Here is a 57,671-nt window from a genome sequence, read left to right as displayed (position 1 = left end):
GGTTTTCGGTATCCAGGAAGGTAATTCGCAGGACTGGTCGCTGCGGATCTGGCTGCTGATCGGCTTCGGCGTGCTGATGCTGGTCGTGTTCGTGATCAACCAGGCACGCAACAAGGGCGAACCGCTGGTGCCCCTGAGCCTGTTCCGCGACCGCAATTTCGCGCTGTCGAACCTGGCGATCGCCGCGATGGGCGCCGCGGTCACCTCGATGATGGTGCCGTCGTACTTCTACCTGCAGGCGGTGCGCGAGATGACGCCGACCATGTCGGCGCTGGTCTTCGCGCCGATGGCGATCATCACCGGTTTCACCGCGCCGTTCATCGGCAAGGTGTCGGACAAGCTGCCGCCTCGACTGCTGCCGACGATCGGCTTCGTGCTGTTCGCCGGTTCGGTGGCCTCCTTCGGTGCGCTCATGAGCCCGGATTCGTCGATCGGCTGGTTCCTGCTCGCGGCCGCTGTCGCGGGTCTGGCCAACGCCTGCATCTGGGCTCCGCTCGCCACGACCGCCACCCACAACCTGCCGGTCGCCCAGGCCGGTGCGGGCGCCGGCATCTACAACACCACCCGCCAGGTCGGCTCGGTCCTCGGTAGCGCCGCGATCAGCGCCCTGATCGCCGCCCGCCTGACCGCCAACGGACTCGGCGGTGGCGGCCCGGTCGGCGAAGGCGCGGCCACCGGCCCGCTCCCGCCCCAGATCATCGACGAATTCAGCACCGCGCTGGCCCAGTCGATGATCCTGCCCGCCTCGATCCTGGTGATCGGCGTCATCGCCTCGGCCCTGTTCGTCGGCCACGGTAGATCGGCCGGAAAGGTTCCTACGCGGGAGAAAGCCGACGCGTCAGCCTGATCGCGGCGTCGCGTTCAGTTCACCTGGATGGTGAGAGTGGGGTAGCCGGTGGCGCCGTCGGGCACGACGTCCTGTTCGACGGCGGTTTGGGGCAGCCCGGTGGTGTCGATGGCGCGGGCACGCAGGGTGTGTTGGCCGGGAGCGGCGTCCCAGTCGTAGGTCCACTGGCGCCAGGTGTCGACGGTGACCTCGGTGGACAGGCGAGCGGGCCGCCAGTCGCCGTTGTCGATCTGCACTTCGACGCCGGTGACGCCGCGATGCTGGGCCCAGGCGACACCGGCGATCACGGTGCGGCCCTGCGGGATTCGGCCACGACCGCGCGGAGTGTCGATGCGGGTTCCGGTTTTGATGGGGCCCTGTGCCGACCAGCCGCGGCGGGTCCAATAGGCGGTGGCCCGGTCGAAGCGGGTGACCTCGAGTTCGGTGACCCACTTGGTGGCGGAGACGTAGCCGTAGAGGCCGGGGACCACGAGACGGGCGGGGTAGCCGTGCTGGACGGGGAGGGGTTCGCCGTTCATGCCGATGGCGAGCAGGGCATCGCGGCCATCGGTGAGTACGGAGAGCGGGCTGCCCGCGGTCCAGCCGTCTTTGCTGTGGGACAGGACCATGTCGGCGTCCGGGAGCGGGCGGGCTTGGGCGAGGAGTTCGTCGAGGCGGTAACCGAGCCACCGGGCATTGCCGATGAGGTCGCCGTTGATCGGATTGGACACGCAGGCCAGGGTCACCAGGCGCTCGACCGGGGTGCGGCGCAGGAGGTCGTCCCAGGTGAGGGTGATTTCCTGTTCGACCATGCCGTGGATGCGCAGCGACCAGGAGTCTGTGGATACCTGGGGAACGATCAGCGCGGTGTCGATGCGGTAGAAGTCGCTGTTGGGGGTGAGGTACGAGGTGAGCCCTGGCACGCGCAGGTCGGCGTCCGGCGGAAGATCCGGCAATGGCGCGGCCGCTCCGGGGAGTTCGACGGTTTCGCGCTCGGCCGTCACGTCGTGGCGGGCGCCGCCGAGTAGCCGACCCGCGAGCCCGGCTCCGACGGCGAGCACCCCGGTCGCCGCTATACCCCCGAGCACGCGCCGCCGCCCTGCTCCCGTGGTCGACGGGTCGCCGACCGTCGATGCGGCTTCGGCATCCTGTTGTGGCGCAGTGGGTTCCGTTGCCGGTCGCCGCGATTCGGCGGCGTCGTCGATCCGCCTGGTCAGCCCTCGCAACGCGAGAATCCCAGCGGCGGTGCCGATCAGCGCGGGCAGCGCACCGGCGAACCCGCCGACTCGGCCTGCCCCGATGACGGCGGCGACCACCCCGAAAACCGCGAACCCGACCGACCCGATCGGCCTTGCCGTCCGCTCCGCGACCCCGGCGACCCCCGCGACAACGAGCGCGACGATGCCCATGCACACGAACAACACGGCTTTGTCGTTCGTCCCGAAGGTCGAGATCGCCCACTCTCTGACCCCGTCGGGCGTGTGGTCGACAACGGTCGCGCCGAGTGCGTACGCGGGCGCACTACCGGCCCCGGTGAACACCGCGACCAACTCCGCCACACCGAGTACCAGTGCCGCGGCCACGATTCCGGCCATCGCCCGCATCAACGCCATGGTCCGAGCCTACGTCGCGACCGAATCGCCCCGGTGACCGATTTGTGACAGCCGAACGCCTCCCGCGATCCGCTCTCGAAAACTACACTGTGTAGTAGAAATGATCCCGCTCGGCAGGAGACCCGATGACCGAGACAGCTCCGGACACGACACTGCGCGCCGCGACGGCGGTCTTCGCCGTGGCACTCCTGGTCCACGGCGCCGACCATCTACGCCGAGGCATGGACGCCACCTCAGCACTGGTGAACGCCCTCGGCACCCTGCAACTCCTCTTCGCCCTGTTCACGGTGTTCCTGGTGTTCCGAGGTCACACGGCGGCCCCACGCGCCGCGGTGTTCATCGGCTTCGCGAGCGCGTTCGGCTTCACGATCGTGCACGTGCTCCCGGACTGGTTCGGCCCACTCAGCGACAGCTTCGTCAACGCCCCGCCGAGCTCCGGCGTCACCGGATTCTCCTGGTTCGCGGCACTGTTCGAGATCGCCGCCGACCTCGCGATCGCCTTGGTCGGATTGCGAGTGCTGCGATCCAGGCGGGTGAGCGTTGCGTGGAACCGCACGATGCCGCCCACCGCGCTGGGGTCAGAAGGTTGCCATTGATGCGGCGCTGGTTCGTTGATCGGGCGAATTTCTAGCGAACTCTGCAGGCCGAGGCATACTTTGGTGGCGTGCAACTTCGCTACCAATACCGTGTGTACCCGACGACGGGCCAGCGGAACGCGCTGGCTCAGACGTTCGGTTGCGCGCGGGTGGTGTTCAACGATGCACTGCGCGCCCGTCGTAGGGCTCACGAGTCGGGCGTGAAGCTGTCGGATACGGCGGTGCAGAAGTTGGTGGTTACCGAGGCCAAGCGCACAGTCGAGCGCGCGTGGCTGGCCGAGGTGGCGTCTGTTGCGCTGGTGCAGGCGTGCCAGGATGCAAGGCTGGCTTACCGGAACTGGTTCGACTCGATATCGGGCAAGCGCAAAGGGCGCAAATTGGGCGCGCCACGGCTCCGGTCCCGAAAGGACAATCGGCAGGCGATCCGGCTTACCCGAAACGGGTTCTCGCTGAAACCGGGTCGAAAGCTGTACATTGCGAAGGTCGGAGAGTTGAAGGTGGCCTGGTCGCGCGAGCTGCCGTCGTCGCCTTCGAGCGTCACGATCATCAAAGACTCCGGTGGGCGGTACTTCGCCTCGTTCGTTGTGGAGATCAGCAACGAACAACTCCCCGAGGCAGAGTCGGAAGTCGGCATCGATCTGGGGCTGACGACGTTCGCTGTGCTGTCGAACGGGAAAAGGATCACCTCTCCGAAGTTTCTGCGGCAGGCCGAGCGCAGGCTCCGTCGGGTGCAGCAGTCGTTGTCGCGCAAGGAAAAGGGCAGCAAGAACCGGGCCAAAGCGTGCTTGCGGGTGGCAAGGGTTCACGCCAGCGTGGCCGATGCCAGGCTGGATTTCGCGCACAAGCACTCGACGCAGATCATCCGCGACAACCAAGCGGTGTTCGTAGAGGACTTGTGTATTCGCGCGTTGGCTCGAACCCGGTCGGCGAAGTCGGTTCACGACGCCGGGTGGGGAATGTTCATCCGACTGCTCGAGCAGAAGGCGCGACGGTACGGGCGGGCCTTCTGTAAGGTGAACCGCTTCTATCCCTCGAGTCAGATCTGCTCCACATGTGGTGTGCGCGACGGACCGAAACCACTCTCGGTCCGGGAATGGACGTGCGTTTGCGGGGCGGTTCACGACCGCGACCTCAACGCAGCCAAGAACATCCACGCCGCCGGACGGGCGGAGTGGCTAAACGCCTGCGGAGAGGCTGCAAGTCTTTCCGCCTAGCGGGAAGCGAGCCCCTGTGAAACAGGAACCCACCGAGGAGACCCGAAAGGGCTCAGTAGGATTCCCGGTCGTTCACGACCGGGAGGGCGTCAAAGCACGTTCTCTCTTACGATTCGTGTCTGCAGTCTTGTTGGCAGCCGCGATTCCCCTGGTATCGCCCACCCATTCCGCTACCGCCGCACCCTGTTCCGATATCGAGGTGGTGTTCGCTCGCGGGACCGCCGAGCCGGGCGGCGAACTCGGTCTGACCGGTGTCTCCTTCGTCGAAGCGCTGCGCGCGAACGCGGGCGGACGCTCGGTCGGCTCGTATGGCGTCGACTACCCGGCCAGCAGCGACTTCGCCGACCGGCTGGCCTTCGCGCGCACCGTCGTGGAGGGGATCGGTGATGCCCAGCGGCGGGTCGAATACCTCGCGGCGAACTGCCCGAGCTCCCGGATCGTCCTCGGCGGATATTCCCAAGGCGCGGCGCTGGCCGGTTTCGCGACCGGTGTCGGTGTGCCGGAGGGTGTGCTTCCGGAGTACGAGATGTATCTGCCGGAGCCGATGGCGCCCGAGGTGGCCGAGCACGTCGCGGCGGTCGCGCTGTTCGGCAAACCGTCGGATCGGTTCATGGCCGACGCGGACGCACCGGCGGTCTCGGTCGGCGCGCCCTACAAGAACAAGACCATCGAGCTGTGTATCCCCTCGGACAACATCTGCGACGGATCCCCACTCGCCCAACCCAATGCCGCGCACAGCCTCTACGGCATCAACGGAATGACCATCACCGCGGCGCAATTCGCGGCGCAACGGTTCTGAACAGCCGAAAAGCCGGTTGCGCGAACGCAACCGGCCTAACGCATGCGTGGGATCAGGAGTAGATCTTGTCTACTTCGCCCGCGTACTGTTTCATGACGACGGCGCGCTTGAGCGACATCTTCGGGGTGAGCTCGCCACCCTCCTGGGTCCAGTCGACCGGGAGGATGCGGATCTTCTTGATCGCCTCGGCCTTGGAGACCTTCTTGTTGGTCTCGTCGATCGCGGCCTGCACCTCGGCGACCAGCGCCGGGTTCTCGATCAGGGTCTCGATCGCGGTGTCGGCGGCGACGCCGTTGCGATCCTTCCAGCCCGGCAGGGCCTCCGGGTCGAGGGTGATCAGCGCGCCGATGAACGGCTGGCCGTCGCCGACGACCATGACCTGGCTGATCAGCGGGTGCGCGCGCAGGGCGTCCTCGAGGACCGCGGGGGAGACGTTCTTGCCGCCCGCGGTGACCAGGATTTCCTTCTTGCGACCGGTGATGGTGACGAAACCGTCGGCGTCGATGGCGCCCAGGTCGCCGGTCTTGAACCAGCCGTCCTCGAACGCCTCGTCGGTGGCCTCGGCATTGCCCCAGTAACCGTCGAATACGACCGAGCCCTTGAGCAGCAGCTCGCCGTCTTCGGCGATCTTGGCCGCGTGGCCCTGGATCGGGCGACCGACCGAGCCGACCCGGATGAACGCGGGCGTGTTCACGGTGAACGCGGCGGTGGTCTCGGTCAGGCCGTAGCCCTCGTAAATCGTCACGCCGGCACCGCGGAAGAAGTGGCCGAGGCGCGCGCCCAGCGGGCCGCCACCGGAGACAGCGGCCAGGCACTGGCCACCGAGGGCCGCGCGCAGCTTGCTGTAGACCAGCTTGTCGAAGACGAAGTGCTTGAGCTTGAGCAGCAGGTCAGGGCCGCCCTTGGTCTCGAGCGCCGTGCTGTAGGCGATGGCGGTCTCCGCGGCGGCGTCGAAGATCTTGCCCTTGCCGCCGTCGTGCGCCTTCTGCTTGGCGGAGTTGAAGACCTTCTCGAACACGCGCGGCACCGAGAGGATGAAGTCGGGCTTGAAGTCGCCGAACTGCTCGACCAGGGTGGTCCAGTCCGAGCTGTGGCGGATGGTCACCTTGGAATCGAAGGCGATCAGCGCGACAGCGCGGGCGAACACGTGCGCCAGCGGCAGGAACAGCAGGGTCTTCTGACCCTCGGAGACGAACGCGCTGAGCTCGATGCCACCCGAACGCGACTCGGCCCACAGGTTCGCGTGGGTCAGCTGGACGCCCTTGGGGCGGCCGGTGGTGCCCGAGGTGTAGATCAGGGTCGCGGGGGAGGCCGCGCCGACCTGCTTGCGACGCTCGTGCACGACGGAGTCGTCCAGCTCGGCGCCGCGCTCGGTGAGCGTGTCGATGGCGCCCTTGTCGATCTGAATGGTCTCGGCCAGCGCGGGCAGCGAACCGGCTTCGATCTCGTCGATCGTGGCACGGTGCTTGTCGTTCTCGACGACCAGCAGCTTGGTCTCGGAATCCTGCAGGATCCACTTGGCCTGCTCGGCGGCCGAGCTGTCGTAGATCGCGACGGTCACGCCACCGGCGGCCCAAATCGCGAAGTCCAGCAGCGTCCACTCGTAGCGCGTGGCGGCCATGATCGCGACGCGGTCGCCCAGTTCGATGCCGGAGGCGACCAAGCCCTTGGCAACGCCGGTGACGGCCTTCGCGAACTGCGCTGCCGTGACGTCGTTCCAGCCGCCGCTGCCGTTCGGGACGTTGAACAAGACCGTATTCGGCGTCTCTTCGCCGAAGCGGAAGACGTTATCGGAATTGTTCGCATCGTCCGGGATGGTGTAGGAAGCCGGAACTTCGAACTCTCGCATCTGTGCCCTTCCAGTGGGTTCTACTCGCCAGTAATCTACGACACGTTCGCGCGGGTCGCGATATCGCCGCCCGAATTGCCCGTCACCAGGACTTATCGTAAATCGTTGATCGATACCGGCTGAATTGCCTCTCGCAGGAATTCCGCGAGTTCGCTGAGTGCCAGCGCTGCCTCGGTGACCAGCGCGGCCTGCAGTTGCGCGACGTGCCAGAGTCCGCGGGTTTCGGTGAAGCGGACGTGCACGCCCGCTGCACGCAGGGCTGAGACGAGCTTGCGACACTGGTCGTGCAGGAGTTCGCTCACATCGACCTGCACGTAGGTGGGCGGCAGACCGATCAGGTTTCCCGACAGCGGGGCGTAACCCGCTTCGGTGGCGGCGGCGTCGCCCAGGTAGTAGGCGGCGCACGCCTGCGACCACGCCCGGTTGATCACCAGGTCGCGGTCCTTGCTCGGCACCTCGGTGGGGTCCACCCACGGTGCGATGAGGCCGAGTGCGGCCGGCGTCATCTGATGCCGCTCGATCAGCCGCTGCGCCAGCGCCATCGCCAGGCCGCCGCCCGCCGAGTCGCCGGCCAGACAGATCTGATCGGGCCGGTAGCCGACGTTGCCGACCAGGTCGAGGAACGCGGCTTCGGCGTCGTCGAGACCGGCCGGGAACGGGTGCTCCGGGGCCAGCCGGTAGTCCAGCGAGTACACCGCGCACGCTGTCTCGCGCGCGAGCCCGGCTACCAGCGAACGGTGCGTGGCGATGGAACCGACCACGTAGCCGCCGCCGTGCAGGTACAAGATCGCGCCCGCGGCACGTTCGGGCGGGACCGCCCGGGTACGCGAACCCGGAATGGCGGTCTCGGCGATCACGCGTTCGGCGGGGCGCCCGCCCAGCTGCAGGTGCTGCACGACGGAACCGTCGGGCACCAATTGCAGCCGGGAGACCGCGTCGAGCAGAACGCGCTGCACCACCACCGGTAGCCGCGCGTTGAGTGTCACCCGGAACACCGGGTCGAGCACCGTGCGGGCGATCGGCAGCGGAATCTTGAACTCGCGCATGGAGTTTCCTCAGGTCTGGAGGAGCGTCAGTGTGGCATGAAGCGGCCGTTGACCACGGCCGAGATCCGGCTGTAGCCGGAGGCGAGGAAGCGCACGCTCACGTCGAGCACCTTGGCCTCCCAGCCGATCAGCACGCGGGCCTGGCCCTTGCGCACACCCTCGGTGATGGTCTGCGCGGCCATCTCCGGGGTGTGAATCGCCAGGTACTTGTCGAACAGGGTGGCGGCGTTGGCGCCGTCCATGCCCTCGGCGTAGGTGGCGTTGCGGGCGACCGCGGTCTTGATGCCACCGGGGTGCACGCAGGTGACCTTGACGGGCGCCTTGGCGACCTTCATCTCCTGGAACAGCGCCTCGGTGAAGCCGCGCACCGCGAATTTGGCCGAGTTGTAGGCCGCCTGGCCGGGCACGGCGACCAGGCCGAAGAGGCTGGACACATTGATGACGTGGCCGTCGCCGGACTCGATCAGCATCGGCAGGAACGCCTTGGTGCCGTTGACGACGCCCCAGAAGTCCACATCCATGATGCGTTCGATGTCTTTGAACTCGGTCTTGATCACGTCACCGTGGTAGGCGATACCCGCGTTGTTGTAGATCTGGTGCACGACGCCGAAGTGCGCCTTCACCTGATCGGCGTAGAGCAGGAACGACTCACGCTCGGCCACATTGAGCCGGTCGGACTTGACCTGTGCGCCCAGCTTCTCGCAGGAGGCGACGGTCTGGGCCAGGCCCTCGGCGTCGATATCGGACAGCGCCAGCTTGGCGCCGCGCGCGGCCAGGTTCTCGGCCAGTGCGCGGCCGATGCCGGAGCCTGCTCCGGTGATCACGCATACCTTGTTCGTGAAGTAAGCATCTTTGCTCACTGTGCTGCCACCACTTCCCTATCGGCGTCTGCGGTTGTCGTAGTGTAGGCGGCGGCATCGAAATGCCGTGTGAGCCTACGGAATTCGAAGGTGAAGTCCGGCCACAACGTGGTGTTGTTGCCGTGCTTGTCCAGATACCAGCTGGCGCAGCCGCCAGTGTTCCAGACGGTCTTGCCCAACTTTTCCTGCAGGTCGGCGTTGTAGGCCCGCTGCGCTTCTTCGCGCACCTCGACGGTCCGCAGACCGCGCTTGTCGATCGCCGCCAGCGCGTCGCTGACGTAGTTGATCTGCGATTCGATCATGTACACCATCGAGGTGTGGCCGAGCCCGACGTTCGGGCCGACCAGGAAGAACATGTTGGGGAAGTTCGCGATGGCCGAGCCCTTGTAGGCCTGCTGGCCGATCTCGTCGAACACCTCGGCCAGTGTGCGCCCGTCGCGCCCGATCATCGAGTTGTAGGTCGGGGAGTCGGTGACGTGGAAGCCGGTGGCCACGATCAGCGCGTCGATCTCGCGCTCGGTGCCGTCCTTGGTGACGATCGAGCCCGGCTTCACCTCGGCGATGCCGTCGGTGATCACGTCGACATTGTCGCGATCCAGCGCGGGGTAGTACTCGTTGGAGATCAGCATGCGCTTGCAGCCGATCCGGTAGTTCGGGGTGACCTTCTTGCGCAGTTCGGGATCGCGGATCTCGATCTGCAGCTTGGCGCGCGAGAGGGCCTCGAAGGCCTTCATCAGCACGGGGAAGCGGGTCAGGCCGACGACCTGGGTCTCCCGCGCGGCGTAGATGGCCGCGCGGGAGAGGCGCTGCACGGCGGGGATGTGCTTGAACGCCAGCCGCTCGGGCAGCAGATACGGGCGGTCCATACGCGGCAGCAGCCACGGCGCGGTGCGCTGGTAGACGTCGAGGGTGGCGACCTTGCTCGCGATGGCGGGCACGATCTGGATCGAGGAGGCGCCGGTGCCGATCACCGCGACGCGCTTGCCGGTGAGGTCGGCGTCGTGGTTCCAGCGGGCGGAGTGGAAGATCTCGCCCTCGAAGTCGTTGATGCCCTTGATGTCGGGTAGCGACGGCTCGCACAGCGCGCCGACCGCGGAGACCACGGTGTCGGCGGTGAAGTCGCCCTTGGTGGAGCTGATCTCCCACTGCGCGTCCGCGTCGTTCCAGCGGATGCTCTGCACGTCGCAATCGAAGATGTGCCGGTCGAGCACGTCGTGACGCTCGGCGACGCTCTTGATGTAGGCCTGGATCTCGCCCTGCTTGGAGAATGAGCGGGTCCAGTCCGGGTTCGGGGCGAACGAGTACGAGTACAGGTGCGAGGGCACGTCGCAGGCAGCGCCGGGGTAGGTGTTGTCGCGCCAGGTGCCGCCGACTTCGCTGCCGCGCTCGAGCACGAGGAAGTCGTCGCGACCCTCCTGGCTCAGGCGGATGGCCAGGCCGAGCCCGGCGAACCCGCTGCCGACGATGATCGTCTTCACATGGCGGGTTTCGGCGATCAGGGGTTCGACAACGTTGTCTGTGACCTTGCGACTCATGTAAAGCAGAATACGGTCTTATTGAGTCTGAGTCAATAGCTATTGAGCAAGATTCAGTAGTGGCTAAGATGGCCGGTGTGAGTACCAGGAGTGCGGGAGAGACGAAGCGTGTGCGGCTCAGCCCCGAGGAGCGTCGGCTACAGCTGATCACCCTCGGCGCCGAGATGCTGGCCGACCGAACGCTCGAGGAAGTCTCGGTCGACGACATCGCCAAGCAGGCGGGGATCTCGCGCGGCCTGCTGTTCCACTACTTCGCTTCCAAGCAGGAATTCCACCAGGCGATCGCCCGGCATGTGAACACCGAGATCTTCGTCGCGATCATGCCCAACCGCGAACTGTCGCTGTTCGACATGCTGCGCGACTCGATCGAACGGTTCGTCGACTACGCCACCGAGCACTCCGCGTCCTACCGTTCCGTGCTGCGCGGGCCCGCCAGCGTCACCCCCGACATGGTCGGCTATGTCAACGAAACCCGCGGCGCCATCACCGATCTCATCGTCAGCGAACTGCCGCTGCCGCCCGAGGATCCCGATCTGGCCCGGCTCACCTTGGCTATTCGCGGCTGGATCGCCTTCGTCGAGGAGACCATCCTCACCTGGCTGATCGACAAGCCGATCAGTCGTGAGTCGCTGGTCGACCTGCTGGTGGAGTCGTTGCCCGCGCTGGCCCTGAGTCCGGCGTTGATCGCCGCGCTGCGGGATTGAGATTCCTGTTAACGGACCGAGCGGCGCGTCGCGAACTTGTCATGAGATGCCCTGCTCTCGGGGCGTCCGCTGCTGCATGGGATGAGGTTGTTCGTGCGCCGAATCTGTTGTGGCAGTTGATCTTCGGATGCCGAATCGTGACCGTGACGGCGGCTAACGGATGGCCGGTTCGGGACGACGAAGTGGGTATGACTCTCACGAACAGCACGTTTCGCAAACTCTCTGCCGTAGCTATTTCCGCCGGTGCCGTCCTCGTCGGGCTCGGTGCGCCCGCCGGTGCGCTGCCGTCGGATCCGGTCACGGTGTTCACGCCGACGCTCAGCAGGACTCCCGGCGCCAACTGCGCGGCGATCATCAACGCCCAGACCGTGCCGCAACCGCAGTCGGGCACCTTCGGAGTACGGGTGGCGATCACCCAGACCGGGGACTTCTGCCAGCGCTACATGGTGGCCGTGCGCTTCCGCAATCTGGATACCGGCGTCAGCAACGGCCAGTCGCACCCCGTGGAGAACGGGCAGATTCTGCACGCGCCGGACAATGTGATCGTCGGGTTCGGCACCGCGCCCGGCAAGGGCCGGGTGGAGGCCTGGATCGTGACCACCGACGAATCCCTGCCCCAGCATCAGGAATTGGAGCAGATCTCGGGACACGCGATCTTCACGCTCGGCTGATTTCGTAGTTTCGGCGTCGGGGCGAGTGCGCAGGTGAGCGCACTCGCCCCCTGTCGTGCATGCCCTAGCCGGACTTCGGGCGGGCGCGCAGGTGTGCGCGCTCGCCCTGTTTGCCGAACAGGCTGATGAATTCGACGGATTGTTCGTCGGCGGCGCCGAACCAGTGCGGGATGTGGGTGTCGAATTCGGCGGCCTCGCCGGGGTTCAGGATGAGGTCGTTGTCGCCGAGGATCAGGCGAAGGCGGCCGTTGAGCACGTACAGCCATTCGTAGCCCTCGTGGACCTGGGGAGTGTCGGGGCGATTGCGCGCGCCGGGGGCGATGATCATCTTGAAGGCCTGAATACCGCCCGCGCGCTTGGTGAGCGGGAGCATGGTCATGCCGTGGCGGGTGACCGGGCGCAGGTGGATGCGCGGGTCGCCGGTGGGCGGGGCGTCGACGAGTTCGTCGAGGGTGACGCCATGCGCCTTGGCCAGGGGGAGCAGTAGCTCGAGGGTTGGTTTGCGGTCGCCGGATTCCAGGCGGGACAGCGTGCTGACCGAGATCCCGGTTTCCTGGGAGAGGTCGGCGAGGGTGGTCTGGCGCTGTTTGCGCAGGGTGCGCAGCCGGGGGCCGACCGAGTCGAGGGTCTGATCGAGGTCGTCCATGCTGTCCAGTTTGCCATGTCGGCAAAGAAGGTTGCCAGTATTTGTCGCTGGGATGCACTGTGGGTCCTCGAAGGAGGTCGAGATGACACAGCTGAACGATTCATACGACGTAGTGGTGCTCGGTGGTGGAGCCGCCGGGCTGAACGCGGCGCTGATGCTGGCGCGTTCGCGGCGCTCGGTGGCCGTGATCGACGCGGGGACGCCGCGTAACGCGCCTGCTCAGGGGGTGCACGGGCTGCTCGGCCGCGAGGGGATGTCGCCGTTGGAGCTGCTCGAGCTCGGGCGCGCGGAGGTGCGTGGGTACGGCGGACATGTGGTGTCGGGTCGGGTTGTCGGGGTCGCCCGTGCCGCTGATGCGCCGGGTTCGACCGACATCGCGGAATTCGTGGTGACCCTCGCCGACGGTCGCACCGTGCGAGCTCGGCGGGTTCTCGTTGCCACCGGGCTCGCCGACGAGCTCCCCGAGGTCTCCGGCCTGCGCGAACACTGGGGTCACGACGTGCTGCACTGCCCGTACTGCCACGGCTGGGAGGTGCGCGACCAGCGCATCGCCGTGCTGGCGAGCGGCCCGATGGCGGTGCACCAGGCGCTGCTGTTCAGTCAGCTCAGCGACGACATCGTCTTCCTGTCCCACACGGCTGCCCCGTTGAGTGACGAAGACGCGGAAAAGCTGGTGGCCCGGGGCATTCGGATCGTCGACGGCAAGGTCGTCGAGGTGCTCGGCGCCGACCGTCTGACGGGCGTCCAGCTCGCCGACGGCACCGTCGTCGAACGCGACGCCCTGGTCGTCGGTCCCCGCATGAACACTCGCGCCACCTTCCTCACCGATCTCGGCTTGGTCCCCGAACCGCACCCTTCCGGCATGGGCGACCACATTCCCGCCGATCCCGTTGGCCGCACCTCGGTGCCCGGCGTCTGGATCGCGGGCAACGCCACCGACCCGTCCGCCCAGGTCGGCGCGGCCGCGGCAGCCGGTGCCATGGCCGGTGCGCAGATCAACGCCGAATTGGTGATGGCCGAAACCGCCGCCGCGGTAGCCGAACGCCGAGCCCGTGCCGGCCAGGTCGAATCAGTGCCTGTGTGAACCGGATCGGCTCGACATGACGATGGCCCCGACGTGTGTCACGCCGGGGCCATCGTCCAGGGCTCAGTTGTCGGCCGGGCAGACCGTGCTGCTGAACGGGCACGGCTTGAACAGTTCCTCGATGAGCAGTACCAACGTCCCACTCCCGCTGGTCGCGTCGGCACTGCCGGTGCCCGCCTCGGCGACCGCCACCACCGGCGCGGCCGCCGCGGTAGCGGGCACTACAGCGCCGAGTGCCACCATCGCCGTCGCTACGCCAGACATCACGAATTTTCCGATCGACACGCTAACTCCCAAGTTCGAAAAGTCTTGCCACAGTTGGCAGCTTGGATGCTGCCCGCTGAACCGACCGACCGGTAGCCCTGAAAACCGGGGGTGCGCTCCTTCAGCCGAGTGCTTCGCGCGTCCTGACCGAACCCGAGACCCTTCGCACTCCGCACGCCGACCTCACGGTTAGCGCTGTCGCGTTCTGGGCCGACGACCCGCGAGCCGCGGTCGCGCAGATCCGTGCGGCGATGGTGGACCGCGTCTGAAGGTTCACCCCTGATCGGGTAGGGGCGCATCGTCGGGGAAGCGGCGAACGACCTCGATCGCACCGACGATATTGCGGTTGAATTCGTCGAGATCCTCTGCGGTGATCCAGTATTCGAGGATGTCGCGGCCGCCGGCTTGCTGGACTTCGTAGCGGTCGAGATAGGCGGTGTCGACCTCGAAACGGGTGACGTAGCCCGCGCCGGAGGCCGGTACGTTCCAGTCTCTGGCGATGAGGATCGCGTAGGCCTCGTTGAGGACCGGGTAGAAGATCGGTTGGTCGGGCAGGCGCGGTGGCCAGGTGCGCCAGCCGGATTCGGCTACCAGGGCCAGCTCTTCGGGACCGGTCGGGCGCCACAGGGTCGTGGTGTGCATGCGGGCACCGTAGTCGGGCCGGATAACCGGTGGCCAGCGGGTTTCGGCTCGGTTCAGCGGAAGGATTCGAGGCCGGTTACCCGGAGTAGGTCGAGGGCTGTGGCGGAGGGGGTGTGGGGAGGTGCGGAGTAGATGATGACGGTGTGGTCGGTGTCGGGGACGTGCATGGCGTCGCAGTCGAGGGTGAGGGCGCCGAGTTCGGGATGGGCGATGGTTTTGGTGAGGCTGTGCATGGCGCTGGAGCGGCCTTCCTGCCAGAGCGATTCGAATTCGGGGCTGCCGGTGCGTAGTTCGGTAAGCATGCGGGTCGGGCCGGGGTCGTCGCGACCAAGGTGTTGTTCGGGCTGACCGCGGTGGTCAGCGCGGCAGCGGCTTTCGGGGGTGGCTGGCTGTTGATCCGGCGCAAACGGCGTGCCCGATCGCCTCGCTGCGTCGGTGATTGCAGTTCTGCGGCCAGTCTCAGCCGGGGCTGTCGTAGCGGCCAGTGCCGATGAGTTCGGGTCGCCATCGGTCTGGTCCGATCAGGCGGGGGTGTGCCGCTGGTACCCGGTGAGCATCGCGGCGACGTCCGAAACATGACCCAGCGTCGGCCTGTGCCGCAACACGGCATCGGGTTCCCCGGCAGAGACGAGAAGTCAACCTTGCGACGAGTTCGTTGGTCGGCGGTTCTCTTCGAGGTAGGACCCTCGATATCCCGAACGCACCGTGATGAAGTCATCGACCAATACCGCGCCGTAAGCCACGGCGATGAGCGCGGCCAGTTGAACCCATGCGACCCACACCACACCGATCGGAATTGTCGCGCAGACCGCGACGGCCGCGACCAGGCGAGTCCACGGTCGCGGCAATCTCAGTGCCGACCGGAAGCAGAACTGACCGAGGAAGTAGAGGGCGACGCCGCCGGACAGCGCCGAGGCGGCGGCCAACGATGCGGGTTCGTCGCCGTGGGCGATGCTCATATTGATGCCTGCGGCTGTCATGACGATGCCGACGAGCAACGGGACCAGGGCGTAGCTGTAGGCCAGGATGGCGACCTTCGAACGGTCCCGGGAGGGGACCGCCGCCAGCGCGTGTTCACCCCGCTCGTCATCGAGACCGAAATACGCCCACCACAGCACATAAGCCAACGTCAGACCGAGCGCGACATTGGCGATCAGGCCGACTGTGAGTCGCTGCCCGGTCAGTCCCGCACCGATCGAAACGATCGATTCGCCGATGGCGACGATGATCACCAGCCCGTGCCGCTCGCAGAAATGTCTTGCCCGCACCACGAAATCGCCGGTATCCACCAGATATGGGCTGAGCAGCTGGACAACGAACGCCAATGTCCAGCAAACGTATTGGAGCTGGCCGTGCGTGATTCCGCCGACCAACACCAGGGCTGCTCCGAGCGCGTTCAGCGGACCGATCTTGGTGATGGCGATATGTGCGCCCGCGCCCCCACTGAAGAAGAACATCGCGGTATGCACTGTGGTTACCAGCACATAACCGATGCCGAAGGCGAGTCCGGTGCCGTGGAAGGCGTCCGGGATCGCCAGCGCGAGGACGAAGAATCCGAACATGCCGAGCAGCAACCAGGTCCGCCGACTGCTGGTAGTCGGCGCGACCTCGTTGGTGAGCCACACGTATCCGCCGTACATCCACCAGATGACGCCGAACATCAGCGCAATCTGGCCCACAGCTGTCCAGCCCGGATGGTGGATGAAGACGTGGGTCAGCTGGGTCAGGGTGAAAACGAATACGAGGTCGAAGAACAGTTCCAGGGTGGTCACCCTGACCTGTCCGCCTTCCTCCTCTGACGCTGTGGTCTCACTGGTCACATTATGAGAATAGAGCGATCGACGGATTCCGTCCCAACGCACACCGCAAACATCCGGCAATCCGGTCCTGGAGTGGTCCGACTCTCTGACCATCCCATAACCGGCTCGGCAGGAAGTCCCACGCCGACCGCCCGTCATCGACGTACACGTCCCCGACCGCCGCGTTCAGATCCTGCACCCGCACCGTGCCGTCATCGACCTGCCCACCGGTGGACCGTTGCCGCTCATCACCGACCCGCGACACCCGCGCGTAGGTGTCCAACACCAAACTATTACTGGCCGCTACCTGCGGTTTTGCCATGGCAATCACTCCCAGACGGGCAGGGGGCTACTAATCACATGCTCACCCCGGCCAGGCTCGCCACTTCCTCGCGCCGCAATTCTGGCGCCTGCCTGCGTGACCCGTCCGGCAGGCCCGCGTCGGCGGGGGTCAGCCGGGAACGCGCGGTGCGCAATACCGTCGCCAATTCCGCTCTGTCCACCCCTCCCATGGTGCCGCAGGACAGCGGATCAGGGGGAGGTACCGCCGGTCCTATGTGATGGTCTCCAGCAGCGTCGGCACGATCTCCATGATCACCGACCCGAAATGGCGCGGTCTGCTGCCGCCGGCTCTCGGCTACCCGAGCACCAAGGCGGCGCTGAACATGCTCACCGTCATGTACGCGAGCGAACTCGGTGCGATGAAGGTCAACGCGATCGATCCCGGCTACACCGCCACCGACCTCAACGGGCACAGTGGTTTCCAGACCGTCACCGAGGGCACCGACGCCGTCGTCGCCGTGGCGACCGCCGACCGGGACGGCCCGACCGGTGGATTCTTCGACCGAACGGGCGCCGCGTCGTGGTGAAAGCGGGCGCGCTGTTCGTGGCGGTGCTCGCCGGCCTCGGCGTCACCACCTATCTGATGAGAACGGAGAACCCAGTGGCACAACCGAAGACGAGCACGGTGCTGTCGATCGGCCTGCGCCCCGGCGCCGTCGACTACGCCCGCTACCCGCAGATCGACGAAGCCACCCTGACCGCACGCATCGCCGCTGGCGAAAGCGCCTTGCGCGAAGCAGGTTTCGACATCGTCTCCTGCCAGGTCCCGGCCGACCCCGACGCGGCCGAAGCGGTCCTGCGCGAGTGCGCGGCGGGTGGGGAGTTCCGGGTCGCGATGATCGGCGCGGGCGTGCGGATGGCGCCAGAACACACTCTGCTGTTCGAACGCTTGATCAATGTCGCGTCCGATCTCACGCCCGGAATCCGCTTCTGTTTCAACACGTCTCCGGAATCCACGGTCGACGCCCTGCGCCGCTGGGTCCAGCCCGGTTGATCGGTGACCGCCTACTTGTGGCCGCCGCTGTGATCGTGGCTGCAAGTGTCGGTGCGTCGGCCGTCGGCGCTCGCTTGACCCGCGCCATGACCTTCGAGCGCCGCGAACGGACCGCACTGATGCGGCGCGATCCACACGTGCACCATCGGGTTGCCCGAGCCGGGGTTGATGGAGTTGGGCGGGCAATTGCCCTGGGTGTCGAGGACACCGGCGACCACGGGGCCGTTGTCGCCCGCCTTCCAGCAGAGATTGTCGTGGACGTGCCACTGCATCAGGGAACCGCCGAAATCGACCAGGCTCGGGTCGTCGATCTTCTTGCCGTTGGCGATGTACATCGCCGACACGAGGGTGCGGTTGGTTCCGTCGACCCGATAGACCAGCGACTCCGGGTGGGCGGGGTCGAGGAAGTTGTTGTCGCGGATGTAGCTCATGTTGATGTAGTGCTCGTACCCGGTGGCCGAGTCGCCGATCGAGCGGAAGCCCAGGGCGCCGACGGTATTCACATCCGCGAAGGCGGGCAGGCCGTCGAGAGTGCTGCGCACCAGGTTGGTCGCGCGCGACTGCTGGTCGGACGTCACACCGGCGACACCCGACAGGTCGATCGGCTTCGTGGGATCCCACGGGCGAGGCCAGTTCGCCTCGGTGCCGTGGTCGTCGCCCGCGCCGTGCTCGTGGTCGCCGCCCGCGGCATGCGCGTGATCGCCGGTGTCGCCGTGACTGTGGACGTGCCCGACACCGTTGAGCATCGCCGCCAGTGCCAGCACACCCACGGCCGCGGCCGCGATCCCGGACCGCATCGGCGGCAGGATCGCGGTGGGCCGGAGCAGGCCGATGCCCGCAGCGACAGCGGCCAGCGCACCCAACGCCGCGCACACGGTGTCGGCCACCTGCGGTGACTCCGCGGTCAACCCGGCGATCCACCCCACATCGGCGAACCGGGTGAACGCCCACACCGCGGCGGCGAAGGCATTCACCGCGAGCATCGAGCTCACAACCACCTTGCGCTCGCTCAGCAAGACCGCCAGCCCGGTCGCGCACTGGATCGCGGCGAGCACCACCATCAGCCGCGCCAGCGTGGCGTGCTCGGTGTGCATCCCCGCCGCCATGAAATGCACGGCGCCCGCCCCCACCGACGCGATCCCGCCCAACAGCAGGTATCCGTTACGTCCGTTCGCCATGCCACGCTCCTGTCCAGTAGTTCGGGGCGGACACTACCCGGGCACCGTAAGGCGCAAGTGCTGCCCGGATAAGAGAACTCTGTGACCCACGCGACAGTCGAAGCCGGCGGTACTTCGGTGGAGAAATCGCCGTGGAGTTCAATCATGTTGGGGCACATAAGACTACGATTCCGGATGGCGAACGCCGGACGGCGTGCGGCGCGGGGTGCGGTACAGGGGGAGATTCGTGGTCGATCCACGTCGGGTAGCGATACTGGTCCAGCGATCGGGCAACGCGCAGTTGACGGACGTCACCTCCGAAGTCGCCCACTATCGAGTCACAACCGACCGGGTGCTCGTGCGCTATCGCACGAGCACGAAGGAGTATCCGCACCGCCGCGACCGCGCCGCGGTTCTCGATCGAGTCCAGCGCATTCCGGTCAGCGAGGATCACGGGTTCGCGATCGATGGAGTCGTATGGCCGGCGATCACAGAGGCGTACCGGTTTGCCGCCGACAACGGCCAGAGCTGGTGGCGGTTCTTCAGTGGCGCCGATGACCGCTACTACACCTACACCGATCAACGCGTGTCGATGATCCCGAACGCCGCCGCCGCCGCATCGACCGCACGGATCCTGGCCTACTGGCGTGCGGTCGCCGCGACCCTGCCGGAGGAAGGGCGCTCCCTGCGCGACGCCTATCGGGCGATGACATTCGTCCATCCCGAGAGCGCACTGCATCGCTACCTGGAACGGTTACCGATCGACCCGCTCGAACCGGCCGAATCGCCGACGATCTACCCCTTCCGAACCAATCTCAGCCAGCGGGATGCGATCGAGAACGCGCTGGGGAATTCGGTATCGGTAATCGACGGACCTCCGGGAACAGGGAAGACCCAGACGATTCTCAATCTGATCGCCAATCTTGTCACCCAGCAGGGCAAGACGGTCGCGGTGGTGTCCTCGAACAACGCGGCCGTCGACAATGTCTACGACAAACTGGTCCAGGAGAAGTTCGGGTTTCTGGCCGCGAATCTCGGCCGCAAGGAGAAGAAGGTTCAATTCTTCGCCGGACAAGCGGTGCGGAATCAGGCCGTCGAGCAGTTGTGCGCGGGCCCGCAACCGCCGATGCCGGCCGCACAGGAACTGACATCACTCGACAAAAGTCTGCGCGCTCTGTTCGACACCGAACGCGAGCGTGCGCAGTCTCGCACCGAGTTGCATGCCTACGAGCTGGAGTTTCAGCACTTCCAGGGCTACTTCGAGCGCCAGGAAATGCCCGATGCCGATCATCTTCCCGTGCTGCGGTGGAGCGCTGCGAAGATTCTCGATTTCATCGTCGACACCGACATCGAAGCCACCGACGCGACCCGAGTCAGTCGCGTGGTCAACCGGGTCAAACGCTATTTCCGCTATCGGTCGCTGCGCGAGGTCGACCCCGGCGATGTGGACATCGTGTTGCAGTTGCAGTGGCTGTACTACGAGAAGCGCATCGCTGAGCTGACGCGGCGCATCGCCGAGTTCGACGCGGCACTGCGGTATTCGGAGTTCGAAGCCCTCGCACAGCGCCAGCGCACCGCGTCTACGCAGTGGCTCATCGGGGCGTTGCGCGAGCGATACGGTCCAGCGACTCGCCAGGCCTACGAACTGAGGAGCTACCGTCAGCGTTTGTTCAAGGACTTCACGCGCGATTATCCGGTGATTCTCAGTACCTGTCACTCCCTGCCGACCAGTCTTGGCGCCGGATTTCTCGTCGACTACCTCATTATCGACGAGGCCTCGCAAGTCGACCTGCTCGCCGCTGGTGTCGCGATGGCGGCATGCCGAAATCTCGTGGTAGTGGGTGACTTACGCCAACTGGCGCACATTCCGAACGCGGGCAGTCCACCATCGCCGGACCCGGCCTACGACTACCAGCAGCACAGTATCCTGTCGTCTCTGATCGAAGTGCACGGATCCGATCTGCCCCGGGCCATGCTCCGGGAACACTATCGGTGCGCTCCGGACATCATCGAATTCTGCAACCAGCAGTTCTATCGCGGTGAGCTCATTCCCTACACGAGTGCGCGACCGGGGGATTCGGCGATGGTCGTGGTGCGTACCGCACCCGGGAACCACATGCGACAGCACACACACGGCATTCGCGGACGCTCCAACCAACGCGAGGTCGATGTGATCCAGCGCGAGGTACTCCCACAGTTCTGTGCCGACTTCGAGCCGACGCAGATCGGAATCACCACGCCCTATCGCAAACAGGTGAGCAAAGTCGCCGATGCGCTTATCTCGGCGATCGAGGCCGATACCGTCCATAAGTACCAGGGCAGGGAGAAGGACGCAATGGTCATGACCACCGTGATCGACGAAACCTGGCGTGGGCAAACAGGACTCGAATTCGCCGACGATCCGCAACTGGTCAACGTGGCCGTCTCCCGGGCGAAGCATCGGTTCGTACTGGTCACCAATCACGACATGCTGCCCAAGAGTCGAAATCTCAATGACCTGATCGGGTATATCCGCTACCGGAACATCGATCGGGAAGTCGTCGACAGCGAAGTGGTCTCGGTCTTCGATCTGCTGTATCGGGATTACGCGCGACGACTACGCCCGCTTGCCGCGAGGATCGGCGGCACATCGAAGTTTCGTTCGGAGAATATCATTGCTGCCGTGCTCGACGACCTGGTGAGTGAACAGCGGTACGGGCACCTGTCGTATCGGCAGCAACTGCTCCTGAAGAACCTCTTCATAGATACCGGCGCGCTTCCCGCGGAGCAGGCGCGGTATGTCAAGAATCGAGCATCGGTCGACTTCGGCATCTACAACCGAGTCACCAAGAGACTCTTGTGTGCGATCGAGGTCGACGGATTCAAATATCACGAGGACAGTCCGGCCCAGCTGGCCAGGGATGGCCTGAAAGACGCGATCTTCACCGCCTACGGAGTGCCCCTCATCCGGCTGCCGACTACCGGCAGCGCCGAGATCGAACGTCTGCGTACCGAATTCGCAGCGTTCAGGTAGTTGGCGCAGCGGCATTCGATGCACCGCGATCGGCCGGAAACGGCAAACGCCGGGGCGGCCCGTAATCGGCCACTCCGGCGTTCGCCGTTTGTGCGAGAAGAACTTACGTGGTCGGCTCGAAAGCCTCGCCGATGATCTCGGCCTGCTCCACGGCGTGTACCTTCGACGAACCCGAGGACGGGGCCGACATGGCGCGACGCGAGATGCGACGCAGGCGGCCCAGGCGCTCGGGCAGCACCTCGGGGAGGTTGAGGCCGAAGAAGGGCCATGCGCCCTGGTTGGCCGGCTCTTCCTGGACCCAGGCGATGTCGGTCGCGTTCGGGTACTTGGCCAGCGCTTCGTTGAGGCGGTACGTCGGGATCGGGTAGAGCTGTTCGATCCGGACGATGGCCACGTCTTCGCGCTTGTGCTTGGCCTTCTCCGCGGCGAGCTCGTAGTAGAGCTTGCCCGAGGTCAGCAGGATGCGCTTGACCTTGGCGGTGTCGCCGATGCCCTGTTCGTAGGTGGGCTCGTCGAACACCGAACGGAACTTCGACTCGGTGAAGTCCTTGACGTCGGACACCACAGCCTTGTTGCGCAGCATCGACTTCGGGGTGAAGACGATCAGCGGACGACGGATCCCGTCGAGCGCGTGGCGACGCAGCAGGTGGAAGTAGTTCGCCGGGGTGGACGGCACCGCCACGGTCATCGAGCCCTCAGCGCACAGCTGCAGGAAACGCTCGATGCGACCGGAGGTGTGGTCGGGACCCTGACCCTCGTGGCCGTGCGGCAACAGCAGCACCACGTCGGAGAGCTGGCCCCACTTGGCCTCACCGGAGGAGATGAACTCGTCGATGATCGACTGCGCGCCGTTGACGAAGTCACCGAACTGTGCCTCCCACAACACCAGTGCGTTGGGGTTGCCCAGGGAGTAGCCGTACTCGAAGCCGACCGCGGCGTACTCGCTCAGCGCCGAGTCGTGCACCGCGAACCAGCCCGGGTTCTCCGAGCCGATGTTGTGCAGCGGGGTGTACTCGACCGCGTTGACCCGGTCGATGATGACCGAGTGACGCTGGGTGAACGTGCCGCGACGCGAATCCTGACCGGTCAGGCGCACATCGTGGCCCTGGTCGATCAGCGAACCGAAGGCGAGCAGCTCGGCGAAGGCCCAGTCGACCTTGCCCTCGTAGGCCATCTCGCGACGCTTCTCCAGCACCGGCTTCACGCGCGGGTGCACGTTGAAACCGTCGGGAGTGTTCAGGAACGCGTCACCGATGCGCTGCAGCACCGACTTGTCCACCGCGGTGATGACGGTGGCGGGCACCTTCTGGTCGTCCTCGACCGACTCCGACGGCTCGGGAATGTACTTCTCCAGCTCGCGGACCTCGTTGAACACGCGCTCCAGCTGACCCTGGTAGTCGCGCAGCGCGTCCTCGGCCTCCTTCATGGAGATGTCGCCACGGCCGATCAGCGATTCGGTGTAGGCCTTACGGACCGAACGCTTGGTGTCGATGACGTCGTACATCTCCGGCTGGGTCATCGAGGGGTCGTCGCCCTCGTTGTGCCCGCGGCGGCGGTAGCAGACGAGGTCGATGACGACGTCCTTGCGGAACTTCTGACGGAAGTCGACCGCGAGACGCGCGACCCAGTCGCAAGCCTCCGGGTCGTCACCGTTGACGTGGAAGATCGGCGCGCCGATGAACTTCGCGATGTCGGTGGAGTACTCGGTGGAGCGGCTGTTCTCCGGCGCCGTGGTGAAGCCGATCTGGTTGTTCACCACGATGTGGATGGTGCCGCCCACGCGGTAACCACGCAGACCCGACAGGTTCAGCGTCTCGGCGACCACGCCCTGACCGGCGAACGCGGCGTCACCGTGCAGCATCAGCGGCATCACCGAGAAGCCGTCGGGGCCGTCGCCCTTGTCGAGCAGGTCCTGCTTGGCGCGGACCAGACCCTCGAGCACGGGGTCGACCGCCTCGAGGTGCGAGGGGTTGGCGGTGAGCGAGACCTCGATCTCGTTGTCGCCGAACATCTGCAGGTACTGGCCGTGCGCACCGAGGTGGTACTTCACGTCGCCGGAGCCGTGGGTGGCCGCCGGGTTCATGTTGCCCTCGAACTCGGTGAAGATCTTCGAGTACGGCTTGCCGACGATGTTGGCGAGCACGTTGAGGCGACCGCGGTGCGGCATGCCGATGATGACCTCGTCCATCGCGTACTCGGCGCACTGGTCGATGGTGGCGTCCATCATCGGGATGACGGCTTCGGCGCCCTCGAGCGAGAAGCGCTTCTGGCCGACGTACTTGGTCTGCAGGAAGGTCTCGAACGCCTCGGCCGCGTTGAGCCGGTTCAGGATGTACTTCTGCTGCGCGACAGTCGGTTTGACGTGCTTCTGCTCGACCCGCTCCTGCATCCACTTGAGCTGATCGGTCTCGAGGATGTGGGTGTACTCCACACCGACGTGGCGGCAGTACGCGTCACGCAGGATCGAGAGCACATCGCGCAGCTTCATCCGGTCCTGGCCGTGGAAACCGCCCACGTCGAAGGTGCGGTCCAGGTCCCACAGGGTGAGGCCGTGCTGGGTGACGTCGAGGTCGGGGTGGCTGCGGAACTTGTCCTTGACCAGGCGCAGCGGATCGGTATCGGCCATCAGGTGACCGCGGTTGCGGTAGGCCGCGATCATCTCGAGCACGCGAGCGCTCTTGTCGACACCGCGCGCGCTGATGTCCTTGCGCCAGCGGATCGGCTCGTACGGCACGCCGAGGCCGTGGAAGATCTCGTCGTAGAACTCGTCGGAGATCAGCAGGTTGTGGATGGTGCGCAGGAAATCGCCCGACTCGGCACCCTGGATGATGCGGTGGTCGTAGGTCGAGGTCAGCGTCATCAGCTTGCCGACTCCGATATCGGCGATCCGCTCGTCGCTCATGCCCTGGAACTCGGCGGGGTACTCCATCGCACCGGCGCCGATGATCGCGCCCTGGCCCGGCATGAGGCGCGGCACCGAGTGGACGGTTCCGATGGTGCCGGGGTTGGTCAGCGAGATGGTGACGCCGGAGAAGTCGTCGTTACCGAGCTTGCCCTCGCGTGCACGGCGCACGACGTCCTCGTAGGCCGCGTGGAACTGACCGAAGCTCATGTCTTCGGTTTCCTTGATGGCGGCCACAGCCAGCGATCGGTTGCCGTCCTTGCCCTGCAGATCGATCGCCAGGCCCAGGTTGGTGTGGGCCGGGGTGACCGAGTTCGGCTTGCCGTCGATCTCGGCGAAGTGGCGGTTCAGGTTCGGGAACGACTTGATCGCCTGCACGATCGCGTAACCCAGCAGGTGGGTGAACGAGATCTTGCCGCCGCGGGTGCGCGCCAGGTGGTTGTTGATCACCAGGCGGTTGTCGATCATCAGCTTGGCCGGGATCGCGCGCACCGACGTAGCGGTGGGGATCGTCAGCGAGGCGGACATGTTCTTGGCGATGGCGGCGGCGGGGCCGCGCAGCACCTTGTTCTCCGGGCCGGTGGCAGCAGCCTTGGGCGCGGAGGTGGTGGCCGGTGCGTTGGACACCGGTGCAGGTGTGGTCTGCGGTGCGCGCACTGTCTTGGCGGCCGGAGCCGGAGCCGGAGCGGGGGCCGGAGCCGCGGCGGGCTTCGGCGGTGCCGTCGCTACCACGGCCTTGGGAGTCGGGGCCTTAGCGGTTGCCGCCTTGGATGCTGCGGCTGTCGCGGGAGCGGCGGAGGCGACCGGTGCCTCACTGTTACCGGATTCGGTGGCTTCCGGCGTGTAATCCGCGAGGAACTCGTGCCAACTCGCGTCGACCGAGGACGGGTCCTGTTTGAACTTCTGATACATCTCGTCGACTAGCCACTGGTTCTGTCCGAACTGGGAAGTTGAGCTGCTCACAGCTGGTGTTCGCCTCATTTCGTTCTTCGCGCTGCGACGTTTGTGACGTGCCCGGCAGGGGTATCAGCGGATGGCTGCCGATGCGCCCGCACCGAGCATATGCCCAGCGGTTGACAGGCGTCGCTACCGGTCTTGGGTCGACACTATGCCCTCTGCCTCAGTGCCCGCCGCCCAGAGTCGGGAGTAATGACCGCTACTGGTGAGTAGGTCAGACGGCGCGCCGAATTCCACGATACGGCCCTGCTCGACCACCGCAACCAGGTCGGCGCGCGCCGCGGTCGCGAGCCGATGCGCGACCACGACGGTGGTCCGGCCGCGCGCCAGTGATCGGCTCGCTACCAGCACCGATGCCTCGGTTTCCGGGTCAAGGGTGGAGGTGGCCTCGTCGAGCACGAGCAGGTCCGGATCGACCAGTTCGGCCCTGGCCAGCGCGATCAACTGGCGTTGGCCCGCGGAGAGCCCGCGTCCGCGTTCACCGACCGGATGGTGCATTTTCCTGGGTAAACCGTCGATCATCTCCGCCGCACCGACTGTGTCGGCGGCAATCGCGATGTCCACTGATGTGGCAAAAATTTGCCCGAATGCAATGTTGCTCGCCACGTCGCCGGTGAACAAGTGAACTTCTTGCGGCACAATTCCCAGCCGCTTGCGGTAGTCGGTGAGCACATATTTACGAAGATCGACGCCGTCGACCCGGATCGTGCCCGCCGCCGAATCGGGCGGAAGGTCGTAGAGGCGGGCCAGCAGCTTCACGATCGTCGATTTGCCCGCGCCGGTCGGGCCGACGAGCGCCAGGGTCGCGCCGGGAGGGACGGCGAAGCTCACGCCGTCGAGGGCGGGCGCGCTCGCGCCCGGGTAGTGGAAGCGCACGTCGTCGAAGACGATCTCGCCGTGCAGCCGGTCGACGGGAATCGCGTCGGGCGGGTCCGCGGCGATCGACGACGCGGTGCGCAGCAGCTCGCCGATGCGCCGCAGCCCGACTCTGGCCTGCTGATAACCGTCGAAGACCTGGGACAGATCCTGGATGGGACTGAACAGCAGCCCGAGGTAGAGCACGAAGGCCACGAGCGTTCCGGTGGTCGTGCGCCCGTCGGCGACGGCGTTGGCACCCAGGTAGACCACGACGGCCAAGGCCAGGTCGGCCCAGGCGAGGCCGAAGGAGAAGTAGGCCGCGATCGCGCGTTGGGCACGGATCCTGGCATCGCGATAGCGGTGGGAGTATTCGGCGAAGCGCCGCGCGGCGGTCGGCTCGTTGCGGGCGGCCTGCACGGCGCGCAGGCCCGCGATGTTCTCCTGGAATCCGGCGTTGACCACCGAGACCCGCTCGCGCGAGACGGTGTAGGCCACCGAGGACACCCGCCGGAAGGCCAGGGTGGCCAGCACCATCGGCGCCACGGCTACCAGGACGACCGCGGCCAGACCGGCATCGATGAAGAACAGCCCGATGGCGACGCCGATCAGGGTGATCAGCGCGACCAGCCCGGTGGCGACCCCGGTCTGCAGGAACGTCGACAGCGCGTCGACGTCGGTGGTCATCCTGGTCATGATGCGGCCGGACAGTTCACGTTCGTAGAAGTCCAGTCCGAGCCGCTGCAACTGGGCGTAGCTGCGCACCCGCAGCCCGAACAGCACGCGCTCGCCCGTGCGCGCGGTGAGCACGGTGACCGCGGCGCCGACCATCAGGCCGGCCAGCACGAGACCGATCCCGACCACCGCCGAGACGACGAGCGCGGTGTCGTCGCCCGCGGTGACGCCGGTGTCGATGGCATAGCGGACCAGCGGCGGGAAGGCGATGGCGAGCAGGGCGTCGACGGCGAGCAGACCCACGACCACACACACCAGACCGCGGACCGGGCGCAGCAGCGCGCGGAGCCCGAAATCGGGTTGGGGCGCGCGCAGGTCGCCGGGCAGCGCGGGGTCTTCGGTGGCCGGTGGCAGGGCATCGACCGCGGCGCGCAGTTCCGGCGTCTCGCTGAGGTCGTTCGACGCCGACGACATCGACCGTGGTCGGCCCGCGTCGCCGAGGGATTTCGTCATCGTGGCATCGGTCGGCACCACCGATCCGGTGGGCGCGGGCAGCCGGATGACGCGGTCGGCCTGGGCCAGGGTCGATTCGCGGTGCGCCAGGATCAGCGTGGTCCGGCCGCCCCGGTCGGGCAGTCGGCGGAAGATCTCGGCCTCGGTGACGGCGTCGACCGCGGAGGTGGCGTCGTCGAGCACCAGCACGCGGGGCCGGGTGAGCAGCACTCTGGCCAGGGCGATGCGCTGACGTTGTCCACCCGACAGCGTCAGCCCGCGTTCGCCGATCACGGTGTCGTAGCCCTCGGGCAGCGCGGCGATGAACTCGTCCGCGGCGGCGGCCGTCGCGGCGGCGGTGATCTCGGCATCGGTGGCGTCGGGCCTGCCGAGCGCGATGTTGGCGGCGATGGTGTCGGAGAACAGGAACGGATCGTCGAAGACGACACCGACCGCGCCGCGCAGCTCGTCTGCGCGCAGATCGGCCAGGTCGACCCGGGCGCCGTCGGTGCCGACGAGGTTGATCCGGCCAGCGTCGGGTGCGTAGAAGCGGGGCAGCAGCAGCGAGAGCGTCGACTTGCCCGAGCCCGCCGGACCGATCACCGCGACCGTCTCGCCGGGTCGCACGGTGAGATCGAGTTTTTGCAGGACCGGCTGGTCGGCCTCGAAACCGAAACTGACAGCGTCGAATTCGATCCCGAGCGGTCCCGGCGGAAGTTCGGCGGGGTCGTCGGGATCGACGAGTACCGGCGCCGCGTCGATCACCCCGAAGACTCGGTCTACGGCGGCTCTGGTGAGTTGAGCCATGATCACCACCGAGGTGATCGTGCGCGCCGAGGACGTCATCGTGGCGAGATAGGCGGTGAACGCGAGGAAGGTGCCGATGCCGACCGCGCCGTGCGAGGCCAGCACCCCGCCGACGATGATCACCGCGACCAGCCCGGCCTGCGGCAGCGCCGACACCACCGGTGCGAATCTGGCATTGATCCGCGCGGCGCGCATCCGCTCGGCGAACAGCAGACGACCGTGGTCTTCGAGGATGTCGACCATCCGGGATTCCTGCCCGAACCCCTTCACCACCCTGACGCCGGTCACCGTCTGCTCGACGTGTTCGGCCAGGTCGGCCGCGCGCTGCTGCGCCGACCAGGTCGCCGCGTAGAGCCGGGGCCGCATCCGCAAGACGATCAGCGCCATCGCGGGCGCGACCAGCAGGGCGGCCAGCGCCAGCGGCGGACTCAACCACACCATTACCACCGCCGACAGCACGAACTGCAATACCGCCAGCCCCGACCACGGCACCATCGCCAGCAGCCCCTGTACGAGCTGTAGGTCGGTGATCGACCGCGACACCACCTGCCCGGTGCGGATCGCGTCCTGCCCGGCGCCGTCGAGCCGCTGGAGGGCGGCGAGCAGCGAAATCCTGAGGCTGTGTTGCACTTCCAGCGACAGCTTGCCCGCCCAGAGCCTGCGCGCGAAGGTGACGACGAACCTGGTCACCGCCAGCCCGGCGAGCAGGGCCGCGGCGCCGCCGATCACCGAGGTGTCGCCCACCTGGGCGGCGTCGACCGCGCGTTTGGTGGCCAGCGGCGCGGCGATCGAGACGGCGGCGCCGCCGAGCACCGACACCGCGATGCCCGCCAGCAGCCGAGGGTGTTCCAGGCACAGGCGCCACAGCCTGCGGATCCACCCGTCGGAACCCGTGGTCGCGGGCACTACAGGTCTCGGTTGCGCAGGTCCCACCACCCGAGGGCCCCGACCGCCGCTGCCCACAGCACCAGCACCACCAGTGCCGCCGGTGTCGGCGCGAAGACCTCGGCTTCGGCGAACGAGCCCGCGCTCACCCCGGCCACGGTGGCCGAGACAGGCAGCATCGCGGCGAATCCGCCCGCGCCGAAACCCTTGGCCACCAACCAGATCAGCGGTTCGAGCGCGAAGGCCCAGCCGAGCACCAGCCACACGGCGCCGCTGAACGTACGCAGCAGCAGCCCGACTCCGGCGCCGAGCACCGCCCAGCACATGGCAACGAGCAGCCCGGCGGCGAGTACCTCGAACAGCCGCACGCCGAGTTCGAATTTCCCGCGCGCCGCGACCAGCAGCACCAGCAAGCTCACCAGCTCGGCGGCCAGCGCGAGCGCGAAGGCGAACGCGGCGGTGGCGACATACTTCGCGGTGACCAGCCGGTCGCGATCGGGCGCGAACAGCACGGTCAGCGCCATGGTCTTGTGCCGGTATTCACCTCCGGTCGAAGCGATGCCGACCAGCGCGGCGACCACGAAGACCGCGATCATCCCGAGGTAGAGGCCGATCGTGGCGGCGCCGGTCGCGGGCTGACCCTTCGGATCGGCGGGTCCGGACATGATCGCGGTGATCAGCGTGCCGACCAGCGCCAGCGCCACCGGCGCCGCCAGCAGCAGCCGGGTCTGGCGCAGCGCGACGACCTTGCGCGCCTCGGTGTCGATACCGGGAACGAGATCGGCGGGGATCACGGAGGTCATCGGGGCATCCCATACGAGGTCGGCGCCGGGGCGTACGCGGCGGGATTCGGCGTGGGCACGGTGTGGCGGTGGCGGCGCGGTTTGGTCAGCGAGGCCAGTACCCGATCGGGGTGGATAGGGTCGGCGACGATGCTGCCGAGCCGGACCTGCGCGAGCTCGGCGATCGAGCGGATGGTCGCCTCGCTCGCCTCGGCGACGGCCAGGCGTCCGTCGGGTCGCATGACCGCGTCGGTGAACCCGTGACCCGCCAGCGCGGTCGCCAGCGCGATCGACGGGGACGCGGCGACAACGAGGCGGTCGGGATGGCCGCGACGCAGCTTGGCCGGTGTGCCCTGCCAGACGACGGTGCCCTCACTGAGCACCACGAGTTGGTCGGCGCTCGACACCACATCGCCCAGCGCGTCGGAACTCGCCAGCACGGCGCCGCCGCGGTTCGCGTGGCGGCGCAGCAGATCGTGCAGCCAGCCGCGTTCGATGCCGTTCGCACCCGCGAACAGATCGTCGAGCACCAGCAGCGGGGGATCGGCCAGCAACGCCATCGCCAGGGCCAGACGCGTCTGCTGACCCTGATGAAGCTGGGCCACAACGGTTTCGGTGACGGCGGCGAGGCCCGTCTCGTCGAGCACCGCGGCGACCCGGCGCCGCGAGGCTCCCGCGACCGGCGCGTAGCTCCACAGCTGATCGCGCACAGTTCGCGCGGGATGCAGTCCGCGCGGACTCAGCACCGCCCCGACCGCGGCGGGACCACGGCCGGGGCCCTCGATACTGCCCGTGGTCGGCTGCCCGAGCCCCAGCACCATCCGCAGCACCGTCGACTTGCCCGCGCCCGTCGGCCCGACGAGCGCGGTGACCGAACCCGTCGGCACGGCGAAGTCGATCTCGTGGACCGCGCTCACCGGACCGAACTGCTTGCCGACGCCACGCACCAGCACGGCATCACCGTCGCGGGGATTGCTCACTTCTTGTTCACCTTGCCGGTGCCGATCGCGGGCAGCGGGTCGGCGTCGATCACGTTGTGCAGCGGGGTGGGCCACATCGCGGGTGCGGGCCCGAAAGCCTTGTGCGCGTTCTCGATCGTGACCTTGCCCAGCGCCCGGTTGCCCGCGCCACCGATGGCGGCGCCGATTCCGGCGGGCAGTATTTTGCCCGCCATCAGCGCGGCCCGCTTGGTGATGAACCGCTTCATGAACTGTTGCAGCAGTTTGCTGTTGATGCCGCCGAGGCCGGGGACGCTGCCCGCCAGCTTGCCTGCCCAATTCTTCGACTGGGTGCTGAGCCCCTTCTGCACGATCGCCATTCCGGCGTCACCGAGCACGACCGCGAGCACCAGCGCGCGCCGGGCTTCCTTGTCCGCGGGCTCGATGCCGTGCACCGCGGCCTGGGCCAGGGTGAACAGGGCCGAGGCCTCCATGAAGAACACGGTCTCCGCGCTGACGGCCCCGAGCGCGGCGATGGTGCCGACCCCGGGCACGGCCGCGGTGGCGCCGACCGCCGCGCCGCTGCCGGTGACGGCGAGCAGGTACTGCTTTTCCAACCGTGCCACGATCTGAGCCGGATTCTCCCCGGGATGACGCTCACGCAGGAACTCGACATAGCGGCGCACAGCAGGCGCCTGCAGCTTGGACCCGGTGTCGAGCACATCGACCACGGCTTTTTCGATCGCGTTCTTGAACACGGCGTCGTCCTCCTCTTCGCCCCAACGAGTCGAACTGTAGGGCACTTCCGTACCCCAGAGCTCATCATGTCAACGAGCACCGACAGCCCGCGGTTCCGTGACGTGCGCGACCGGTTCCCACCGGCCGGTCCGACTAGCGGCGTCGGTGTGGGGGCCGGGTTCTACGCTGACCTGATGAGTGCAACCCAGCCAACCCGACTGTCACGCGAGTTCACCGAAACCGGTGCCGAGTTCGCGACGATCACCATCGACCACCCGCCGCTGAACCTGTTCGATCGTGGACTCATGGCCGCGCTGACCGCCGATATCGCCGCGGTGAGCGCACTGCCGCCGCGCGCGCTGCTGATCAGGGCCGAGGGCAAGGTCGTCTCGGGTGGTGTCGACGTGAACATCTTCGACGGCCGCACCGTCGCCGAAGGCGCGCAGCTGTGGCGTGAGCTGTTCGCGCAGATCATCCACCCGCTCGAGGCGCTGCCGTGCCCGGTGGTGTTCGCCGCACACGGGCTCACTCTCACCGCCGCCTTCGAGATGTCGCTCGCGTGCGACATCATCCTGGCCGCACCGAAGGCGAAGTTCGGGCTGGTGGAGACCGTGGTCGGACTCACGCCGTCGATGGGCGGGCCGCAGCGGCTGGCCGAACGCGCAGGCTCGGGCCGTGCCCGCGAGTTCGTGATGACCGGCGACCTCTACAGCGCGGCGACGATGGCCGAGTGGGGCGTGGTCAACGCGATCCACGACGACCTGGAGACCGCGGCCGCGGCGCTGGTCGCCCGTCTGGCCGAGGGCCCGACCCGCGCGCATGCCGCCACCAAGCAGATCATCGAGGCCTGGCGTTCCGGCGGTGTGGCACACGCTGATTCGGTGACTCCGGAGGTGTCGGGCGCGCTGTTCGACACCGCGGACCTGCGTGGCGCGGTCCGCAGCTTCCTCGAGATCGGACCGGGTAAGGCGACCTATCGCGGCGAATGAGCTCGCCGAGTGCCTGACAGCGCTGTGATCCACGTCATATAGTCACAGGTGCGGCTGTATCGACGTCAGGTGCGGCTGTATCGACGTACGGAGGTCCGGATGGGTCATGGCGAGCACGAACCGGGCGCGGCCGTCTTCGAGTTCCCCGCCACCAGTGCGGCAACGCAGCTGCGGCGGGGCTCCGACGGCGTGCTGCGCTACGGCGACCTCAGCCCGGCCCTCACCGAACTGCTCGATCTGCGGGTGCACTCGTTCACGAATCGGGAGGCGGTCGTCGAGGTCGGCGGCCCGCGCCTGACCTACCGCGAACTCTGGCACAGCGCCTCGCGGATCGCGGGCGGCTTGCAGGACCACGGCATCGGCTACGGCGACCGGGTAGCGGTGCACATGCCCACCGGCGCGCGCTGGGTGCAGGCGTTTCTCGGCGCGCTGCTCTCGGGCGCGGTGCCGGTGCTGGTGCCCGACGCCTTGCCCGCCGCGATCGCCGACCGGGTGATCGCCGACAGCAGAGCCGATTTCGTGCTCGGCCCCGACGGACCGCTGCCCGACAGCACCGCCTACATCGATGACGGTGCGGCACTGGCTGATCCGGCCCTGCTCTGCTACACCGGCACCGCCGCGCGCCGGTCCATGCCCGCGGGCGTCGAGCTGACCAACGAGAATCTGCTCTCGGCGGTGTCGTCGGTGGTCGGGGCGCTCGGGTTGCCCGCCGACGGGTTGCGCAATCTGGTGTTGTTGCCGCTGGCCCACGCCAGCGGCTGCGTCGACCAGCTGCTGCCCACCTTCGCCGTCGGCGGCACGGTGATCCTCGCGCCGGGAGCCCGCCGACTCGCCGATGTGCTGGTGAGCGAGCGGATCGACACCGTCTCGGCCACGCCGCGGATCTTCGCCGGGCTGGTCCCAGAACTCGTCGCCCGCCGCACCGGTGAGGGTGTGCGCAGGATCAGTAAGGCCTGTCACCGTTCCGAACGTGCCGCCGCCGCGGCCCCCGCCACGCTCGCTACCGCGCTGCGGGGACTGTTCCCCTCGGCCAAGCAGTGGTCGGTGTGGGGCGCCACCGAGACCAGCGGAATCGGGCTGGTGGTCGACGACACCGAGCTCGCCGACTCCGATGCGACCCTCGGGTTCGCCTTCGGTGGAACGGAATTGGCGCTCGCCGGGCCACGGGCCAGTTCAGGTCACGGTGAATTGCTGTGTCGCGGGCCCAATGTCAGCCACCGCTACTGGAACGACCCCGATGCCTCGGCTGCCCGCTTCAGCGGAAGCTGGTTCCACACCGGCGATTTCGTCAGCATCGACGCCGACGGACTGGTCCGGCTCGACACAGCCCGCCGAGTCATCGGGCTGTGATCGAGGCCGGGTCGCCGCAGCGGCTCCGGTTACACCAGGCGTGCCCGCAGGGCCGCACGCAGTTCGCCGGTGAGGCCGACCGCCGTGAGGTAGTTCTCGAGGTGGCCGTGGTTATCGCGCACGCTGGCGTCGGCGGTGCGCAGGTATTCCTCGCGCACGCCGAGTAGGTCCGCCGACAGCGCGTCGCCGTTGCCGATCTTCGGTTCCAGCAGCCTGCGCAGCGGCTCGACGGCGGCGTTGCTGGCGAGGAAGTCGGCGTACACGTCCTCTTCGGTGACGCCGACCGCGCGCAGCACGGTGGCCACCGCCCAGCCGGTGCGGTCCTTGCCCGCCGCGCAGTGCACCAGCACCGCGCCGTCGCCGCGCACGATCGAGCCGGCCAGTTCGGCGATCGCGGTGTGGGCCTCGGGCAGTGTCGGGAAGGCTCGGTAGACCTCGATCATGTGCGTGAACGCCGAGATGGTCTTGGCCTCGTGCGGCGGCGCCTCCTCCATCCGCGAATCGAAGGGCGTCACGTGCAGGCGCACGTCATCGGGCAGGGTGTCGTGGCCGATGTGGTCGATCTCGACGATGCCGCGCAGATCGTGCACATCGGCGACGGACAATTCACGCAGGGTGTCGTGGCCCCTGTCGTCCAGACCGCTCAGCTGCGCGGATCGCAGCAGTACGCCGGAGCGAACCGTGGTGCCGTCGGCGGTGCGAAGGCCGCCTACATCGCGGAAATTGAAGGTGCCGCTGAGAGCGAACTGGTCGGCGGGAGGCGAGAGAGTCACCTGACCAGGTTATCGGCGACTCCGGTGCCGCCGCGCCCGAGTTCGCGGATCGGTCATCTGCTGTGTTGTGTCTGTTACGACGGGTGCCACTGTGCCGTCGCCCACACCTCCGTGGCTGACCAGGGCCTACTTTGTACAATCGACCAGATGCGCGGATTCCGGCGCGGGGGTGTCGGATAACCAGGAATGCGACAAATTAAGGCCGTATGGTCGGTTTTACATAAGGTCGCATTCGGATAACAAAACAATCTTTCAGTCTGAAAAGGATGGCTGAACCAGTTCATGAATCCTGAAAATCTTCTAAGATCGAGCTCGGTGACCACCAAGCTCGCATCGCCGCGGGCAGCGATATTTGTTGCCGAGGAGTCGTCGTTGAGCGCCAGTCGTGAACTAACTGAAATTTCGCTTCGGCCAGCCGTATGCGATGCCGTCGAACAAGCCGCCGCCAGTTCGGATGCCACCGGTGTTCGGGCGCTGCGGGTGTTCCTACATGCCGGGCTCAGTACCTATTGGCCGCTGGTGAAGGCCGCGCCGGCCCGGCGAATAGCCGCCTACGAAGCCGCGTTGCAGACCCTGCGCTTGCGGTGGGCGCCCACGGGCGACACCATCGGCGATCCGACCGCCGTCGCGATGTTTCGTGAGATGGACGACGAGGCCGCCGACTTCCTCGGGTTGTGTGCGCGCCTGTCCGGCACGCAGTGGCTGGAGCCGGTCGATTCGGTCGCGGGCTATCTCGTCTCGGTGTTCCACGGCGCGGTCCTGCGCTGGCTGGCCGACGGCAACGACGAGACCATCCTCGTGGTGATCGACGATCTCGTCGGCTGCCTGACCCTGAAGGCCGTCGAAAGCTGACCGGCAATGCTGGACGACTGACCAAATAGGTGGTTCAGTAGTCGAGTGACCCAGACGACATCGCTGCACCATCTGCACGCGGCGACCGCGGAGCTCGACCCGCCGCTGGCCGCCCTCGACCTGACCGCGCTCGAACGCAATGCCGCCGACCTGGTCCGGCGGGCCAACGGCACCGCGATCCGGGTGGCCAGTAAGTCGGTCCGCTGCCGCGCCGTGCTCGAGCGCGTGCTCGGCGACGAACTCACCGCCCGCGGCGGCTTCGCCGGGATCATGGCGTACTCGCTGCGCGAGGCCATCTGGCTGGCCCGGCTCGGCGCCCGCGACGTCCTGCTCGGCTACCCGGTTCTCGACCGTGCCGGTCTGGCCGAACTCGCCGCCGCCCCGAATCTGCTCGCGGCGATCACGCTGATGATCGACGATGTCGCCCAACTCGAACTCACCCGCGCCGCGCTGGGCACCGACCTGGTCCACCCCCGCGTCTGTCTCGATGTCGACGCCGCCCTGCGTATCGGCCCGCTGCACCTGGGCGCCCGGCGCTCACCGGTGCGCAGTCCCGAGCAGGCAGGCGAGTTGGCCGCCGAAGCGGTGCGGCGCGGGTTCGATGTGGTCGGCGTGATGACCTACGAGTCACAGATCGCCGGTCTGCCCGACAGCAATCCGGCGGTGCGCGTGGTGAAACGCTTGTCCGCCATCGAAATCGGGCGAAGGCGCACCCGAGTGCTCGACGCGGTCCGCGCGGTGACCGGCCCGCTGGAGATCGTCAACAGCGGCGGCACCGGTTCGATCGAAGTCTCGATCACCGATCCCGATGTCACCGAGGTGACCGCCGGTTCCGGTCTCTATGTGCCGACCCTGTTCGATCACTACCGCTCGTTCACCCCGCGCCCCGCGCTGTTCTTCGCCACTCCGGTCCTGCGCAAACCCACCCCGAGCATCGCCACCGTCTTCGCGGGCGGCTACATCGCGTCCGGCCCCGCGGGTCCCAGCCGGGTGCCCGCTCCGGTCTGGCCCGCAGGGCTGAAACTGCTCGGTTCCGAAGGCGCGGGCGAGGTCCAGACACCCCTGGCCGGCGGTGCCGAACTCGAGATCGGTGACCGGGTCTGGTTCCGCCACGCCAAGGCGGGCGAGCTGTGTGAACGCTTCACCGAAATTCACATGGTCGACGAATCCGGCGCACGCACAACAGTTCCCACCTACCGCGGCGAAGGGCAGTGCTTCGGCTGAGGCCGACGTTTCCGCTCAGCGCAGCAGGGCGGTGACCTCGTCGTCCTCGAGCTGATGGAAGTCGTCGTAGGCCAGGCCGACGCCGCCCAGGTCAGTCGGCATCCACAGGCAGACGAGTTCGTCGCACTCGCGCTCGACCCGTCGCGCCGCCTCGGGTGAGGACACCGGCATGGCCACCACCAGTCGATCGGGCCGCTGCGCGCGCGCCACCCGGCACGCGGCCACCACCGTCGCCCCGGTCGCCATCCCGTCGTCGACGATCACCACCGTGCGCCGTGCCAAGGGAACAGGGGGGCCGACGCGCAGGATCGCCTTCCGGCGGCGGAGTTCGGCCCGTTCGGCCTGCTCCACCTCGTCGAACGCCTCGGCGCTCACCCCACTGCGATCGACCACGTCACGATTGAGGACCAGGAGCCCGCTCTCTCCGAGCGCCCCCATCGCCAGCTCCGGCTGCCACGGCAGGCCCAGCTTGCGCACCAGCAGCACGTCGAGTTCCCCGCCGATCGCCGTGCTCACCGCCGCCGCCACCGGCACGCCCCCGCGTGGCAACCCGAGCACCAGCGGGCGGCTGGCCCGCAGGTGCTCGAGAGCCGTGCCGAGGGCGCGGCCCGCCGCCGTGCGATCCGGGTAGACCATCGCTTCGAACGCTACTCCGGTGGCGAACCCTCGGAAATGGTGAAACGACGCAGCGACAGGCTGGGGTTGGCGGCGCGCACCCTGGCCAGATGCGCCGGCTCCACCGTCGCGGTGAGGACGCCGGGCTCGTCGCCGAGTTCGGCGAGTACCGTCCCCGCCGGATCCACGATCATCGACGCGCCCGCGCCGCGTGGCGCGCACTGATCGGCCGCCGCCACGTACACCGTGTTCTCGATGGCGCGCGCCCGCAGCAGCGTCGTCCACTGGTCGACCTTGGCGGGGCCAGGTATCCACTGCGCGGGTAGCAGCAGCACGTGTGCGCCCGCCGCCGCGACACGCCGACATCCCTCCGGAAATCGCAGATCGAAACAGGTCTGCATGCCGAATATCACACCGTCGACAGCGAATGTGGCAGGTGCGACGAGCGGTCCGGCGGCCACCACATCCGATTCCAGATGTCCGAACGCGTCGTACAAATGCACCTTTCGATACACCGCCACCCGCGCGCCGTCCGGACCGTGCGCGACGAGCGTATTGCTGATGCGGGTGGCTCCCGGCGCGGGCAACTCCACCACACCGGCCACCAGGAACACTCCGAATTCGGCTGCGAGCGCAGCGAGTCCGGTGGTGAAAGGACCGTCGAGCGGCTGCGCGATCGCGACGACACGCTCGTCCAGGCGAGTTACGGCAAACATCGAGTATTCGGGCGCCACCACCACGCGAGCGCCCGCGTCGGCCGCCGTCCGCACGTGTTCGCGCAGAGTCGTCAAATTGGTGTCGGGGTCGGTTTCGGGCGCGAATTGGACCACGGCAATCGGCACCGTCACCGGCTCGGGTTCCTGATGTGTTGACCCGTTCTGCAGTTGCATAGGTCTCACCGTATTCACCTGGTGGTTGGGGCAGCTACCTCCAGGCAGTAAACTCGTGGTCAATGAACACAAATGAGGTCGACAGCGTTCCTGCCGACAACGACAGGCACGACACCGGCCCGACCTTCGCCGATCTCGGCATCGATGACCGCGTACTCGCGGCCATCGCCGATGTGGGCTACGAGTCGCCGTCCCCGATTCAGGCGGCGACGATTCCCCCGCTCCTCTCCGGTGCGGATGTCGTCGGCCTCGCCCAGACGGGCACCGGTAAAACCGCGGCATTCGCGATTCCGATCCTGATGAATCTGGACACCGCGCAGAAGAAGCCGAGCGCCCTGGTGCTCGCGCCGACTCGTGAGCTCGCGATCCAGGTCGCCGAGGCCTTCGGTAAGTACTCCTCGCACATTCCGGGTCTGCACGTGCTGCCGATCTACGGCGGGCAGAGCTACGGCGTACAGCTGTCGGGTCTGCGGCGCGGCGCGCACGTCGTCGTCGGTACGCCCGGCCGTGTGATCGATCACCTGGAGAAGGGCACGCTCGACCTTTCGCAGCTGCGCTACCTGGTGCTCGACGAGGCCGACGAGATGCTCAAGATGGGCTTCCAGGAAGACGTCGAGCGCATCCTGCGTGACACCCCCAAGGACAAGCAGGTCGCGCTGTTCTCGGCCACCATGCCGGGCGTGATCCGCAAGATCTCCAAGCAGTACCTCAACGATCCGGTCGAGATCACGGTCAAGTCCACGACTCAGACCAGCTCCAACATCACCCAGCGCTATGTGCAGGTGTCGCATCAGCGCAAGCTCGATGCCCTGACTCGCGTGCTCGAGGTCGAGACCTTCGAGGCGATGATCATCTTCGTGCGCACCAAGCAGGCCACCGAAGAGCTGGCCGAGAAGCTGCGCTCGCGTGGTTTCTCCGCCGCCGCGATCAACGGCGACATCGCGCAGAACCAGCGTGAACGCACCATCGGGCAGCTGAAGTCGGGCGGGATCGATATCCTCGTCGCCACCGATGTCGCCGCGCGTGGTCTGGACGTCGATCGCATCTCCCACGTCGTCAACTACGACATCCCGCACGACACCGAGTCCTACGTGCACCGCATCGGTCGCACCGGCCGCGCAGGCCGTTCGGGCGAGGCGCTGCTGTTCGTGGCCCCGCGTGAGCGTCATCTGCTCAAGTCGATCGAGCGGGCCACCAGGAGCGCGCTCACCGAGATGCAGTTGCCGAGCGTCGACGACGTGAACGCGACGCGCGCCTCCAAGTTCGGTGACTCGATCACCGAGAACCTGGCTTCGGACAACATCGCGCTGTTCCGCAAGCTGATCGAGGACTACGAGGCCGAGCACAACACCCCGCTCGCCGATATCGCCGCGGCACTGGCCGTGGGCGGCTACGACGGCGACAACTTCTTCATGTCGCCCGAGCCGGAGCCCGCCCCGCGTCGCGAGCGTGATTTCGATCGCGACCGTGAGCGCGCGCCCCGCCGCTACGACGACGAGGACCGCGCCCCGCGGCCGCCGTCGTTCAACCGGGAGAACGGCGAAGAACTCGCCACCTACCGGATCAGCGTCGGCAAGCGCCATCGCGTGGTGCCCGGCGCGATCGTCGGCGCCATCGCCAATGAGGGTGGGCTGCGTCGCAGCGACTTCGGTCACATCAGCATCCGGCCGGATTACAGCCTCGTCGAGCTGCCTGCCAATCTGCCCAACGAAACGCTGGAAGCCTTGCGGCGCACCAGGATCAGCGGCGTGCTGATCCAGCTGACGCCCGATCAGGGCGCACCGGCGCAACGGCTCAATGCTCGTGGCCCGCGCCGCGACCGCGAGGCGCGACCGCGGACCGAACGGCGCAAGCCGCGCACCTGAGTCCCGCTCGCGTGCACCAGGGCCGAGGTCAGGCGCATTCGCCCTGCCCACGGGTCGTACCCTGGTCTCTCGCAACGCTGGTTAAGGTGTTGGGCGTCGGGTGTTCGTGAACACAGGAGGGCCGCGCTTGTTCGTGTCCGGTGATCGGGTGGTCGGTGCCGTCGGCGATCTCGCACGCGCGGCGAACTGTGAGTTCGCGGTGTTGCGCGGAATCGACGCCGCTCTCGGCAATCTGCCCGGGGTTCCCGACACGACCGCCCCGCTGGTGCGCACGGTCGAACCGTCCGCCGAGCTGCTCGCGCACTTCGGTGACAGGCTCGTCCGGATCCCGTCGCCCGAGGTGGTCGGCGGGGACGCGGCTGCCCGGATCGCGGCGCTGACAGCTGCGGCGGAGCGCACCGCGCGAGCGCTGAGTTCCGGCGCCGATGCGATCTACGGCGCGGTGTTCTTCGACGGTCGATTCGCCTGCGGCGCGGACCTTCTGGTCCGTGACTCCGCTGACGCGAGGTACACCGTGCACAGTGCTCTCGGCCAGGATTCGGTCGGCGTGCCGGGCGTGCTGCGCCGTAGTGAGACCGGGACGCCACCGGTGACAGGGTTGCCCGAGGATTCCGCGGACGAGGAATTCAGCAGTTTCGTCGGGTCAGCGGCTGGGCCCGCTGACAGTCGGGTGCTGCGCCGCGAATTGGCCGCGGGTCGGACACCTTTCGAGCGGATCGCGGCATCGGTGCAGGCGGTCAAGGTCGATCCGGCTCGCGAATTGCTGGGTGCTCGCCTCGAATCAGCGGCCTGCGCGCAGGCGCTCGCCGACGTCGGGGTGGGTGTCGATCCGGCGGCTTATCTCTGGACGGCCGATGGTGTGCGGCGCGAGGTGATCGATCAACTGGCGCCGGTGTATTCGGCGCGCCGGGCTCGGGTCGAGCAGATCATCGAGGACAAGCTGGCGGAATTGCTGCCGGTCCAGTGGGGCGACCCGCGTTATCTGGCGTGCGGGCAGTGTCCCAGTTGCCGAGCCGCCGCGGCGAACGCGCGAGACCTGTTGCTGGTCGCGGGAATCCGACCCACCCAGCGGGCGAGGCTGCGCGAGGCGGGGGTGCTCACGATCGACCGCCTCGCCACCACCAACACTCCCGTCCCCGGCCTCGCCCCCCGCACGCTGGCGGCCCTGCGCAAACAAGCCGACATCCAACTCGTCCGCGAACGCACCGGCCACCCCGCCTTCACCCTGCGCGACGCCACCGCGCTCGGCGCCCTCCCGGCCCCACGCCCCGGCGACCTCGCCCTTGTCATCGACCTGGACCGGCACGGCACGATCACCGGCCTCGAACTCGCCGATGCCGCCACCATCGTCTTCCGGCCGGTCGTCGCCGGTGTGGAACAGCCGAACAGCGTCAGCTACCGACCCGGCCCGCCTGTCGGTCCGACGGACACGAACGCGGTGGTCTTCGGCCCGGCCGGGGTCGAACCCGCGAACGCGGCAGGCTATCCAAGCGCCGATCCGTCGGAGGCGGACACCATCTCGTTCGGGCGCATAGTCCTCGGCGACGACCGGGTAGACGCGCCCGCCGCCGATCCACGTCCGGCCGGCGTCGATACGCCACCGCGCAGCCCCCTCGGTCTCGGCCATGCGAACGGCCCGTCGACGCAGGACGGGGGTGTGCTGGAGGAGTTGCTGGAGATCATCGCGGAGCACCGGGCGGCGGATCCGGATGTGCGTGTGTACCACTACGGTTCGGATATCCGGACGGCGCTGCTCGATTGGGCGGGTCAGCTCGGAACCGGCGCCGATCTCCTGGACGAGCTGCTGGCCGATCGAGCGCTGGTCGACCTGGCGCCGATCGTGCGCACCGCGCTGTTGATCGGTGAACAGTCCTACGACGCGGCGGGACTGGCGGCATTGCTGCCGAACACGCCCGGTCGCGCGGCGACGGTGCTCGGTATCCGCGACTGGCTGCTCGATCGCGCGGTCGAAGCGGGAATCGCGGTGCCCGGCACTCGATTCGCCGTCACGGAATCCGATGTGCCGCCCTCGCTGCACCCGAGCTCGCTGGAGGCCGCGCTCAGTGAGTTCGCCGCTGACGCGCAAGGAGATTCGGCGCGCGCCGCCTCTTTGACGGCGGCGGTACTCGGCTATCACCGGCGGGAACGGCAGCCCCGCTGGTGGGCCCACATCGATCGGCTCGGCCATCCGGTCGGCGATTGGGCCGACGCGCCGGGCGTGCTCGTCGTCGAATGGGGCACCGTCGACACCAAATGGCATCGCACGCCACAGCTTCCGACGATGCGCCGCTACCTCACGCTCACCGGCAGGCTCGGCACGGGCGCCACCCTCACCCCTGGCACGCAGATGGTCACCATCTACGACGGCGCCGCCGCGGCGGGCATGACCCAAACGCTCGGCCGCCGCGCCACCGCCACCGCCACCGTGCTCGGGTGTGCCGTGGACCCGAATTTCGACGACACCGTCCGGCTGGAAGAACTGCTCCCGGCAGGCTGCCCGCCCTACGACGACCTCCCCGCCGCCATCGCCCCCGGCCCGCCCGACGGGGAGGCCGAGATCGAGGCCGCGCTGGAGTCCACCGCGCAGAACCTGCTGATGAGCCTGCCGTGTGTACCGGAGAACGCGGTCTACGATCTGCTGCTGCGCCGCGCGCCCCGGCTGCGCGACGGGATGGCGTTACCGCAGCCCCACGACGACCTCGGCGCCGTCCTGGCCCACGCGGTCGGTGCGCTGGACGCCTCGTACCTGGCCGTACACGGCCCGCCCGGCACCGGCAAGACCGGGATCACCGGGCGGGCGCTCGAGCGGCTCGTCACCCGCCACAAGTGGCGGATCGGGGTGGTGGCGCAGTCGCACGCGGTGATCGAGCGGATCTTCGACGCGGTTGTCGAGGCGGGTCTGTTGCCCGAGCTCGTGGCGAAGAAGGACGTCGCCTCGGTCGGCCTGGAATGGTCGGCGATCGATGCCACGCGGTATCCGCGGTTCCTCGACAATGCCGTCAACGGCTGCGTGATCGGCGGTACCACGGCGGATTTCGTCGACGACCGGCTGATCGCGCCCGGCGCGCTCGACCTGCTGGTGATCGCCGACGCCGGGGAATGCTCGCTGGCCGACACGGTCGCGGTGGCGGTGAGCGCGCGCAATCTGCTGTTGATCGGCGATCCGGTTCCGGCCAGGTCGCAGGCGAAGCATCCGGAGCCCGTGCAGGTCTCGGCCTTGGAGTGGCTGTGTGAAGGCGCGGCGACGCTGCCTGCCGAGCGTGGCTACTTTCTCGATCGCACCTGGCGCATGCACCCGGCGGTCTGCGAGCCCGTGTCGGCGAGTTGCTACGACGGGCGACTGCGCGCGGATGAGGCCGTCACGATGACGAGGGATCTGGTGGGGATCGCGCCCGGCGTGAGTACGGTGCTCGTCGAGCATCGTGGCAGCGCTACCGAATCCGATGCCGAGGCGCGTGAAGTGGTGCGGCGGGTTCGGATTCTGCTCGGTGAGACGTGGACCTCCGACGGGGGGACGCGCAAGCTCCACCCGCACGACATCTTCGTGGTGGCGCCCTATGCGGCGCAGGTTGCGCGGATTCGTACTCTGTTGGCTCGTGCCAAGATCGAAGATGTGCTCGTGGGGACGCCGGATCGGTTCCGGGGGCGGGAAGCTGCTGTGGTTCTGCTGTCGATGACCACGTCGACTCCCGCTGATGCGCCCTTCGGGATGCGGCCGTTGCTGTCGCGCACTGTTATTCATGCGACGTTGTGTCGGGCTATGTGGATGGCTGTTGTCATTCGGTCGCCGCTGCTTACCGAGTATTTGCCGGATACTGCTGAGGAACTTGCGGATCTGGCGGGGTTTCTTCGGCTCGGGTAGTGGGCGGGTATTCGGTGTTCACTGGATGCGGGGTTCAGACGCTGCGGAGTAGGCGGCGTAGCCATTCGACGGCGGTATCGGGTGTGGCGGGGGTGATGTCGATGTGGCGGCTGGCGTGGACCAGGTAGCGGCCGTCGCCGGTGAGGTCGATCCAGGACAGCACACCTGTGGGCTTGGGGTCGCTGCCTGCCGCGACGAGGATCTGGCCGATGCCGCTGCGGGGGCGCTGGAGGAGTCGGCGGATGCGGGCGGCGTCGGATGGGCCTGCCACGGGTGCGGTTACCAGGTCGCGGCTGTCTTCTTCGACGCGAGTCGCCGGGGCTGTGATGCGGGGGATGAGGCCGGGGGGTTGGGCCGGGAGGCGGGAGAATACCTGGGCGGCAAGACGTTTCGTGCTGCCTACCTGGACGTGCACCGAGCCGCCGCGGTCGGGCGCGGTGCCGGGGTCCTGCACCGCCAGCACCGCGACATCCGCGGTGACCGCGCCGAGCATCCGCACCGGCGCGGGGGCGTGGCCGCAGACCTCGACGCGGATCTCCGGTTTCGCCAGCACGCACAGGGCGGCCGCGAGGTCGGCGTCGAGGGTGCGGGCGCACCAGGCCTCTAGCGCGGGTTGCTGGGCGGCGCGCTCGACGGTGTCGCGCGCCGACGCACGCACGGCTAGCGGATAGGGAATCCGGTCGCCGTCCGTGCGTGCCCAGGTCAGCGCGAACTGGTCCGGGGTGAAGTGCCAGTTCACTCCCGCTCGGTCCACTCGCCGAGCACGGCGGGACTGGTCGGGTCCAGCTTCCCGATCAGTGCGTTCACCTCGTCGGCGGGCTCGAGATAGGTCGGCTCCTCCTCGAGGAACCGCAGGAACTCGTCGTCCTCGTCCTCCGGCTCGTCCACCGGCTGGGCAGGCCGCGGCCCACCGGACGGCCGCGCCTGATCCGCGGCGGCGATCGCCCCACCCATCATGCCGCCGACGGCGCCCGCGCCCATGCCTGCCGCGGCCTCACCACCGGTCACCGTGGGTTCCTGGCGCCCATCGTTCCCGGCCGAGGCGTCGGCCACCTGACCGGTGGCCGAGGCGGTAGCGGTGTCCGCCGCGGGGCGGGGTCGGCCGCCTGCTGACACCTTGCCCGGGAAAGTCGACGACGTTGCCGGGGTGATCGATGCCGGGGCAGTGCTCGCTTTCTCAGCGGAATCGGTCACCGGCCGACCCGGACCGGCGACAGCGGCCGGCGTCGTGGCGGAGGTGGTTGCCGGTGTCGTCCCGGGTGTCGACCCTGCCGGTGCTGTGGCATTGCCGTTGGTTGACAGCACGCCGTTGCTCGTCGATGTCGTGCTCGCGCTGCTGACAACCGGCGAGGATCCGGCGGGCACCGTGGCGGCGATGGTTGCCGGGGCGGTCGTCGACGCGACGACACCGGGCATGGCAGCCTGCGGAATTCCAGCCGACGGCACGGCACCCGATGGCGCGACACCGGCAGCGGTAGTTCCTGTGTCCGTGGTGATTCCGGTGAAGGCGGGCACACCCGAGCCGGTCGGCAGGAACGCTCCGGCGTAGATCGTCTCCATCGCCTGCACCGCGTCGAGCCGGGCGTTCTCGGCCTCGCGGGTGAGCGTGGCGTTGGTGGCGGCCTGTTCGGAGTCGAGGAGCGCGGCAGCCGGATCGGGCTGCGCCCCGGCGGGTTCCGCGATGGCGGTGCGAATCGACTCGGCCGCGTCACCGGCCTGGCTGAGCCGGACACCGACCGCCGTCAGCACATCGGCGATGCGCCGACCCGTCTGCTCGAAGTCGCGCACGGCGTCCGAGGCCTGCTGGGCTGCGGCGCCGCGCCAGCCATCGGCGATGGCGGCCCGGATCTCACCGTGCGCGATCTCCACGCCGTCACCGAGGCCGGTGGCGGCGGTGAGAAAGGTCTCGGCTGCGCCCGCCAGCGCTGCCGGGTCGAGTTGTCTTACCGCACTGTGGATTTCGCCATGTGAAAGGTTGTCGAAGACTTCGACGACCGACACGTAGTCCACGTCGGTGCGGCCCGAGATGCTACGCATCGCCACCACCGGGAACCTCGATCGCGGTCACCGCGCCCGCCAGCGTCTGATCGGCCTCGTGGAAGCTCGCCCCGGCGGCGCGGAACACGCCGGCCAGCTCGCGTGCGGCGCTCGTGTAGGCGCGCAGTTCGTCGAGCGCCTCGGTCGTCTTGGTCTCGAAGCCCGTGCGCAAGGCGCCACCCGAGGCGAGTCCGCCGAAACCCGGAATGACCGCGGCCCGGCTGAGAACCAGTACCTGGGCTTCGACTTCTTCGGCCAGTCGTTCATAACGCAGAGCGCACCGTTCGGGCGCGCCGTCGGCGACGAGCACCCCGTCGATCCACAGCCCACCCTCGTCGACGGCTCGGCCGAGAGCCGCCGTATTCGGCAGCCCCGTTCGGTTCGGTTGCACCGGTTCCCCCTTCGTCGTTCATCGCACCGCGGTGAGTACCCACTCCGCGATATCGGCCGCCACGCGGTGCTGCACCGGTTCGTGCAACAGGTCATGTCCGGCGTCGGCGTACTCGCGCAAATCTACCGATCGGTGCCGTGCTGTCCATAGCCGGATTACATCGATGGGCGCGCGCCGATCGTCCACCCCGTGTACCGCCAGAATCGCGAGGCCGGGATCCGGGGCTATGTCGGCGACCCGGCGCGGGGTGCCGCACAGGATGAGTCCGGCCAGCTCAGAGGGGCTTTCGTCCGCGAGGCTCAGCGCGGTCATCGCGCCGAGGGAGTGGCCCATCAACATCGGTGCGTCCAGATGATCGGCGCGAACGAGCGCGAGAAACTCCCGCGCGTCGGCGGTCAGCTCGTCGATGGTGCCCGGCGCGTCGGGATCGCCTTCGCTCAGTCCCTGCCCCGAGGTGTCCAGTGTCCACAGCTCGATCCCGGCGGGACGCAAGGCCGCGGCGAAGCGGTGGTAGTGCCCGCTGTGCTGACCGGTGCCCGGCAACAGCGCCAGCCTCGCCGCGGGGTGGTCGATGGACCAGCACCGGCAGTGAAGCCGTCCACGCTCGCTGTCGAAATAGGGCACCCGTCGATTATCGCCGCTGCGCCCACTCAATTGTTCTGGGGGACAGGACCAGAGGCGATACTCGGTGATCGGAACGGCCTGTGACGGGGGCTGCCCAAGGTGGGCCCGCAGCCGTTAGACTTCGCGCGTCGAACTGGGTCAACAGAGTCGAGGGTTGCAGATGTTGTCGTTCCGCCGTTGCGTCGTCCGTGTGGTGGTCGGCGCGGCTGTCGTGACCAGCGCCTCTCTCGGTACCGGCGCCGTCGCGGGCGCCGCGCCGCAGTCGTCGTGCGGACAGGCTCGCCAGGACGTCGCGATCAGGTCCAGTGTGCCGCTGCTCGACTGGTCGGAGAACTTCGGCATCGACGCCCAGGGTGACCTGTGGGTTTCGCGGGTCATGCGCGGCGAGGTGCAGCGCTACGACCGCGACGGGCGACTGACCGCCACCGTCGCCGTGCCGTCGCCCGGCGCGGTCCGGCTCGGTCCCGACGGCCTGCTGTACGTGGTCACCGGCAATTCGCCGCTGGCCGGTTCGGGCGGCATCGTCCGCTTCGACCCGGCGGCCGCGCGTCCGAACCCCGTCGCGTTCGCGATCGGGTTCCCCCAGCCGAACGGCGCCGCGTTCGACGCCGACGGCAACCTCTACGTGACAACCGGCAACGGCTTGCACCGCCTGCGCCCTGACGGCAGCGAGGACATGGACTGGTGGTCGGCGGTGAGCATCGATGGTCCCAATGGTGTTGCGGTGTCGGGTGACTCGGTCTATGTCACCGCGAACTTCGTCGGTAGCGCGGGCCCGGTCGGTCGGGTACTACGACTCTCACGGAGCAACCCGGGCGAGCCGAGCACCGTCGCCGATCTGACCTCGTTCGGCACCCTGCCCGATTTCGTCGACGACCTGGTCGTGCGCGACGGCGTCCTCTATGTCACGACGCTGGCCGGTCATCTCGTCCGGGTGAACCCGAGCACGGGCGCCGCCTGCACTGTTGTCTCCACCCAACCGCTCACCGCGGTCGTCGCCGACCCCGCTGACCCGTCCGCGCTGCTCGCCGGTTCCGAAGAAGGCACCGTCTTGCGGATCCGTCCGATCGGCTGATTCGACCGGGTCGGCTCAGCCGCCGACGTTGGTCGCCGCCGGCGGGGCCGGGGGAGCGGGCGCCGGGGCAGGCTGGGGCGTTTCGGCCGGGGCCGGAGCCGGAGCGGGTGTCTGGGCGGCAGGGGCCTTCGATGTCGGGGTGCCCGAGGAGGATTCGCCCGAGCCAGGGCTGACGGCCTGGGGTTCGGGAGCGGGAGCCGCCGCGGGGGCCTCGGGGACCGCTACCGGCAGATCGGGCACGACGAAGGTTCCGACGGTCGGGGTCATCACGCAGCGAGCGCCCGCGTAGTCGATGGTTCCCCACATGGAGGCCACCACCGTGCCCGCGCCGCTGTGCACCGTCTTCGACAGCGACGGCAGCTTGAACTCGGTCTGGTCGTCGAGGCCGACGATGCCGCTCTGACCGGTGTTGACATTGACCCAGGCGACGCTCAGGCCCGATGCCAGCGGAACACCGGAGTGGCGCGGGCTCGCGCTGAAGCGGATATCGCCCGGTGCCAGGCTCGTCTCGGTGCGCGGACCGGGTCCTTCGAACGACGCCGCGGCGATGATCGTGGTGATCGGACCGTTGCTGCCGCAGCCGAAGGTGGGGGCCGCGTAGGTGAAGGGGGTGAACTGCGTCGAGATCTCCCGCAGGGCGTCCTCGCCGACGATGCCGGTGAAGCTGGCGATGGCGCCGACACCGGCCTTCGTCGTGGCGTCCTCGCCCGCGAGGTGAGTGAGGTGGCTGATCGCGTCCTCGGTGGGCGTCGCAACCGCGCTCGGGGCCAGCAGTGCCAGTGCGCCGATGCTCGCCGCGGTGACCGCCGCTGCTCTCCCTGCGATGGATCTGCCGTTCACCCGTGACTCCTCGGTGGATGCTCGTCGCCGGATAGTCCGGTTCGTCTGGCAACGTACCAGGTCGTCACCGGGGTCGCCGAGCCGCCGAGGAGTCCGGTGAGCGCCGCTGGGACCGTCATCGCGTGTGATGTAGTCGACACCGAGGATTACCGAAGGGTAGGTTTCTCTTCGACGGCTACGAGTGACTGGGAGACCCGTATGAAGTTAGCCCTGTCCCCTGAAGAGGTCGCCTTCCGCGACGAGCTCCGGCGTTTCTACACGACCGAGATCCCGGCCGACATCCGTGACCGGGTGAAACACGGCGAGGATCTGTCCCGCGAAGACATCGTCACCGCGAACAAGATCCTCAACGACAACGGGTTGTGCGTGCCGAACTGGCCGGTGGCCTGGGGCGGCAAGGACTGGACGCCGATGCAGCGCCACATCTGGCTCGACGAGATGCAGCTGGCCTCGGTGCCGGAACCGCTCACGTTCAACGCCTCGATGGTCGGCCCGGTGATCGCGCAGTTCGGTTCCGAGGAACTCAAACAGCGCTTCCTGCCGCCCACCTCCGCGCTCGACATCTGGTGGTGCCAGGGCTTTTCCGAGCCCGACGCGGGCTCGGACCTCGCCTCGCTGCGCACCACCGCGGTGCGCGACGGCGACTCCTACATCGTGAACGGCCAGAAGATCTGGACCACGCTCGGCCAGTTCGCCGACTGGATCTTCTGTCTCGTGCGCACCGACCCGAACGCGCCGAAGAAGCAGGCGGGAATCTCCTTCCTGCTCTTCGATGTGAAGTCGCCCGGTGTCACCATGCGCCCGATCAAGCTGATCGACGGTAGCTACGAGGTCAACGAGGTGTTCTTCGAGAACGTCCGGGTGCCCGCCGATCAGCTCGTCGGCGAGGAGAACCAGGGCTGGACCTACGCCAAGTACCTGCTCGGCAACGAACGCACCTCCATCACCGGCGTCGGCAAGACCAAGGTCAAGCTCGGCCTCGCGAAGGACTATGCCCGTGCGACCAGGACCGGGCGCGGCACGCTGCTCGACGACCCGGTGTTCGCGGCGCGCGTGGCCGAGCTGGAGAACGAACTGCTCGCCCTGGAACTGACCCAGCTGCGGGTGGTCTCCAACTCGGTCGAGGGCAAGCCGAATCCGGCGTCCTCGGTGCTGAAGCTCAAGGGCACGGAGTTGCAGCAGGCCGCCACCGAACTGCTCCTCGACATTGCCGGCGCCGACGCGCTGGCGGTCGACGCCGACAACATCGCCTCGCCCGCGTGGGCCCAGCACACCGGCCCCGGCTACCTGAACTACCGCAAGGTGACCATCTACGGAGGCTCGAGCGAGGTCCAGCGCTCGATCATTTCCTCCACGATCCTCGGATTGTGAGGCACTGACATGGAACTCGCACTGACCGACGAACAGACGATGCTGCGCGACACCGTGCGCGAGCTGCTGCACCGGTTCTACGACGGCGAGGCGCTGGCCAAGGCCGGCGACACCGACCCCGGCTGGAACCGCACGGTCTGGAAGCAGCTCGCCGACCTCGGCGTGCTCGGACTGACCATTCCCGAGGAAGACGGCGGCGTCGGCGCCGGCCCGGTCGAGGCGATGCTGGTGCAGGAGGAACTCGGTCGCGCGCTGGCTCCGGAGCCGGTGCTCGACGCGGTGGTGATCCCGGCCGAACTGCTGCGGCTGGCAGGCAGCGCCGAGCAGCGTCAACGCCTGTTGCCCGCGCTGGCCGAGGGAACCACCCTGCTCGCCTTCGCCCACACCGAGCCCGGCATCCGGTGGCCGTCGACCGAACTCACCACCGCCGCGGTGGCCGTGGGCGAGGGGTACGCGCTGACCGGGGTGAAGAACCCGGTGCTGCGCGGTGACGTCGCCGACGAGTTGATCGTCAGCGCGGTCCTGCCGGACGGCGGGACCGGACTGTTCCTGGTCGACCCGAACCAGGATGGCGTGCAACGACGCTCGTACCGCACCTTCGACGGCCGCCGCGCCGCGCAGTTCGACCTCGCCGACGCGAAGGGCGAGCTGCTCGGCGGCAATGTCGACGCGGCCGAACAGATCGCGCTGACCGAGGGTTACGCGCAGGCGGCGCTGTGCGCGGAGTCGGTCGGGGCGATGGAGGTCGCGCTCACGCTGACCACGGAATACCTCAAGACCCGCAAGCAGTTCGGGGTCACGCTCTCGAAGTTCCAGGTGCTCACCCAGCGGGCGGCGGACTGCTACGTCTCGCTGGAACTGGCTCGCAGCATGAGCTTGTACGCGACGGCCGCGCTGGCCGACGGCGGCAACGATCCGGCGGTCGCGTCACGGGCGCGGCTGCAGGTGGGCAAGTCGGCCGAGCACATCGGCCAGGAGGCGATCCAGATGCACGGCGGCATCGGCGTCACCGCCGAGTATCCGGTGAGCCACTACGTCGCCCGGTTGACCGCGATCGGGCAGACGCTCGGTGGGGCACTGGAACATCGGCGGGAGCTGGCCGATCGGATCGGCGACTACGACCTGGTCGAGCTGTAGTTCTTTCGACGATGGTGCGTACCCGAATCGGGTGCGCACCATCGTCATGTCAGCTCTCGGCGGTGGTGGGGGCCGGGGTCTCGGTGGTCGTCGACGCCTCGGTGGTGGTTGCCGGGGTCGGCGTGGCGCCGGTGTCGGCCGGGACGACCGGGGTCGGAGTCGCGTGGTCGAAGGCGTGGGTCGGCGGATAGTCCTCGGCCGCTTCGTCATCGCCGAGGCGGGGCGGGGTGACGGTGCGGGTGGGGTTCGGCCGGGTGGGGATCTGCGGCCGGGTCGTCGTCGGCTCGTCCTCGGTGGTCTCCGGCGGGCGGGTCGAGGCCTCGGCCGGTCGGGATTCGGTAGTCGCCTCGCCCGGGCGGGGCTCGGGAGCGGGTCCGCCCTCGGTCGGAGTCTCCGACGGTGAGGTCTCGGTGGAGCTGAGGCTGAACGGTTTACGCGGCGACATGTACGGCGCGATCCGCCAGCTGGGCGAGGGTGGGATCGAGATGTGCACCGTCGTCGAGGTCGGCTCTTCGGCCACCCGTGCGGGAGCGGCGGCCAGATCCGCGCTCAACGGCGGCGCGGGCACGTAGACATCCTGTTGTCCGACACCGCACGCACCGATGATGATCAGTCCGAGCGACACCGCGCCAACAGCGACTGCCGGACCTACCAACTTGGCCCTGCTGTTATCCATCGCCTGTTACTCCTCGTCGGCTTCGAGATCGCCTCACAGTAGTGCAGGTCGGGCCGAAGAGCGCATTTTAAACGCTAGTGGTCCAGATATCGGATTGATGAATTCGGCGTGTCGCGGGGACGTGTCGCGCACATTCGACGTCGCCGGGTCGTAGCGTGTGTGAGCAAAGTTACGCATGAGACGCCCGGACCGAAACCCCTGACGCGCGAAGTTTGCGCGACGCAAGTATCTGATCGGCGTCATCGAGGAGAATCTCATGGGAGCACTCTCGACACCCCGGCTGGAAACCGCGGCGGCGAACACTGATTCGGCCACCGTCGGACCTCTGTCGGCGACACCGCCCGGCAACCGCACCTTGGCGGTTGGCGCGCGGATCATGGGCTGGTTGTTCTTCATCGGCGGTCTCGTCGGTGCCGGCCTCGGTATCGCGGGCCTGCAGGTGGAGATCACCGTCGCCGGGCTGATCCTGGCCTGCACGGCTGGACTCATCCTATTGAAGCTGCGCACCGATCGGGACGCGCGCGAAACAACCTGAGACACCTCATAATTCGAATGCGTTCTCGTGTGTGACGCCTTACCGTCGGTAGGGTGAGCATCGACATCACCGCTGACGCTGCCCGGTTCATGGCCGAGGTGGAGCCGTTCCTGCGGTGTGACCCGCTGCGGCACACGGTGATCGCGAGTACCCTCGCCAACCTGATCTCGGGCAGATCAGGTTCGATGGTGACTCAATTTCTGAGTGTCCGCGACCACGCGGGTGCGGTCGTCGGTCTCGCGCAGAGCACGAACGGCGCCGTCTACCTCGGCGAGGTGCCCCCGCACAGCATGTCGGCCGTCGTCGATACGTTCGCGGGGCGCGACATCGCGGTGCGCAGCGTCGAGGGCGAGCGGGTCGGCGCCGCTGCCTTCGCGGAGCACTGGTCGACGACCACCAGCGGTACCTACCGCGAGACGTACACGACCCGCCTGTTCCGCCTGGGTTCCCCGTACGTGCCAGAGGCTCCCGGCGCACCTCGCCTGGCCACTGTCGACGATCTGGCCGTGTGCCTCGCGTTGATCGAGGGTTTCCGGGTGGAAGCCGATGCGCCACACCGACTCGACGAGACGGCGGTGCGCAGGCGCATCGAGGCCGGAACAACGTGGTTGTGGGCGCACGACGGCACACCGGTCACGCTGGTCGCCCGGCAGGCGGCGGTCCTCGGCTGGGCCAGGATCGGCCCGGTCTACACGCCACCTCGATACCGGGGCAACGGGTTCGCGAGCGCGCTGACCGCCACCGTCGCGAGCCGGATTCGCGCGGAGGGCGCCGACGCGTGCCTGTTCACCGATCTGGCCAACCCCACCTCGAACAAGATCTACCAGCGCATCGGCTTCGAGCCGGTGCGCGACTTCGTGCACTACGCGTTGACCGACTAGACCAGCGGCGCGGCGTGCCACCACTGGAGCACCTGCGCCTCGTCGGCGATGAAGCCGCGGCTGTACATGAGCATGTTGTCGCGGCCGGAGTCGCCGTCGAAGCGGGTGACCATGCGCGGTGATTTCGGCTGGCTGTCGTTCAGCACGAAGTTCGTATAGGTGTGGCCGGTGTGCGTCGTGGGGCGCGCGTCGTTGGCGGGCAGGCCCGCGATCGCTTGCGCGGCCTCGGCCGCGGAAGGGTAGAGGAAGAATTCGTAGATGGCCTTGTTGCCGCCGCCGAAGCAATGCCACATGACCGACCAGTCGCCCATATCCGCGTCGTCGGCATCGCGGCCGGCCGTCGCACGGTCGTAGGCGAAGCAGCCCGCGTTGCCCAGGCCCGAACCGGCATGGACGAGGTTGCTCGCCGAGGTGGAGGGCAGCATGCGGGGGAACTCGTCGCTGAGCTTCGCCGCGTTGGCGCCGATGACCCGGCGGTCGCTGGTCGGCGGTGGAGTCGAGGTCAGGCGCTGGGGTGCGGACGTGGTCGCGTCCGCGGAAGACGGTGCGACCGCGGAGGTTTCGAGACCGGGAGGGCCTGACGCGGCGGCGTCGCCGTCATCGCCCAATGTCTTCATGAGGATCCAGCCGAGGAAGACGATGCCGGCGATGATCGCCAGCCAGCCGATCGGCGAGCCCTCCCAGCGTGACTTCCGCTTCTTGCCGAGGTAGTCCTCGGCGACAGATGAGCGACCGCTCGTCTGCCTGGAACTCCCGGCGTCGCGGGGACGCTGAGCGAGGGCATTCGACGCGCCCGCAGGGTACGGAGACGACCCGCCGGGCCACGAGGGGGGCTGTGCGGGCGACGGCTGGCCCGTGCTCGGGGCGGAGTTCGCTCCCCACTGTGGGTAACCCGCGGGACGGCCGCTCGTGACCCACGGCTGATCGGGGCCGGTTGTGCTCGGCCACGACGCCTGTCCACCAGGCGAATTCGGGTCGCTGTGCCCGGCGATCGGGTAACCGGCGCCCGGGGTGAAGGGCGAGTTCGGCGGATAAGTCCTCGTCGCGGGTGAGCCGTGAACCTGCTGCGGGGCAGCGTGACCGGCCAACGCCCGCTGTGCGGCAGCGGCGAATTCGGCGCAGGTGGCGAAGCGTTCTTCGGGGCGCTTGGCCATGCCCCGGGCGATGACCGCGTCCAGCGCGGGGGTGATGCCCGACCGGAGGGCGCTCGCGCGGGGCGGGGGTTGCTGGAGATGGCCCTGGATCACCGCGACGGGATTGGTGGCATCGAAGGGGGTGGTTCCGGTGAGGAGCCGGAAGAGCGTGCAGGCCAGGGAGTACTGGTCGGCGCGGCCGTCGAGGGTGATGCCGGAGAGTTGTTCGGGGGAGGCGAAAGCCAGTGTGGCCGTGAAGGTGCCGGTTTGGGTGAGCTTGGCGGCGCTGTCGTCGTGCAGGCGGGCGATGCCGAAATCGGTGAGGTAGACGCGTTCGGTGCTGTCGACCGGTTCGATCAGGATGTTGGCGGGTTTCACATCGCGGTGCAGCACACCTCGGCTGTGCGCGAAGTCCAGTGCCGCCGCGGTTTCGGCGACGATTCGGACCGCACGGGCCGGGTCGACGGGCGAGGGCAGCGACGACGCGTCGGAACCGTCGATGTAGCGCATCGAGATCCACAGCTGGTCGTTCTCGACGCCACGGTCGTACACGGTGACGATATTCGGGTGCTCGAGCTGCGCCACGAGATCGGCCTCGCGTTCGAACCTGGCCCTGATCTCGTTGTCGAAGAACAGCTCCCGGTTGAGCAGCTTCATCGCGGTGCGCCGTGGCAGCCGCGGGTGGCGCGCCAGATACACCGAGCCCATCCCGCCGCGGCCCAGCAGTCGTTCGATCGTATAACCGGCGAAAACGCCGCCCTCGTCGTGCGTCGACATCAGTTCAGCGGGGCCGAACGCCACCAACGCAGCACCTCGTCGGCCGTGCCGTAGCCGTCGGTGTACATCAGGAACTGGGCGCGGCCGGGCTCGCCGGTGAACTGCGTGATGATCTTGTTCCCGTTGTCGGTGTACTTGTAGTTTGCGTACTGCTTGCCGCCGTTGCTGTCGGTGGACTTGGTGTTGGCCGGCAGACCGTCGAGCACCGACTTGACGTCGGCGGCCGAGTCGAACGCGTAGATCCGGTAGAACGGGTCGTCGCTGTCGCCGCCGCCGAAGCAACTCCACAGATGGACCCAGGCGCCGAAATCGGGTTCGCCTTCCGCGGGTGAGGGCGGATTGCTGTTGTCGGTCTCCCAGCAGGTGGCGCCGTTGTAGCCGGTGGAATCGTCGACCGTGGCGGGCACGATCCGGCCGAATTCGGCGCTGATGGCCTCGGCGCTCGGAGTGATGTGGTTGGCCGCCGATGTCGTCGTCGTGCGGTCGCTGCCCGCGTCGTCGCCGCTGGCCGCGATGCCGATGCCGATCAGCAGCACGATCACCAGGATCACCGCGACGATGATGCCGATGATCAGCCCGGTGTTCGACTTCTGCGGCGGTCGTGAGCCCTGCGGGTACCGGGTGAAATTACTGGCCTGCGGCCGCGGCGCGGACTGGTACTGCGGGCGCGATTGCTGGCTGTAGGGATTCTGCGGAGCACCGGTCGGCGACTGGTTCATCGGCCGCTGGGTGCCCATCGGAGCGCCGGTCATCGGGCCTTGGGCGGTGCCCATCTGTCCGCCGGTCATGGGGCCTTGGGCCGTGCCGATCTGTCCGCCGGTCATGGGGCCTTGGGCGGTGCCCATTTGCCCGCCGGTCATCGGACCCTGTGTGGCAACGGGATACGGCAGACCGGTCTGGGGAATCGCGCCCCCGGTCGTGGGTCGCCCGGTGATCGGGTGTGCCCCACCGGTACCCGGACGTCCACCGACGATCGGAATCGCGGGCGCGCTCGGACTGTTCAGCGCCTCGATCGCGGCCTCGGCGAAGTCCGAACAGGAGTCGAACCGGTCGTCGGGCCGCTTGGCCATCGCCTTGGCGAGCACGCCGTCCAGGGCATAGGAGAGCCCGGGCCGCACATTGCTCAGCGTCGGCGGCGGTTGCTGGAGGTGACCCTGGATCACCGCGGCCGGGTTGGTCGCCGCGAACGGCCCCGAACCGGTGAACAGCCAGAACAGCGCGCAGGCAAGGGAATACTGGTCGGAGCGGTGATCGAGCGCGGCGCCGGTGAGCTGCTCGGGCGAGGCGTAGGCGAGCGTCGCGGTGAAGGTGCCCGTCTGGGTGAGATTGCCGGTGTCGTCGCGCAATCGGGCGATGCCGAAGTCGGTGAGGTAGACCCGTTCGCCACGGCCCGCGCCCGAGCGGGCGAGCAGGATGTTGGCCGGTTTCACGTCGCGGTGCAGCACGCCCATGCCGTGCGCGTAGTCCAGCGCGTCGGCGGTTTCCTTCACGATCTGTAGCGCGCGGGCGGGCGGCAGCGTCTGCGGATCCACCGAGGCCGCGTCGACGCCGTCGATGAACTGCATGGAGATCCACAGCTGTTCGTCGTCGTGCCCGCGGTCGTAGACGGTGACGATGTTCGGATGATCGAGGCGCGACACGAGATCGGCTTCCCGCTCGAATCGCGCCCGCACCTCGGCGTCGAAGAACATCTCGCGGTTGAGCAGCTTCAGCGCCGTCATCCGTGGCAGGCGAGGGTGCTTGGCTAGGTAGACCGAACCCATGCCACCACGACCGAGCTGCCGTTCGATGACGTAGCCGGCGAAAATATCTCCGTTGGCCAGCATGTCTGCTCCACTTCCCGCCGCGCGCCGGGACCCACCAGCGCACGCGCGTACAGCATAAAAGCCGCGGCCGGGGTTGCCCGCCACGGGAAAATCAACGAAACCTTATCAGTCGGCGAGGGCGCCGAAGGCCGCCACGATCACGGCGGACGCCGCTGCTGAGGTGGCACGATATAGCCGGGATGGTTACGGCCACCAGGGAAGTCGATGGTGCCGGGGCGCGCGGTTCCGCGTCGGGGCGGCAGCGCCGAGCCGCCCGTGGACGG

At 67.9% G+C, this 57,671-nt stretch carries 49 protein-coding genes (1 of these 49 running past the window's edge); 21 read left to right on the top strand and 28 right to left on the bottom strand.

Annotated elements, in window-relative coordinates; genetic code table 11:
* On the top strand, nucleotides 1-847 hold the 3' portion of the coding sequence (locus NS1_RS34485) for a DHA2 family efflux MFS transporter permease subunit (protein ID WP_062991375.1). Its footprint begins 626 nt before the window's first position; 847 of the gene's 1,473 nt are visible here — the last part of the coding sequence; its start codon lies beyond the left edge, outside the window; the stop codon is at nucleotides 845-847.
* A 14-nt stretch (nucleotides 848-861) separates the two neighbouring features.
* On the opposite strand, the gene NS1_RS34480 is transcribed toward NS1_RS34485, so the two are convergent.
* Entirely contained in the window at nucleotides 862-2,439 is a 1,578-nt protein-coding gene (locus tag NS1_RS34480) for a molybdopterin-dependent oxidoreductase (protein WP_062991342.1), read from the bottom strand.
* Nucleotides 2,440-2,564: 125 nt separating this feature from the next.
* Between NS1_RS34480 and NS1_RS34475 the strand changes: the two genes are divergently transcribed.
* The 3 genes from NS1_RS34475 (at nucleotide 2,565) to NS1_RS34465 (ending at nucleotide 5,048) form a co-directional block, all read left to right on the top strand.
* A complete protein-coding gene (locus NS1_RS34475; RefSeq protein WP_062991340.1) occupies nucleotides 2,565-3,035 on the top strand; it encodes a hypothetical protein in 471 nt (156 codons plus the stop codon).
* A 68-nt stretch (nucleotides 3,036-3,103) separates the two neighbouring features.
* Nucleotides 3,104-4,249, top strand: coding sequence for an RNA-guided endonuclease InsQ/TnpB family protein (locus NS1_RS34470; protein WP_062991338.1), 1,146 nt, complete (start codon nucleotides 3,104-3,106; stop codon nucleotides 4,247-4,249).
* A gap of 115 nt (nucleotides 4,250-4,364) precedes the next feature.
* Complete coding sequence (locus tag NS1_RS34465) at nucleotides 4,365-5,048, top strand: cutinase family protein (RefSeq protein WP_062991336.1); 684 nt, start codon at nucleotides 4,365-4,367, stop codon at nucleotides 5,046-5,048.
* A 52-nt stretch (nucleotides 5,049-5,100) separates the two neighbouring features.
* Here NS1_RS34465 and NS1_RS34460 read toward each other — a convergent pair whose 3' ends face one another.
* The 4 genes from NS1_RS34460 to NS1_RS34445 all read right to left on the bottom strand — a co-directional run bounded on the left by NS1_RS34460 (nucleotide 5,101) and on the right by NS1_RS34445 (nucleotide 10,338).
* Nucleotides 5,101-6,897: an AMP-dependent synthetase/ligase gene (locus tag NS1_RS34460; RefSeq protein WP_062991334.1), complete on the bottom strand. Its 1,797-nt coding sequence runs from the start codon at nucleotides 6,895-6,897 to the stop codon at nucleotides 5,101-5,103.
* A gap of 92 nt (nucleotides 6,898-6,989) precedes the next feature.
* Complete coding sequence (locus NS1_RS34455) at nucleotides 6,990-7,943, bottom strand: alpha/beta hydrolase (protein ID WP_056813283.1); 954 nt, start codon at nucleotides 7,941-7,943, stop codon at nucleotides 6,990-6,992.
* 26 nt (nucleotides 7,944-7,969) lie between these two features.
* Complete coding sequence (locus NS1_RS34450; RefSeq protein WP_056813280.1) at nucleotides 7,970-8,803, bottom strand: SDR family NAD(P)-dependent oxidoreductase; 834 nt, start codon at nucleotides 8,801-8,803, stop codon at nucleotides 7,970-7,972.
* Entirely contained in the window at nucleotides 8,800-10,338 is a 1,539-nt protein-coding gene (locus NS1_RS34445) for a flavin-containing monooxygenase (protein ID WP_062991332.1), read from the bottom strand. Before NS1_RS34445 ends, NS1_RS34450 begins: the two co-directional genes overlap by 4 nt.
* 68 nt (nucleotides 10,339-10,406) lie before the next feature.
* On the opposite strand from NS1_RS34445, the gene NS1_RS34440 reads away from it, so the two are divergent.
* Nucleotides 10,407-11,042 carry a TetR/AcrR family transcriptional regulator gene (locus tag NS1_RS34440; protein WP_056813274.1) on the top strand — a complete coding sequence of 212 codons (636 nt, stop codon included), beginning with the start codon at nucleotides 10,407-10,409 and terminating at the stop codon, nucleotides 11,040-11,042.
* 188 nt (nucleotides 11,043-11,230) lie between these two features.
* On the top strand, nucleotides 11,231-11,713 hold the full coding sequence (locus NS1_RS34435; protein ID WP_062991373.1) for a hypothetical protein: 483 nt from the start codon (nucleotides 11,231-11,233) through the stop codon (nucleotides 11,711-11,713).
* A gap of 64 nt (nucleotides 11,714-11,777) precedes the next feature.
* On the opposite strand, the gene NS1_RS34430 is transcribed toward NS1_RS34435, so the two are convergent.
* Nucleotides 11,778-12,359 carry a helix-turn-helix domain-containing protein gene (locus NS1_RS34430; protein ID WP_062991330.1) on the bottom strand — a complete coding sequence of 194 codons (582 nt, stop codon included), beginning with the start codon at nucleotides 12,357-12,359 and terminating at the stop codon, nucleotides 11,778-11,780.
* Between the two features lie 82 nt (nucleotides 12,360-12,441).
* Between NS1_RS34430 and NS1_RS34425 the strand changes: the two genes are divergently transcribed.
* Nucleotides 12,442-13,443: an NAD(P)/FAD-dependent oxidoreductase gene (locus tag NS1_RS34425; RefSeq protein WP_062991329.1), complete on the top strand. Its 1,002-nt coding sequence runs from the start codon at nucleotides 12,442-12,444 to the stop codon at nucleotides 13,441-13,443.
* 63 nt (nucleotides 13,444-13,506) lie between these two features.
* On the opposite strand, the gene NS1_RS34420 is transcribed toward NS1_RS34425, so the two are convergent.
* From NS1_RS34420 to NS1_RS40535, 5 genes are all read right to left on the bottom strand, one after another.
* Nucleotides 13,507-13,728 carry a hypothetical protein gene (locus NS1_RS34420; protein WP_062991327.1) on the bottom strand — a complete coding sequence of 74 codons (222 nt, stop codon included), beginning with the start codon at nucleotides 13,726-13,728 and terminating at the stop codon, nucleotides 13,507-13,509.
* Nucleotides 13,729-13,980: 252 nt separating this feature from the next.
* Nucleotides 13,981-14,349 carry a hypothetical protein gene (locus NS1_RS34415; RefSeq protein WP_062991325.1) on the bottom strand — a complete coding sequence of 123 codons (369 nt, stop codon included), beginning with the start codon at nucleotides 14,347-14,349 and terminating at the stop codon, nucleotides 13,981-13,983.
* A gap of 53 nt (nucleotides 14,350-14,402) precedes the next feature.
* Nucleotides 14,403-14,789 carry an MmyB family transcriptional regulator gene (locus tag NS1_RS42030; RefSeq protein WP_255284806.1) on the bottom strand — a complete coding sequence of 129 codons (387 nt, stop codon included), beginning with the start codon at nucleotides 14,787-14,789 and terminating at the stop codon, nucleotides 14,403-14,405.
* A 195-nt stretch (nucleotides 14,790-14,984) separates the two neighbouring features.
* Entirely contained in the window at nucleotides 14,985-16,169 is a 1,185-nt protein-coding gene (locus tag NS1_RS34405; protein WP_062991321.1) for a low temperature requirement protein A, read from the bottom strand.
* 335 nt (nucleotides 16,170-16,504) lie between these two features.
* Nucleotides 16,505-16,651, bottom strand: a complete 147-nt coding sequence (locus NS1_RS40535; RefSeq protein WP_218020001.1) for a hypothetical protein — start codon at nucleotides 16,649-16,651, stop codon at nucleotides 16,505-16,507.
* 57 nt (nucleotides 16,652-16,708) lie between these two features.
* Here NS1_RS40535 and NS1_RS34395 point away from each other — a divergent pair, with 57 nt between their 5' ends.
* Both NS1_RS34395 and NS1_RS34390 read left to right on the top strand, forming a co-directional pair.
* Nucleotides 16,709-17,017, top strand: coding sequence for a Rossmann-fold NAD(P)-binding domain-containing protein (locus NS1_RS34395; protein ID WP_062991317.1), 309 nt, complete (start codon nucleotides 16,709-16,711; stop codon nucleotides 17,015-17,017).
* The gene (locus NS1_RS34390; protein WP_218020000.1) at nucleotides 17,011-17,484 is read left to right on the top strand and encodes a hypothetical protein; all 474 of its coding nucleotides are present in this window, start codon (nucleotides 17,011-17,013) and stop codon (nucleotides 17,482-17,484) included. Before NS1_RS34395 ends, NS1_RS34390 begins: the two co-directional genes overlap by 7 nt.
* A gap of 11 nt (nucleotides 17,485-17,495) precedes the next feature.
* On the opposite strand, the gene NS1_RS34385 is transcribed toward NS1_RS34390, so the two are convergent.
* Entirely contained in the window at nucleotides 17,496-18,662 is a 1,167-nt protein-coding gene (locus NS1_RS34385) for a hypothetical protein (protein WP_062991315.1), read from the bottom strand.
* Between the two features lie 226 nt (nucleotides 18,663-18,888).
* Between NS1_RS34385 and NS1_RS34380 the strand changes: the two genes are divergently transcribed.
* Nucleotides 18,889-21,654: an AAA domain-containing protein gene (locus NS1_RS34380; protein ID WP_062991313.1), complete on the top strand. Its 2,766-nt coding sequence runs from the start codon at nucleotides 18,889-18,891 to the stop codon at nucleotides 21,652-21,654.
* A 103-nt stretch (nucleotides 21,655-21,757) separates the two neighbouring features.
* Here NS1_RS34380 and NS1_RS34375 read toward each other — a convergent pair whose 3' ends face one another.
* The 5 genes from NS1_RS34375 to NS1_RS34355 form a co-directional block, all read right to left on the bottom strand.
* Entirely contained in the window at nucleotides 21,758-25,537 is a 3,780-nt protein-coding gene (locus NS1_RS34375; protein ID WP_174562708.1) for a multifunctional oxoglutarate decarboxylase/oxoglutarate dehydrogenase thiamine pyrophosphate-binding subunit/dihydrolipoyllysine-residue succinyltransferase subunit, read from the bottom strand.
* Between the two features lie 105 nt (nucleotides 25,538-25,642).
* Nucleotides 25,643-29,248, bottom strand: a complete 3,606-nt coding sequence (locus NS1_RS34370; protein WP_062991309.1) for an ABC transporter ATP-binding protein — start codon at nucleotides 29,246-29,248, stop codon at nucleotides 25,643-25,645.
* Nucleotides 29,248-30,030: an ABC transporter permease gene (locus NS1_RS34365; RefSeq protein ID WP_062991307.1), complete on the bottom strand. Its 783-nt coding sequence runs from the start codon at nucleotides 30,028-30,030 to the stop codon at nucleotides 29,248-29,250. The genes NS1_RS34370 and NS1_RS34365 overlap by 1 nt, the downstream gene beginning before the upstream one ends.
* The gene (locus tag NS1_RS34360; RefSeq protein ID WP_062991305.1) at nucleotides 30,027-30,989 is read right to left on the bottom strand and encodes an ATP-binding cassette domain-containing protein; all 963 of its coding nucleotides are present in this window, start codon (nucleotides 30,987-30,989) and stop codon (nucleotides 30,027-30,029) included. Before NS1_RS34360 ends, NS1_RS34365 begins: the two co-directional genes overlap by 4 nt.
* Nucleotides 30,986-31,705: a hypothetical protein gene (locus tag NS1_RS34355; RefSeq protein ID WP_063816354.1), complete on the bottom strand. Its 720-nt coding sequence runs from the start codon at nucleotides 31,703-31,705 to the stop codon at nucleotides 30,986-30,988. Before NS1_RS34355 ends, NS1_RS34360 begins: the two co-directional genes overlap by 4 nt.
* Nucleotides 31,706-31,879: 174 nt before the next feature.
* On the opposite strand from NS1_RS34355, the gene NS1_RS34350 reads away from it, so the two are divergent.
* Together NS1_RS34350 and NS1_RS34345 are read left to right on the top strand one after the other, a co-directional pair.
* Nucleotides 31,880-32,674, top strand: a complete 795-nt coding sequence (locus NS1_RS34350) for an enoyl-CoA hydratase/isomerase family protein (RefSeq protein ID WP_062991367.1) — start codon at nucleotides 31,880-31,882, stop codon at nucleotides 32,672-32,674.
* 99 nt (nucleotides 32,675-32,773) lie between these two features.
* Nucleotides 32,774-34,024 carry a class I adenylate-forming enzyme family protein gene (locus NS1_RS34345; RefSeq protein WP_062991303.1) on the top strand — a complete coding sequence of 417 codons (1,251 nt, stop codon included), beginning with the start codon at nucleotides 32,774-32,776 and terminating at the stop codon, nucleotides 34,022-34,024.
* 29 nt (nucleotides 34,025-34,053) lie between these two features.
* On the opposite strand, the gene NS1_RS34340 is transcribed toward NS1_RS34345, so the two are convergent.
* Nucleotides 34,054-34,797 carry a tyrosine-protein phosphatase gene (locus NS1_RS34340; protein ID WP_062991299.1) on the bottom strand — a complete coding sequence of 248 codons (744 nt, stop codon included), beginning with the start codon at nucleotides 34,795-34,797 and terminating at the stop codon, nucleotides 34,054-34,056.
* A gap of 282 nt (nucleotides 34,798-35,079) precedes the next feature.
* Here NS1_RS34340 and NS1_RS34335 point away from each other — a divergent pair, with 282 nt between their 5' ends.
* Together NS1_RS34335 and NS1_RS34330 are read left to right on the top strand one after the other, a co-directional pair.
* Nucleotides 35,080-35,649 carry a TetR family transcriptional regulator gene (locus NS1_RS34335; RefSeq protein WP_255284804.1) on the top strand — a complete coding sequence of 190 codons (570 nt, stop codon included), beginning with the start codon at nucleotides 35,080-35,082 and terminating at the stop codon, nucleotides 35,647-35,649.
* 45 nt (nucleotides 35,650-35,694) lie between these two features.
* The gene (locus NS1_RS34330) at nucleotides 35,695-36,873 is read left to right on the top strand and encodes an amino acid deaminase/aldolase (RefSeq protein ID WP_062991297.1); all 1,179 of its coding nucleotides are present in this window, start codon (nucleotides 35,695-35,697) and stop codon (nucleotides 36,871-36,873) included.
* Nucleotides 36,874-36,888: 15 nt separating this feature from the next.
* Here NS1_RS34330 and NS1_RS34325 read toward each other — a convergent pair whose 3' ends face one another.
* Complete coding sequence (locus tag NS1_RS34325) at nucleotides 36,889-37,509, bottom strand: phosphoribosyltransferase (protein WP_062991296.1); 621 nt, start codon at nucleotides 37,507-37,509, stop codon at nucleotides 36,889-36,891.
* Nucleotides 37,510-37,520: 11 nt separating this feature from the next.
* Nucleotides 37,521-38,378: a carbon-nitrogen hydrolase family protein gene (locus NS1_RS34320; RefSeq protein WP_062991294.1), complete on the bottom strand. Its 858-nt coding sequence runs from the start codon at nucleotides 38,376-38,378 to the stop codon at nucleotides 37,521-37,523.
* Between the two features lie 62 nt (nucleotides 38,379-38,440).
* Here NS1_RS34320 and NS1_RS34315 point away from each other — a divergent pair, with 62 nt between their 5' ends.
* Together NS1_RS34315 and NS1_RS42025 are read left to right on the top strand one after the other, a co-directional pair.
* Nucleotides 38,441-40,243, top strand: coding sequence for a DEAD/DEAH box helicase (locus NS1_RS34315; RefSeq protein WP_056813218.1), 1,803 nt, complete (start codon nucleotides 38,441-38,443; stop codon nucleotides 40,241-40,243).
* Nucleotides 40,244-40,376: 133 nt separating this feature from the next.
* On the top strand, nucleotides 40,377-44,105 hold the full coding sequence (locus NS1_RS42025) for a bifunctional RecB family nuclease/DEAD/DEAH box helicase (RefSeq protein WP_255284805.1): 3,729 nt from the start codon (nucleotides 40,377-40,379) through the stop codon (nucleotides 44,103-44,105).
* A 34-nt stretch (nucleotides 44,106-44,139) separates the two neighbouring features.
* Here NS1_RS42025 and NS1_RS34305 read toward each other — a convergent pair whose 3' ends face one another.
* From NS1_RS34305 to NS1_RS34290, 4 genes are read right to left on the bottom strand one after another with little or no spacing between them, the layout of a single operon-like run.
* A complete protein-coding gene (locus tag NS1_RS34305; RefSeq protein ID WP_062991292.1) occupies nucleotides 44,140-44,844 on the bottom strand; it encodes an ESX secretion-associated protein EspG in 705 nt (234 codons plus the stop codon).
* Nucleotides 44,841-46,142, bottom strand: coding sequence for a WXG100 family type VII secretion target (locus NS1_RS34300; protein WP_157125549.1), 1,302 nt, complete (start codon nucleotides 46,140-46,142; stop codon nucleotides 44,841-44,843). The genes NS1_RS34305 and NS1_RS34300 overlap by 4 nt, the downstream gene beginning before the upstream one ends.
* Nucleotides 46,135-46,533, bottom strand: coding sequence for a hypothetical protein (locus NS1_RS34295; RefSeq protein WP_255284803.1), 399 nt, complete (start codon nucleotides 46,531-46,533; stop codon nucleotides 46,135-46,137). The genes NS1_RS34300 and NS1_RS34295 overlap by 8 nt, the downstream gene beginning before the upstream one ends.
* Before the next feature lie 18 nt (nucleotides 46,534-46,551).
* Nucleotides 46,552-47,157: an alpha/beta hydrolase gene (locus NS1_RS34290; protein ID WP_062991288.1), complete on the bottom strand. Its 606-nt coding sequence runs from the start codon at nucleotides 47,155-47,157 to the stop codon at nucleotides 46,552-46,554.
* 160 nt (nucleotides 47,158-47,317) lie between these two features.
* Here NS1_RS34290 and NS1_RS34285 point away from each other — a divergent pair, with 160 nt between their 5' ends.
* Entirely contained in the window at nucleotides 47,318-48,232 is a 915-nt protein-coding gene (locus NS1_RS34285; RefSeq protein ID WP_062991286.1) for an SMP-30/gluconolactonase/LRE family protein, read from the top strand.
* 15 nt (nucleotides 48,233-48,247) lie between these two features.
* Here NS1_RS34285 and NS1_RS34280 read toward each other — a convergent pair whose 3' ends face one another.
* The gene (locus NS1_RS34280) at nucleotides 48,248-49,072 is read right to left on the bottom strand and encodes a hypothetical protein (RefSeq protein WP_062991284.1); all 825 of its coding nucleotides are present in this window, start codon (nucleotides 49,070-49,072) and stop codon (nucleotides 48,248-48,250) included.
* A gap of 198 nt (nucleotides 49,073-49,270) precedes the next feature.
* On the opposite strand from NS1_RS34280, the gene NS1_RS34275 reads away from it, so the two are divergent.
* Both NS1_RS34275 and NS1_RS34270 read left to right on the top strand, forming a co-directional pair.
* The gene (locus NS1_RS34275; RefSeq protein WP_062991282.1) at nucleotides 49,271-50,443 is read left to right on the top strand and encodes an acyl-CoA dehydrogenase family protein; all 1,173 of its coding nucleotides are present in this window, start codon (nucleotides 49,271-49,273) and stop codon (nucleotides 50,441-50,443) included.
* 9 nt (nucleotides 50,444-50,452) lie between these two features.
* Complete coding sequence (locus NS1_RS34270) at nucleotides 50,453-51,580, top strand: acyl-CoA dehydrogenase family protein (protein WP_062991280.1); 1,128 nt, start codon at nucleotides 50,453-50,455, stop codon at nucleotides 51,578-51,580.
* A 49-nt stretch (nucleotides 51,581-51,629) separates the two neighbouring features.
* Here NS1_RS34270 and NS1_RS34265 read toward each other — a convergent pair whose 3' ends face one another.
* Nucleotides 51,630-52,256 carry a hypothetical protein gene (locus tag NS1_RS34265; protein WP_062991278.1) on the bottom strand — a complete coding sequence of 209 codons (627 nt, stop codon included), beginning with the start codon at nucleotides 52,254-52,256 and terminating at the stop codon, nucleotides 51,630-51,632.
* A 256-nt stretch (nucleotides 52,257-52,512) separates the two neighbouring features.
* On the opposite strand from NS1_RS34265, the gene NS1_RS34260 reads away from it, so the two are divergent.
* Together NS1_RS34260 and NS1_RS34255 are read left to right on the top strand one after the other, a co-directional pair.
* A complete protein-coding gene (locus NS1_RS34260; protein ID WP_084504731.1) occupies nucleotides 52,513-52,791 on the top strand; it encodes a hypothetical protein in 279 nt (92 codons plus the stop codon).
* Nucleotides 52,792-52,844: 53 nt separating this feature from the next.
* Nucleotides 52,845-53,672 (top strand): GNAT family N-acetyltransferase, encoded by an 828-nt coding sequence (locus NS1_RS34255; RefSeq protein ID WP_062991276.1) that lies wholly within the window; start codon nucleotides 52,845-52,847, stop codon nucleotides 53,670-53,672.
* On the opposite strand, the gene NS1_RS34250 is transcribed toward NS1_RS34255, so the two are convergent.
* Both NS1_RS34250 and NS1_RS34245 read right to left on the bottom strand, forming a co-directional pair.
* Nucleotides 53,669-55,606, bottom strand: a complete 1,938-nt coding sequence (locus tag NS1_RS34250; protein WP_062991274.1) for a protein kinase domain-containing protein — start codon at nucleotides 55,604-55,606, stop codon at nucleotides 53,669-53,671. The genes NS1_RS34255 and NS1_RS34250 overlap by 4 nt on opposite strands.
* Complete coding sequence (locus NS1_RS34245) at nucleotides 55,582-57,408, bottom strand: serine/threonine-protein kinase (RefSeq protein ID WP_062991272.1); 1,827 nt, start codon at nucleotides 57,406-57,408, stop codon at nucleotides 55,582-55,584. Before NS1_RS34245 ends, NS1_RS34250 begins: the two co-directional genes overlap by 25 nt.
* Nucleotides 57,409-57,671 lie beyond the last annotated feature (263 nt).

The sequence above is a fragment of the Nocardia salmonicida NBRC 13393 genome (assembly GCF_001613085.1).
GTDB classification, from domain to species: Bacteria; Actinomycetota; Actinomycetes; order Mycobacteriales; family Mycobacteriaceae; genus Nocardia; species Nocardia salmonicida.
The sequence above is the reverse complement of the archived record's forward strand: the minus strand, read 5'-3'. Positions and strand labels throughout refer to the sequence as shown.

What these genes read in the sequence shown, in the direction of transcription:
- NS1_RS34480 (WP_062991342.1), bottom strand. Translation starts at nt 2,439, where the DNA reads ATGGCGTTGATGCGGGCGATGGCCGGAATCGTGGCCGCGGCACTGGTA.
- NS1_RS34475 (WP_062991340.1), top strand. Translation starts at nt 2,565, where the DNA reads ATGACCGAGACAGCTCCGGACACGACACTGCGCGCCGCGACGGCGGTC.
- NS1_RS34460 (WP_062991334.1), bottom strand. Translation starts at nt 6,897, where the DNA reads ATGCGAGAGTTCGAAGTTCCGGCTTCCTACACCATCCCGGACGATGCG.
- NS1_RS34455 (WP_056813283.1), bottom strand. Translation starts at nt 7,943, where the DNA reads ATGCGCGAGTTCAAGATTCCGCTGCCGATCGCCCGCACGGTGCTCGAC.
- NS1_RS34445 (WP_062991332.1), bottom strand. Translation starts at nt 10,338, where the DNA reads ATGAGTCGCAAGGTCACAGACAACGTTGTCGAACCCCTGATCGCCGAA.
- NS1_RS34440 (WP_056813274.1), top strand. Translation starts at nt 10,407, where the DNA reads ATGGCCGGTGTGAGTACCAGGAGTGCGGGAGAGACGAAGCGTGTGCGG.
- NS1_RS34435 (WP_062991373.1), top strand. Translation starts at nt 11,231, where the DNA reads ATGACTCTCACGAACAGCACGTTTCGCAAACTCTCTGCCGTAGCTATT.
- NS1_RS34430 (WP_062991330.1), bottom strand. Translation starts at nt 12,359, where the DNA reads ATGGACGACCTCGATCAGACCCTCGACTCGGTCGGCCCCCGGCTGCGC.
- NS1_RS34425 (WP_062991329.1), top strand. Translation starts at nt 12,442, where the DNA reads ATGACACAGCTGAACGATTCATACGACGTAGTGGTGCTCGGTGGTGGA.
- NS1_RS34415 (WP_062991325.1), bottom strand. Translation starts at nt 14,349, where the DNA reads ATGCACACCACGACCCTGTGGCGCCCGACCGGTCCCGAAGAGCTGGCC.
- NS1_RS34395 (WP_062991317.1), top strand. Translation starts at nt 16,709, where the DNA reads ATGGTCTCCAGCAGCGTCGGCACGATCTCCATGATCACCGACCCGAAA.
- NS1_RS34385 (WP_062991315.1), bottom strand. Translation starts at nt 18,662, where the DNA reads ATGGCGAACGGACGTAACGGATACCTGCTGTTGGGCGGGATCGCGTCG.
- NS1_RS34375 (WP_174562708.1), bottom strand. Translation starts at nt 25,537, where the DNA reads ATGAGGCGAACACCAGCTGTGAGCAGCTCAACTTCCCAGTTCGGACAG.
- NS1_RS34365 (WP_062991307.1), bottom strand. Translation starts at nt 30,030, where the DNA reads ATGACCTCCGTGATCCCCGCCGATCTCGTTCCCGGTATCGACACCGAG.
- NS1_RS34350 (WP_062991367.1), top strand. Translation starts at nt 31,880, where the DNA reads ATGAGTGCAACCCAGCCAACCCGACTGTCACGCGAGTTCACCGAAACC.
- NS1_RS34345 (WP_062991303.1), top strand. Translation starts at nt 32,774, where the DNA reads ATGGGTCATGGCGAGCACGAACCGGGCGCGGCCGTCTTCGAGTTCCCC.
- NS1_RS34335 (WP_255284804.1), top strand. Translation starts at nt 35,080, where the DNA reads ATGAATCCTGAAAATCTTCTAAGATCGAGCTCGGTGACCACCAAGCTC.
- NS1_RS34325 (WP_062991296.1), bottom strand. Translation starts at nt 37,509, where the DNA reads ATGGTCTACCCGGATCGCACGGCGGCGGGCCGCGCCCTCGGCACGGCT.
- NS1_RS34320 (WP_062991294.1), bottom strand. Translation starts at nt 38,378, where the DNA reads ATGCAACTGCAGAACGGGTCAACACATCAGGAACCCGAGCCGGTGACG.
- NS1_RS34315 (WP_056813218.1), top strand. Translation starts at nt 38,441, where the DNA reads ATGAACACAAATGAGGTCGACAGCGTTCCTGCCGACAACGACAGGCAC.
- NS1_RS34300 (WP_157125549.1), bottom strand. Translation starts at nt 46,142, where the DNA reads ATGCGTAGCATCTCGGGCCGCACCGACGTGGACTACGTGTCGGTCGTC.
- NS1_RS34285 (WP_062991286.1), top strand. Translation starts at nt 47,318, where the DNA reads ATGTTGTCGTTCCGCCGTTGCGTCGTCCGTGTGGTGGTCGGCGCGGCT.
- NS1_RS34275 (WP_062991282.1), top strand. Translation starts at nt 49,271, where the DNA reads ATGAAGTTAGCCCTGTCCCCTGAAGAGGTCGCCTTCCGCGACGAGCTC.
- NS1_RS34270 (WP_062991280.1), top strand. Translation starts at nt 50,453, where the DNA reads ATGGAACTCGCACTGACCGACGAACAGACGATGCTGCGCGACACCGTG.
- NS1_RS34265 (WP_062991278.1), bottom strand. Translation starts at nt 52,256, where the DNA reads ATGGATAACAGCAGGGCCAAGTTGGTAGGTCCGGCAGTCGCTGTTGGC.
- NS1_RS34260 (WP_084504731.1), top strand. Translation starts at nt 52,513, where the DNA reads ATGGGAGCACTCTCGACACCCCGGCTGGAAACCGCGGCGGCGAACACT.
- NS1_RS34245 (WP_062991272.1), bottom strand. Translation starts at nt 57,408, where the DNA reads ATGCTGGCCAACGGAGATATTTTCGCCGGCTACGTCATCGAACGGCAG.